Consider the following 57,117-nt stretch of genomic DNA (forward strand, 5'->3'; position numbering starts at 1 on the left):
ACCCAGCCCGGTTTCATGAACGGCGTATGGCAGTCCCGTTGCAGGGCCGCCGATCCTCTTGAGCCGGTGATCCACCGCTCCTACGGTCGGTACATCAGGACGGCACGGGCAAGCCGTACCGCACCTGATCCCGGCCGTGTGCCCGAGTGGTTCCGGGACTCGCCTGCGCTGCGTCCGTCAGCGGGCTCCGCCCGCGGGGAGTTACGCGGGTTCGATTCCCGCCACGGCCCGGGGTGAATGGCCGTGTGCCCGAGTGGTTCAGGGACTCGCCTGCAAAGCGAGTTACGCGGGTTCGATTCCCGCCACGGCCTCTACCTGCTCGCCCGGGCGAAACGATAGGGCGGCACCCTGTGCGGGGTGCCGCCCTATCGGTGGTCCGTCTCACTTCTCGTCTCAGTCGGCCCGCACGGCGCTCCCCGATCATGGGCCGGGCCTCCGGCCTCGGACATGCCCGTTCCCTTCGGTGGGGTGTACGGTCCCGATGCCGCGTCCGAGATGAGGGGCGCCCGGCCTGTACAGGGGGGATCGTGAGTCAGCAGCCCGTTGCGGCGCCGAAGAAGCCGCTGAGCAGGGGAAAGAAGATCGCTATCGGCGTCGGGGTGCTGATCGCAGCTCCGCCGTTCATCGCCGGCATGGTCTCTGGAGTCAAGGACGCCACCACACACCACAACACCCCGGCAGCAGCCGCGACGCCTGCAGCGAGCCACAGCAGTCCGGCGGCTAAGCCGCCGGCGAAGACGAAGGGGACCCCGGCCACGCACGCGTCGAGACCTGCGCCGGCACAGCAGCTGGCCGACCTCGACGGGAACGGTCGGCCCGCCGCCGAGTACCAGCAGGTTCTCGACGCATTGGCGCCGCGCTGCACGGAGGACCGCCCGCACCTGACGGCCGTCGTCAACGCCACGCTGAAAGACCTGAAGAACAACGGCGTCGACGACGAGGACGAGTTCAGCGTCCTGCAGCACCTGGAGCAGTCGGTGCCCGCCGGGAACCCGCGGGTCAACTGCGCGTCGGTGGCGACGGCTTACGCCACCCTGCGCGAGGGGAACTAGAGCAACCGGACTCCGTCATGTCCACGCCAGCAGGGCGGCACCCTTTCCGGGGGCCGCCCTGCTGTTCGTCTGTTCAGTTCTCGTCTCACCTGCTCCGTCTCGGTCTTCCGGATCAGACCGTCGACGCCGCTTCCGCCACTCTCCTGTCGCGGTGGGCCAGCCACACCGTGAAGGCCAGGGTGGAAACGTCCGCGTCGAGCGGGCGCAGGGTCGCGTCCGGCTCGCTCCAGCACAGGACCGCTCCGGTGGCGCCGTCGAGGAGCAGGCTCGTGTCCTCCAGCAGGCAGCCGAGGCGTATCAGGTGGTCCGCGCGGTCAGGGAGGTCGGCCTCAGGGACGCCCTCGTGGTCCGCGTAGTACTCGGGCAGCGTCGGCAGCGGCAGGTACGTGTCCAGCTCGAACCAGTAGCCGGTCTCCGGCAGGCCCACCTCGCGCAGGAAACGGCGGGTCGGTTCGTGCGTGAGTGTGCGGGGGAAGTCGACGTCCTCGAAGCGCACGACCGCGGCGGAGCCGAACTCCTCGTCCAGCAGTCGCGGCGGCAGGTCCAGGGCGAGACCCGTACCGGGGCGGGCGATCCGGGACAGAGGGCGGATCAGGGCGTGCGAGGCGAACCCGCCCGGGGAGGCGGCCGGTTCGTCCGTCACCGCGGCGAGCCGCAGCAGTGCCTCCAGACAGGGCGCGAGCGGCGAGAGGTCCATCGGGCCCGGGGTGCGCGGGGAGACGTACGTCGTGGGTACCCGCCCCGTGGCGCCGCCCAGCAGAAGCGACTCCAGATCGCGGTCGACGGTGCGCAGCGCCCCGAGGACCATCTGGTCGCGCAGTTCCTCGGCGAGTCTCTCCGCGTCGTCGACCAGCTCGGCCGCCCGCCGCAGCACCGACCGCCCGCACGGCGTCCCGGGCTCCCGTGCATACGGATCCGTCCCAGTCGGCGTGATCACGCCACAGGCGTCAGTCGTGCCCATTGTCTTCCCCCGTGTGTTCCGTGCCTGGCCCAGAGCGTCCGCAGGCCAGGACACGTCGTCCCGCCGGGCAGCTCTCCCCCAACGCCCAGAACCTTACGCGGCACCACTGACAACGCCGCGGCAATAACCCGTCCTTCCGGGCCTCACCCGATCCGCGCCCGCTCCCACCCGGCCGGGATCGCCTCCACCGTCTCGTCCACCGTCAGGTCCGCGACGAGCTCACTGCGTCGTCACGACCGCCGCCTGCGGCCGGATCGGCAGGCGGTTGACCGGGCGGCCCGTCGCCGCGCGGACCGCCGACGCGATCGCCGCCGGGGATGTCACCACCGGTACCGCGCTGACCGCCTTCGCGCCGAAGGGGGCGACCACGTCCCGTTCCTCGACCAGTTTGACGATCTTGATGTCGGGGGCGTCCAGGGCCGTCGGCAGGGAGTAGCCCGTCAGGTCGGGGTGGCGGACCACGCCGCGGGCCGTGCGCAGGTTCTCCGTGAGCGCGATGCCCACGCCCTGCGTGACCCCGGCCTCGAGGCGCGCCGCCAGCTGCGCCGGGTTCAGCACCCGGCCCACGTCCTGGGCCAGCGCCAGCTCCACGACGCGTACCGAGCCGATCTCGATGTCCACGTCCACCACGGCGCGGATCGCGCAGAACGCGATCCCCACGAAGGCGTCGCCCTGGCCCGTCTCGTTCAGCGGTTCGGTCGGGTGCGGGCGGCACTGCGCGGTGGCCCACAGTTCCTTGCCGTCCATCGCCTCCGTCACGGTCGTGGACAGGACCCCGTCGTACGACGTGATCTTGCCGTCCGTGATCTGGAGCAGCTCCGTGGACATGCCGAACTTGTGCGCCAACGGCTGCAACAGCTGGGTGCGGACCATCTTCGCGGCCCGTTCGACCGCACCGCCCGACACCCAGGTGTGGCGGCCCCGGCAGCCCGCGCCCGCCGGCGGCTGGTCGGTGTCGACCGGGGCCACGTGCACCTCGTCGATGCCGAGGGTCTCCTGGACGATCTGCCGGGCGAGGGTCGCGAAGCCCTGGCCGGTCTCCACCGCCGCGCACAGCACCGTCGCCACGCCGTCCTGGACCTTCACCGTCGCCGTGGAGACCTCGTCGGCGCCCTCCGCGCCGAGCATGTGGACCATGCCGAGGCCGTAGCCCACACCGCGCCGGACCGCGCCCGGTTCGCCCGCGCCCTCGGGGCCGCCCGGCAGCAGCCACTCCTCCTCGGGGGTGTCCTTGGGGAGCGGAGGCAGCGGGTGGTCCCGTACGGCCTCGAGCAGTTCGGCCACCGGCGCCGGGCACGTCACCGTCTGGCCGGTCGGCAGGACGTCGCCGGTCGCCATGACGTTGCGCATCCGCAGCTCCGCCGGATCGAGGCCGAGCTTCTTGGCGAGCTTGTCCATCTGCGCCTCGTACGCGGCGCACACCTGCATCGCGCCCTCGCCGCGCACATGGCCCGACGGCGGGTTGTTGGTGCGCACGGCCCAGCCCTCGATGAAGGCGTTCGGCACGACGTACGGGCCGCAGGCGAAGGAGACCGCGGCGGCGAGCGCGTCCGAGGAGGTGTCCGCGTAGGCGCCCGCGTCCAGCAGGATCTGCGCCTCGACCTTCACCAGCCTGCCCTCGGCGTCCGCGTGGTGGCGGTAGCGCAGCAGTGTGGGGTGGCGGTGGACGTGGCCGAGGAAGGACTCCTCGCGGTTGGCGGTCAGTTTCACCGGGCAGCCGGTCCTCAGCGCCAGCAGCCCGAGCGGCAGCTGGAAGCCCTGGTCCTCGCGGTCCGCGGTGGCGCCGGGCACTCCGGTGACGACGACCTTCACCCGGTCCGGTTCCAGGCCGTAGACGGCGGCGGCCCGGTCCCGGTCCGTGTGCGGGTCGGTGGAGGCGAGGTACAGCTCGACGCCGCCGTCGGGCCGGGGCACGGCGAGGCCGGCCTCCGCGCCGATGGGGGCGGGGTCCTGGCGGCCGATGCGGTACAGGCCCTCGACGACGACCTCGCCGACCGCGTCCGGGTCGCCGTGGCGCAGCGGGATGTGGCGGATCAGGTTGCCGTCGGGGTGCAGCGGCTCGGCCTCGAACGCCTGCTCGGGGTCGGTGACCGGGTCGAGCACCTCGTACTCGACGATGACGGCCGCGGCGGCCATGCGGGCGGTGTCGGGGTGGTCGGCGGCGACGGCCGCGATGGGCTCCCCGTGGTGGCGTACGACGTCGGAGGCGAAGACGGGGCGGTCGGCGGTACCGCGGCCGTGCAGCGCGCCCGCGGGCACGTCCTCATGGGTGAGGACGGCCCGTACGCCGGGCATCTCGCGCGCGTGACCGGTGTCGATGGACAGGATGCGCGCGTGCGGGTGCGGCGAGCGCAGGACGGCCGCCCACAGCAGGCCCTCGGCCCACAGGTCGGCCGCGTACGGGAAGGTGCCCTCCGTCTTGGCGCGGGCGTCGGCGGACGGCAGGGAGGCTCCGATGCCGTGCGGCAGCGGTTCGGGGGCGGGTGCGGCCGCCGCGGTGGTCGCGGTGGCGGCTTCGTTGCTCACGCCTGGCCTCCGTCCTGGCCGTACGGGTGGTCGTTCGGGGTCACGTTGCCGAACGCGTCGAGGTGGACGCCGCCCTCCCCGGGGCCCGCCTGGTGCGGGATGCGCGGTTCGTCGCCGTCCGCCGCCGGATCGGCCTCGGCGCGGTGCGCGTCCCGCTCGGCGACGACCTCCTGGACGGCCTGAAGGACGCCCCGGTAGCCGGAGCAGCGGCAGAGGTTGCCGCACAGCGCCTGGCGGGCCTCGAGGTCGGTCGGCGCCGGGTTGCCCTCCAGCAGGTCGTGCACGGTCATCGCCATGCCGGGCACGCAGAAACCGCACTGCACGGCGCCGCACCGGGCGAGCGCCCGCTGCACGTCCGAGGGCTGTCCCTCGACGGCGAGACCCTCGACCGTACGGACCTCACTGCCCGCGGCGGTGACGGCGGGCACCAGGCAGGAGGCGACCAGCCGTCCGTCGACCTGCACGTTGCAGGCGCCGCACTCGCCCTGCGAGCAGCCGTCCTTGGCGCCGGCGAGGCCGAGCCGTTCGCGCAGCACGTACAGCAGGGACTCGCCGATCCAGGCGTCGGTGACGGGCCGGTCGGCGCCGTTCACCCGCAGGACGTACGAGGCCAGGGGGTGCTCGTCGTGCGGGGGCGCGGCCTCGGGCGCCCGATCGGGGGGCGTGTCCTGGGCGCCGGCAGGCTCGGGGGCCGGGTCGGGCTCGGGGTGCCGGGCGGCTTCGCCGGCCGGTGCCTCCTCGGCGCCGGAGGTTCCGTCGGCGACGTCGGAGGCACCGGCAGCGCCGGAGTCATCGGCGGCGTCGAAGTCATCGGCGGCCTCGGACGGCTCCTGGGCGGCCTCCGGCGCCTCGGCGGCACCATCGGCCCTGGAGTCCTCGTACGCCTCGTACGATCCGTCGGACGGCTCCCCAGGGGCTTCCTCGGGCGTCTGCGCGGCGGTCTCCTGCCCGTGCCACGACGGTACGGACGCCTGCGTCGCCCAGGGCGCGGGCGCACCGCCCGGCAGGGTCGCGGGCGGAGTGCCGCCCCACTGCTCGACGAGCGACGACGTGGTGAACTCGCCCGACTCGTCAGGGAGATCACCGCCCGCGACGGGGATCGACCACTGCCCGGTGACGTCGTGCCCGGGCGCGGGCTCCCGCGCGGCCTGGGCCTCCTCGAAGCTCCACTGCCCGGTCGCGCTGGGGTTGTACGTGAACTGGTCCCCCGTACCGTCCTGCGTGGCGCCCGGCCAGTGGGACCCCTGGGCAGGGGCGCCCCAGTTCCCGCCGTGCTCCTCGGCGCCCGTGCCCTCCTGCGGGGTGAAGGTCGGCGGCACATAGCCGTGGCCCGGCGCGGCCAGCGGGCTGTCGGAGGCGAGGAGGGCGTCGATCCCGCCCTCCGGGAGCTGGACGAACGCGGTGGCGCCGTCGTCGTAGTCCCCTTGCGGCAGCCGCTCCCAGGAGCCGTTGGTGCCCTGCCGGCGGGCTTCCTCCGGGTGCTGGTCGTCCGTCACGACAGTGCCCTCCCCAGTGCTCGTCGGGCCAGCGCGGCGACGGTGCGCCGCAGGTGCAGTACGGCCGGCGGAAGCTGCTGCACGGTGCCGTCCTCCGCGGGCGCCGGATCGGGGATGCAGGCCGCGGCGACGTACTCCCCGAAGGCGTTGAGGGCCTCCGGGACGATCGCGCGGTTGTTGTCCCAGTCGATGAGCTGCGCGACCCACTGCTCGGCCTCCAGCGGGCGCAGCGGCATCGGCGCTATGGCACCGACGGCGCAGCGCACCCCGCGCCGGGCCGGGTCCAGCACCAGCGCCACCGACGCCATCGCCCGCCCGGGCCCGGTGCGGCCGGTCGCCTTCAGGAAGACCTGGGGGGCGTGCAGCAGCGGCACGCGCACGTAGCCGATGAGTTCACCGGCGCGCAGCATCTCCACGCCCGCCAGCAGGTGCGAGACCGGGATCTCCCGGCGTGCCCCGCCCGGGCCGGCGATGATCAGCGTGGCCTCCAGGGCGGCGAGCACCGGAAGCGCGTCCCCGGTGGGGGCCGCCGACGCGATGTTGCCGCCGAGGGTGCCGGCGTTGCGGATGTGCGGCGGGCCGGCCGCGCGTGCCGCCGCCGCGAGGGCGGGGATGAGCGCCGCGAAGTCCGGGCGCCCCATGCGCGCGTGGGTGAGGCCGGCGCCGAGCAGTGCGTGGCCGTCCTGGTACTGCCAGCCGCGGATCTCGCTGATGCGGCCGAGCCCGACCAATGCGGCGGGCCGCAGCTGCCCCGAGTTCACGGCGGCCATGAGGTCGGTGCCGCCCGCCACGGGGACGGCGGCCGGATGGGCGGCGAGGGCCGCCACGGCCTCGTCCAGCGAGGCGGGCAGCGTCACGGCCTGCGCCGCCTGCGGTGCGTGCGTGGTCAAAACCGGCTGCCCCTTCCCGCTGCCCCCTGGTCCCACCTGTGTTGCCGTACGGTACGTGCTGACAGGGCGGACGTGGCAACTCTGGCACATCTTTCACGGCCTCCGACGCGGGGGTCCGCTAGGAGGCATTCGCCCCTCTGACCAGGGAGATGGACCGTTTTGCCATGACATCCCCGATGGGGGTGCATTGCGGCTCTTCGACGTTCCTTGCACTGCTTTTCCCATGCGGGGGTACGTTTCCAGCCGACCCGGCGCCTCGCCTGCCCTCCGTCCGCCACCTCACACGTTCGGGGGCGCACCCTCGATCGGGCGTCCGAGCACCCCGGGTCGCCGCTGCCACGGCAGCGGGCCCGTGGGGGGCCGGTAGGCGACTCCCAGGGCGTCCAGACGGCGGTAGTGGGCGGCCATGCGCCGCTCGAAGTCGGCGAAGTCGCGCTCGGCCGGACCGGGAAGGGCACTCCAGGCGACCTCGGCGAACGCCGCGAGCCGGGGAAACGCCTGGTAGTCGACGCGTCCCTGATCCTCCGTCACCTCGGTCCAGACGTTGGCCTGGGTGCCCAGGACGTGCCGCGCCTCCTCTGGCGTCAGCTGCGGTGGGATCGGCTCGAACCGGTAGACGTCCTCCAGGGTGCGCACGTACCCGATGGGCACCGGCTCGTCGGCACCGCCGTCCTGACGGTGGTCCAGATACACCTGCTGCTCGGGGCACATGACGACGTCGTGGCCGGCGCGCGCCGCCGTGATCCCGCCGGCGTACCCGCGCCACGAGGAGACGGTCGCACCGTCCGCGAGGCCGCCCTCGAGGATCTCGTCCCAGCCGACGAGCCGGCGTCCGCGCGCGGTGAGCCAGGTGTCGAAGTGGCGCACGAACCACGCCTGGAGCTCGTCCTCGTCCGCGAGCCCCAGCTCCTTGATGCGCGCCTGCGCCGCCGGCGAGCGTCGCCACTGGTCCTTGGGGCACTCGTCGCCGCCGATGTGGACGAAGGGTGACGGGAAGAGTTCCAGGACCTCCTCGAACACCCCCTCGTAGAACCGCAGGGTGGTGTCGGTGGGGGCGAGTACGTTCGGGTTGATGCCCCAGTCGTCCCAGACCGTGAGGGAGGCCGTGTCGACGACGTCGGAATTGCCGAGTTCCGGGTACGCGGCGATGGCCGCCTGGCTGTGCCCGGGGACGTCGATCTCGGGGACGACGGTGACATGCCGCTCGGCCGCGTACGCGACGATCTCGCGGATGTCGTCCTGCGTGTAGAAACCGCCGTGCGGCTTCTCCTCCCACAGCGGCGAGGCCCGGTGGCCGAATCTGGTGCGCGCCCGCCAGGACCCGACCTCGGTGAGCCTCGGGTGCCGCTTGATCTCCAGGCGCCAGCCCTGGTCGTCGGTGAGGTGGAGGTGGAGGACGTTGAGCTTGTGGGCGGCCATCAGGTCCAGGTAGCGCAGGACGCCGTCCTTGGGCATGAAGTGCCGGGCCACGTCGAGCAGGAGGCCGCGCCAGCGGAAGCGGGGGGCGTCCTGGATCGCCACCGCGGGCACCTCCCACCGACGCTTCCCGGTCACCGGGGCACGGCGGAAGGCCTCCGGCCCGAGCAGCTGGCGGAAGGTCTGGGCGCCCCAGAACAGGCCGGCCTCGCTCGCGCCGTCGATGACGACGAGGTGGCCGTCGGCGGTGAAGCGGTACGCCTCAGGGCTGCCCAGCTCCTCTCCGAGCCCGGGAACGACACGCAGCACGACCCGGTTCCCGTTGCCGCCGGCCGGCGGCAGCGGAAGCCCGGTCGCGGCGCCGACGGCCGCCCGCAGCCACCGCGCGACGCGCTCGCTGCCGGGACCCGTCGTCTCGATCCCGGTGTCCTCGTCGATGACGTGTCCCGTGCCGCCGCCGATCGAGGGGGACATCCGGGTGGGGGCGGGGACCAGGTGCACGTCGAGCCCCGGGTGGAGGGAGTACGGATACTCAGGCATGCCGCCAGTCTTCACCGCCCGGCCCGGCCAGGAGGGTGGATTCACCGCACTTCAGAGGCGCACTCCCGATCCACCGGCAGCAGGCACGAACGCTCCCGGGACGCACCGGACACGCGCCCCGGGAGCCCGGCAGTGGTCACGCAGCCGGGCGGTCGGCTACTTGTCGCCGCCCTTGCCTTCGTCGCCGCCGCTGCCCATGGAGTCGTAGATCTCCTTGCACATCGGGCAGACGGGGTACTTCTTCGGGTCGCGTCCCGGGACCCACACCTTGCCGCACAGCGCCACGACGGGAGTGCCGTCCAGGGCGCTCGCCATGATCTTGTCCTTCTGGACGTAGTGGGCGAAGCGCTCGTGGTCGCCGTCGCCGTGCGACACCTGCGGCGTCGGCTCTACGAGGGTCCCCGTACCGGTACCGCGCTCGGGCTCAAGAGTGCTCATACGGCCAAGCGTACTGAAACCCGGGACGCATCAGTTGAGCGTAGGGTCGTCCGGGTACGTCGCCACCATCGCCAGCTCGCTGCGCTGGCGTCGCAGCACGTCGCGCCAGAGCTTCTCCGGGGCCGGGGACGACACGTCGCCGGGTTCCGACTCGACGACGTACCACGCCCCGTCCACCAGCTCGTCCTCCAGCTGGCCCGGCCCCCAGCCGGCGTATCCGGCGAAGATGCGCAGCGAGCCGAGCGCCTTGGCGAGCAGTTCCGGAGGGGCCTCGAGGTCGACCAGGCCGATGGCGCCGTGCACCCGACGCCAGCCGAGCGGGGCGTGGTCGGGGGACGCACCGCCGGGGATCACCGCGACACCGAGCGCCGAGTCCAGCGACACGGGTCCGCCCTGGAAGACGACACCGGGTTCGCCCGCGAGGTCGGCCCAGCCCTCCAGGATGTCGCCCACGTCAACGGGCGTGGGGCGGTTGAGGACCACGCCGAGCGAGCCCTCCTCGTCGTGGTCGAGGAGCAGCACCACAGCGCGGTCGAAGTTCGGGTCCGCCAGGGCGGGGGTGGCCACGAGCAGCCGCCCTGTGAGCGAGGACACCTCGGTCATGCCAGACATGATCCCGCATCTTGCCTTCGGATGGGGAGGCAACGGGGGTACGTGGGTGAACCCCGCCATGAATCGGACAGGCGGCCTGGTAAGGCCCCCTTTGCGGGTGGTCGCGGGAGACGGGAGGGCGTACGGGTGCGGTGCGGGCGCACATGCCGCCCGGTAACCCCTCGCGTCCGGTCACGTACGGCTCGTGTTGTGGCAAAGCTATGACCTTCGTTGGGGCCACTTGGGCTTACTGAAGGGGGGTACGCGGCCATTACGCTTACGTCTTCGGCCCCTGCCCCACTCCACGGAACGCGAGATTCATGACCGTCAACGACGATGTCCTCCTTGTCCACGGCGGCACCCCGCTCGAGGGCGAGATCCGTGTCCGCGGTGCGAAGAACCTCGTACCGAAGGCCATGGTCGCCGCCCTTCTGGGCAGTGCCCCGAGCAGACTGCGCAACGTGCCCGACATCCGCGACGTGCGCGTCGTGCGGGGGCTGCTGCAGCTGCACGGGGTGACGGTCCGTCCGGGTGAGGAGCCGGGTGAGCTGGTGCTCGACCCGACGCACGTCGAGAGCGCGAACGTCGCGGACATCGATGCCCACGCGGGCTCGTCGCGCATCCCGATCCTGTTCTGCGGCCCGCTGCTGCACCGGCTGGGCCACGCGTTCATCCCGGGTCTCGGCGGCTGCGACATCGGCGGCAGGCCGATCGACTTCCACTTCGACGTGCTGCGGCAGTTCGGCGCGGTCATCGAGAAGCGGGCGGACGGCCAGTACCTGGAGGCGCCCAAGGGGCTGCGCGGCACGAAGATCCGGCTGCCGTACCCGTCCGTCGGCGCGACGGAGCAGGTGCTGCTGACGGCCGTCATGGCCGATGGCGTCACCGAGCTGTCCAACGCGGCCGTGGAGCCCGAGATCGAGGACCTCATCTGCGTGCTGCAGAAGATGGGCGCGATCATCGCGATGGACACCGACCGCACGATCCGCATCACCGGCGTGGAGAAGCTCGGCGGCTACACCCACCGCGCCCTCCCGGACCGGCTGGAGGCCGCGTCCTGGGCGTCGGCGGCGCTGGCGACCAACGGCAACATCTACGTCCGTGGCGCGCAGCAGCGGTCGATGATGACGTTCCTGAACACCTACCGCAAGGTGGGCGGCGCGTTCGAGATCGACGACGAGGGCATCCGGTTCTGGCACCCCGGCGGGCAGTTGAAGTCGATCGCGCTGGAGACGGACGTGCACCCCGGCTTCCAGACCGACTGGCAGCAGCCGCTGGTCGTGGCCCTGACCCAGGCGACGGGCCTGTCGATCATCCACGAGACGGTGTACGAGTCCCGGCTCGGCTTCACCTCCGCGCTGAACCAGATGGGCGCGCACATCCAGCTCTACCGCGAGTGCCTCGGCGGCTCCGACTGCCGCTTCGGCCAGCGCAACTTCCTGCATTCCGCGGTGGTTTCGGGCCCGACGAAGCTGCAGGGCGCGGACCTGGTCATCCCCGACCTGCGCGGCGGCTTCTCCTACCTGATCGCGGCCCTGGCGGCCGAGGGCACGTCCCGCGTCCACGGCATCGACCTGATCAACCGCGGCTACGAGAACTTCATGGAGAAGCTGATGGAGCTCGGGGCGAAGGTCGAACTGCCCGGCAACGCACTCGGCTGAGCCCACCGGCGGCTGGGGGTCCGGGGGTCGTCCCCCGGATCGGCACAGCATGGAGAAGCTGATGGAGCTCGGCGCGAAGGTCGAACCGCCCGGCAACGCACTCGGCTGAGCTCCCGCGGAGCGTCGCCCATGCGAAGGGGCGGTCACCCTGTTCCGGGTGACCGCCCCTTTGGCCTTGCTGGGCCCGTACGCCGTCGCGAGGAGCTTGCCGGGCTCGTCACTCGCCGTCCCGTGGCGGTACGGCCTCGTCGCGCCGTCCCTGCGACGGGCGCGGCCTCGTCACGCCGTCCTACGGCAGGTAGGGCCTCGTCACGCCGCCCTGTGGCGGTCAGGCTTCGTCACGCCGCCCTGTGGCGGTGCGGCGGCCTTGCTGCGCCGTCCCGTGGCGTCACGGCGTCGTACGCCGTCCCGTGGCGCACGAACGGCGAGATCACTTGCCCTTGGCGGCTTCCTTGAGCTTGGAGCCCGCGGAGACCTTCACGCTGTAGCCGGCCGGGATCTGGATGGGGTCGCCGGTCTGCGGGTTGCGCGCGGTGCGAGCGGCACGGTGGGTGCGCTCGAAGGTGAGGAAGCCAGGGATGGTGACCTTCTCGTCGCCCTTGGCGACGACCTCGCCGACGGTCTCGGCGAACGCGGCCAGCACGGCGTCGGCGTCCTTGCGGGTCACCTCGGCGCGGTCGGCCAGCGCGGCCACCAGCTCACTGCGGTTCATGTTGTTACTCCCGTGTTCTTCTTGCCGTTGAGGCGTGCCACGCGGCGGAGCCGCATGTTGGGCACGGCGAAGCCGATGCTGCCAGGGTCCTCGGTGAGTCCCCGGACCCGGGTCCGTCGTCAGACCCTCGCGCCCGAAGACGCATCCTGCCCCCACCTGCGGCGGGAAAGCCAATCCGGCACCCGTAGGAGTCGTGAGAACACCCTTGGGAGTCACACGAAGGGCGCCACCGCCGTCCGGCGGTGACGTTCCGTCCGCTCTCCGCGACAGATCGCAGGTTCTGGAGGGTCCGAGCCCGGCCGCCACCATAGAGGTCGGCCGGGCACCCGGGGTTCCACGACGCGCCGCTCGGCCGCCATCGTGGCGATGGTCACAGCAGCGGCACAGAATCCCTACTCGTCCGCCGTCGCCGACGCGCCCGCCGCCTTCGCGGCCTCGCGCACCGCTCCGGCGACCGCGCCCGCGACCTTGTCGTTGAAAACGCTCGGAATGATGTAGTTCGGGTTCAGCTCGCCCTCGGTCACCACGTCCGCGAGGGCCTGCGCGGCCGCCAGCATCATCTCCGTGTTGACCGTGCGGGACTGCGCGTCCAGCAGACCGCGGAAGACGCCCGGGAACACCAGCACGTTGTTGATCTGGTTCGGGAAGTCGGAGCGCCCGGTGGCCACAACGGCCGCCGTCTGACGGGCGATTGCGGGGTCGACCTCGGGGTCCGGGTTCGCGAGCGCGAACACGATCGCGCCGTCCGCCATGGCCGCCACGTCGTTGCCGTCGAGCACGTTCGGCGCGGAGACACCGATGAAGACGTCGGCGCCGCGCACCGCTTCCTTCAGCGTGCCGGTCAGGCCCTCCTGGTTGGTGTTGTCGGCGATCCAGCGCAGCGCCGAGTCCGGCGCGGCGTCCACGAGGTCCCCGCGGCCGGCGTGCACGACACCGTGGATGTCGGCCACCACCGCGTTCTTCACGCCCGCGGCGAGCAGCAGTTTGAGGATCGCCGTACCGGCCGCGCCGGCGCCCGACATCACGACGCGGACGTTCTCGACCTCCTTGCCCACCACGCGAAGTGCGTTGGTGAGGGCGGCCAGCACCACGATCGCCGTGCCGTGCTGGTCGTCGTGGAAGACGGGGATGTCGAGCGCCTCGCGCAGCCGTGCCTCGATCTCGAAGCAGCGCGGCGCGGAGATGTCCTCGAGGTTGATCCCGGCGAACCCGGGGGCGATCGCCTTGACGATCTCGACGATCGCGTCGGTGTCCTGGGTGTCGAGGCAGATCGGCCAGGCGTCGATGCCGGCGAACCGCTTGAAGAGGGCCGCCTTGCCCTCCATGACGGGCAGCGCGGCCTTCGGGCCGATGTTGCCGAGGCCCAGCACGGCGGAGCCGTCCGTCACGACCGCAACGGAATTGCGCTTGATGGTGAGGCGGCGGGCGTCCTCGGGGTTCTCGGCGATCGCCATGCACACGCGCGCCACACCCGGCGTGTAGACCATGGACAGGTCGTCACGGTTGCGGATGGGGTGCTTCGACGCCATTTCGATCTTGCCGCCGAGGTGCATGAGGAACGTACGGTCCGAGACCTTGCCCAGCGTGACGCCCTCGATGCCGCGCAGCTTCTCGACGATCTCCTGCGCGTGCGCGGTGGAGGTGGCGGCGATGGTGACGTCGATACGGAGCTTCTCGTGGCCGGACGCGGTGACGTCGAGGCCGGTCACCGAGCCTCCGGAGGACTCCACGGCGGTGGTGAGCTGCGAGACGGCGGTTCCGCTCGCGGGCACCTCCAACCGGACCGTCATCGAGTAGGAGACGCTGGGCGCCGTTGCCATGGCCGACTTCCTCTGCTTTCACCGTGTCGCGGATATGCCGTCCGATCGTCGCACCTACCGGGGAGTACGTGGTAGCCGCCCCGGATTGCGAACGTTTTGTTCGCCGCCAAGGGTTCCTTTCGGAAAGCGACTTCCACGATACGAGAGACAGTCGGGCGGTGGCAGAGGCTCGCCGTACAGCGAAAGAGGTCCGCGCCACTCAAGGACGCGGACCTCTCCACAGGTCAGTGACACCGACCCGCCATGCTCGCCTCGCGGCAAGTGGTCGCTCGTAGCGACTAAGGTTGGGCCCGGGGGCTTGGATCGGGCCGGTGCCACATCCAGGCTAACAAACAGATCCCGTAAGGCCATTCCCGCACCCGGAGTTCGTCTCGCGTTGAGGGCGGCCCCGCCCCACCTCAGTCCCGCAGCAGGTCCGGCACCCCGGCCGCGTCCGGCTCGTCCCGCTCTCCCGAGACCACCGTCAGCTGCTGCGTCGCCCGGGTGAGAGCCACGTACAGCACGCGGAGCCCCGCGGGGCTCTCGTCGGCGATCTCCGCGGGCGAGACGACGACCGTCGCGTCGTACTCCAGACCCTTGGCCTCCAGGCTGCCGAGGGCCGCCACCCGGTCGCCGAGGCCGTCCAGCCAGCGGGCCGCCTCCTCGCGCCGGTGCATGGCGACGACGACGCCGACCGTGCCGTCGACGAGGTCGAGGAGCCGGGCGGCCTCGTCGCGGACGGTCCGCGCCATCGAGTCCCGTATCACCGTGAAGCGCGGCTGGACGCCGGTCGAGCGGACGGCCGTGGGGGCGGTGGAGCCCGGCATGGCGAGCGCGAGGACCTTCGACGCCAGGTCGGCGATCTCGGCGGGGTTGCGGTAGTTGACCGTGAGGGTGAAGCGGCGGCGCGGGCGGGTGCCCAGGGCCTCGTCGCGGGCCTCGCCCGCCTCGTCCGGATCCGACCAGGACGACTGGGCCGGGTCCCCGACGACGGTCCAGGTCGCGTGCCGGCCGCGGCGCCCGACCATCCGCCACTGCATCGGCGTGAGGTCCTGCGCCTCGTCGACGATCACGTGCGCGTACTCGGTGCGCTCCTGGGCCAGCCGCTCGGCGCGCTCGCGCTGCGACTCCTCGCGGACGGGCATCAGCTCCTCGAGCCCGGTCAGTTGGTCGAGCGGGTCCAGCTCGCGCCTCTTCTTCGGACGGGCCGGCAGGCCGAGGACGGCCTGGAGCTCGTCGAGCAGGGCGATGTCGTGCACGGAGTACCCCTCCCGCTTCAGCGAGCGCGCGACCCTGCGCACCTCGCCGGGGGTGAGGACGCGCCGTGCCCAGCGGCCGAGCCGCCTCTCGTCGGCCATCGCGGTGAGGACCGACCGGGGGGTCAGCTCGGGCCACCAGGCGTCCAGGAACGCGATGAAGGAGTCCTCGGAGGTGATGTCCTCGTCGAAGGAGGACCGCAGCTCGGCGGCCAGCTCCGGGTCGGCGTGCCGGTTCCCCGCGCCGGACTGCGCCCACAGGGCGTCCAGGAGCAGCTTGCGGGCGCGCGGACGCAGCAGGTTGACGGGCGCCGTACCGGTGAGGGCGGTGCGCCGGATCCGCTCCAGCTGCTCCGCCTCCAGCTCCAGGCGGCGGCCGAAGGCGACGACCCGCAGCCGGTCCGGTGCGCCGCCGCGCTCCAGGGCACCGCGGGCCGCCTTGCGCAGCACCTTGAGCATGCGGGAGGAACCCTTGGCGCGGGCCACGGACGGGGAGTCGTAGAGCGTGGCCTCCACGCCGTCGACGAGCGAGCCGATGGCGCGGATCGCGACCTGGCCCTCCTCGCCGAGCGACGGCAGGACGCCCTCGGTGTAGGCGACGAGCAGCGGGGTGGGCGAGACGATCAGGATGCCGCCCGCGTACCGGCGCCGGTCCTGGTAGAGGAGGTAGGCGGCCCGGTGCAGGGCGACGGCCGTCTTGCCGGTGCCGGGGCCGCCCTCCACGTAGGTCACGGAGGCGGCGGGGGCGCGGATGACCAGGTCCTGCTCGGCCTGGATGGAGGCCACGATGTCCCGCATGGTGTGGGTGCGGGCCTGGCCGAGCGCGGCCATCAGCGCGCCGTCGCCGATGACGGGCAGCTCGCGGCCGTCGAGGAAGGCCGTCAGCTCGGGGCGCATCAGGTCGTCCTCGACGCCGAGCACCCTGCGCCCCTTGGAGCGGATGACCCGGCGCCGCACGACCCGTCCGGGGTCGACCGGAGTGGAGCGGTAGAAGGGGGCGGCGGCGGGTGCACGCCAGTCGATGACCAGCGGCGCGTAGTCCTGGTCGAGGACGCCGATGCGGCCGATGTGCAGGGTCTCGGCGATGTCGGCGGTGTTGTCGGAGCGCACCGCGCCCTCGGCGGGCTCGACGGCCGTGTACGCGCCGTCGGGTCCTTTCTTGCCGTCCTTGCCGGGCAGCAGGTCGATCCGGCCGAAGAGGAAGTCCTCGAACTCGTTGTTGAGCCGGTTGAGGTGGACACCGGCCCGGAACACCTGGGCGTCGCGCTCGGCGAGCGCGCCCGGCGTGCCGACCTGGCCGCGCTGGGCGGCGTCGTTCATCAGGAACTCCGCCTCGTGGATCTTCTCCTCGAGGCGCCGGTACACCCGGTCCAGGTGTTCCTGTTCGACGCTGATCTCCCGGTCACGGAGCGAGTCGTGCGCGGACTTGCCGACCGGGCCGAGCGCGGTTTCCTGTTGAACCTGAGCGGCCACCGGGCCCCCTTCTGACGTGCTGAGCAGCCGTCCACCGTACGCGAAGGGGGACCGGGGAGGCTACGGGCCCGTCCCGACCCGCCGCAGCCCTGTCGCCGAACTCCCGACCGCCTGCGGGCGGAGGGCGGGACTCCAACGACAGGACCGCACACGTGAACCCGCGGCATGGCTCGGACGCACGCCGCGGGGGAAGCGCTCAGGACGGCGGGGGACGGCTACGCCTTCACCTCCACCAGCTTCTTCCCGTCGAACGTCATGAGCTCGAAGTGGTCGATCTGGTTCGGTGTGAAGGCGGCGGCGCCGCTCACGTAGAGCGGGTTCTTCGACTCCTCCGTCTTGCCGTCGGGGATGCCGTAGCCCCACTTGGGGACGGACCAGGAGGCCAGTGTCTCGCGCTCGCCGTTCTTGCCGACGGCGACCCACGAGCACTTGAGCGGGCCCTTGACGCCCTTCACCTCGATGGCGCCGCTGGTGCCCCAGTCCTTGGCCTGCATCGCGATCGTGGCGCTGACCCCGGTGGTCGGGTCGGTCGCCGAGACCTTGTCGGTCATGGACTGGAAGGCGGCCTTGGCGGGCGAGACCGCCGCCACCGTGTGTCCGGTATCGGTGTCGTCGCCGCCGTTCACCGCCATCACGGCGACCGGGCCGCCGATGATCAGCGCGGCGGCGGCCGCGACGAGGTAGAAGCTGCGCCGCCGCTTCTGCGCGCGCCGCTCGGAGACCTCGTCGACCAGCCGCTCGACGAGCCGTGGGCTGGGTTTGGCGGACAGGGATTCGCCGATGGCCGGGGTGCCCTGGCTGCCCGGCATGTCGGCGAGCGCGGCCAGCATCGGTTCCATGCCGGCCAGGTCGTCGAGCTGCTGGGCACACCAGTCGCAGGTGGCGAGGTGCGCCTCGAAGGCGGTCGCCTCCGCGTCGTCCAGGATTCCGAGGGCGTAGGCGCCGACGGTCTCGTGGATGTCGCCCTGCCCCTGGGGACCGCCTCTCACGGCCCCGGGGCCGCCAGTGCCGAATCCCCCGTACAGGTTGCTCATGCCGTCACCCCCCGCTCCTCCAGTGCCAGCTTCATCGACCGCAGGGCGTAGAACACCCTGGAGCGCACCGTTCCGCTGGGGATGCCGAGCGTTTCGGCCGCCTCATTGACCGTACGCCCTTTGAAGTACGTTTCGACCAGGACCTCCCTGTGAGCAGGGGTCAGGTCTTCCAGCGCGTCCGACAGTGTCATCAGCCACAACGCCTTGTCGATCTCGTCCTCCGCGGGGATGACCTCCAGCGGCGACGGGTCGACCTCCTGCGGCCGGGCCTGCCGGCTGCGGTGGCCGTCGATGACGATGCGCCGGGCGACCGTCACCAGCCAGGGGCGTACCGAACCGGTCGCTCGGTTGAGCTGGCCGGCGTTCTTCCAGGCACGGATGAGCGTCTCCTGCACGACGTCCTCGGCGCGCTGCCGGTCGCCCGCGACCAGGCGCAGCACGTAGGCGAGCAGGGGTCCCGCATGTTCTCGATACAGGGCACGCATCAGCTCCTCGTCCGGCTCGGTCGAGGACGCCGAGGACGAGGTCATGCGATGTCGGGCCCTGGGCCGCTTTCGTTCATCAGCCACGGCGGAATCCTTGCGCACGCCTACCTCCGGTGTCCGGGGGTTCCCCCAGTCGGTCGCTCACATCCGGGTACGCGCGAGTAGGTCCGCGTGTTCAACGCGACACAACAAATTTCTTGGAGAAGGTGTGGAAGCCCCTGTTCCCGGGCACCCATTTCTCCCCCAACGGGACATACGGCCGCCGGAGCGGAGAGACCCAGGTCACACCGGCAGGTGCTTCACTCCCGACCTCGCCAAGATCGCCGTGTGAAAATTCGGCGGGACTTCAGTGGAGGAATTGTCGAGATCGGGAAGCGCACTGCCCGATTTCAGCCAAATTTTTCGGTAATTCTCCTTTTTTTGTGAGCTATGCGGATGGTTTTCAGAACGTCCAGTAGTCACGGTCGGGGAGCTCGACCCACACGTCCGGCGGGCCCGCGACGGCGCGTGCGTCGGTCGGCCGCAGGCCCGCGGAGGCGCACGAGTACGCGGGTGCGTTGTGCCGGTAGAGATAGGAGGCCAGGACTTCCTCCGGTGTGGCCTCGGGGCCGGGTGCGCCGCCCGGGTGCAGGTCCCAGCCTTCGATGACCCCGTCGCGGGCGATGCTGCCCTGGTTGCCGCTCTTGGGGTTGGCGTACAGGCCGTAGCAGACGGTGCCGAGGGACAGCGGCTTCAGCACGCCCGGCATCTGCGGTGCGTATCCCCAGGGCTGGGTGACGACGCAGCCGCCCGGCACGGTGGTGACGCCGACGATGCGCAGGGTGCCGTCCAGGTCGTACTCGTACGGGTCCTCGAGCAGCTCCTGAAGTTCCTCGCTTCTCGCCGGCGTCGCCTCCAGACGGCGTATCGCCTCTTCGGCGTCGATCCCGGCCACGCACGCCAGGCCCGTGCCGTCGTAGTGGATGTCCCCCAGCGCCGCGACGAGCCGTCTGCCCTCCTCCGCCGCCGCGCGCTCCGCCCCGGTCAGACCGCGCTCGCCCTCAGGCACCTCGAACAGCGGCGTCGGCCCGGCCAGGCTCAGCCGCCCCGGGGACCAGCCGCCGAGCAGGGGGCGCCAGGGGTCCGCGCCGGCGGCGGCGAGGGCCCGTGCGTTGTCCGGACGGTCGGACAGGACGGCTTCCCACAGGGCGGTCGTCCCGTACTCCAACGCGTCCACGTCCGCGACCCGACGCGCCAGCTCGGCGACGACCTCCGGCGAGCCGCACCACGCCGCCCTGTGCAGCGGCCGTCCCCCGCCCCATGCCTCCGGATCGGCACCCTGATCGAGGCGCCACCGGACGACCTTGATGTCTCGCCAGTCCTGATGGGCCAGGCCCGCCCAGCCGTCGCCGCGTTCCGCCACCGCTCCCCCTTGAGCACCGGTCCGGGCGGCACTCGGGCCGCCTTTGTACGCCCACCATGGCAGAGGGGACTGACAACGCCCGGCCGCCGCCTCACCGCGCCCCCGCCCGCCAGGTGAGAGCAACGTTCCCTTCCGGTCACCCGCTGCCACAGGGGCGAAACGCGTCCTCCCTACCTTCGGGACTCATCACCGCGTACGACACCTGAGCACCGGAGAACCGTGGAGGCGTCATGACAGCCCCGAGCACAGCCCCTGCCCCCGGCAGGGGAGGCCGCTGGATCCAGCAGTGGGACCCCGAGGACGAGGCGTTCTGGAACGAGACCGGGGAGAAGATCGCCCGGCGCAACCTCTGGTTCTCCGTCTTCTCCGAGCACATCGGGTTCTCGGTCTGGACCCTGTGGTCGGTCCTCGTGCTCTTCATGGGCCCGAAGTACGGGCTGACCCCCGCCGACAAGTTCATGCTCACGTCCATGGTCACGCTCGTCGGCGCCGTCGTCCGCGTCCCCTACACCTTCGCGGTCGCCGTCTTCGGCGGGCGCAACTGGACGATCATCTCCGCGAGCCTGCTGCTCATTCCGACGATCGCCGCCTTCGCCGTGATGCACCCGGGCACCTCCTTCTCCACCTTCCTGGTCGTCGGGCTGCTGGCCGGCATCGGCGGCGGCAACTTCGCGTCCTCGATGACCAACATCAACGCCTTCTTCCCGCTGCGGAAGAAGGGGTGGGCCCTCGGCCTCAACGCGGGCGGCGGCAACATCGGCGTGCCGGTCATCCAGCTCGCCGCCCTCGCGATCATCGGTGCCAGCGGCGGACCGCGCGTGCTCCTCGGCATCTACATCCCGCTGATCGTCGTCGCCGCCGTCCTCGCCGCCCTCTTCATGGACAACCTCGCCTCCGTGAAGAACGACACCGGCGCCGCCAAGGACGCCGCGAAGGACGCCCACACCTGGATCATGTCCTTCCTCTACATCGGCACGTTCGGCTCGTTCATCGGCTACAGCTTCGCCTTCGGGCAGGTGCTGACCAACCAGTTCGGGCGCACCCCGCTGCAGGCGGCGTACGTCACCTTCATCGGCCCGCTGCTCGGTTCGCTGATCCGCCCCGTGGGCGGCTGGCTCGCCGACCGCTACGGCGGCTCGAAGATCACGCTGTGGAACTTCGTCGCCATGGGTGCGGCCACCGCCGTCCTGGTCTTCGCGAGCATGCAGAAGTCGCTGCCGCTGTTCACCGCCGCGTTCGTCGTGCTCTTCGTCCTCAGCGGGCTCGGCAACGGCTCGACCTACAAGATGATCCCCGGCATCTTCCAGGCCAAGGCCGTCGCCAAGGGACTCGAGGGCGAGGAGGCCGCGGCGTACGGCCGGCGGCTGTCCGGCGCCTCCATGGGGCTCATCGGTGCGGTCGGCGCGCTCGGCGGCGTCGGCATCAACCTCGCCTTCCGGCAGTCCTTCCTCTCCTACGGCTCCGGCACCGGCGCCTTCGTGGCCTTCCTCGCCTTCTACGCCGTGGCCTTCGCGGTCACCTGGGCCGTATACCTTCGCCGCCCGGTCGCGCAACCTCAGGCCAACGCTTCCACCTCCGAGGCGAAGCAGCAGCTCAGCTACGCCGAGGTGTGACGTAACACCAGCGACATGAAGCCGAACCGAGCCTGTCACGAGCCGTTGACAGGCTCGGTCGGCATGTAGGTACGACGCGTACGACCGGTGTTCACGGCCGTGTGAGCACCGGTACGCCGACTCGAGTGCGGGACGAGAGCCATGTACGACAACCAGCAGCGACCAGAACACGGGCCTCTCGAGGGGTTCACCGTGGGCGTGACGGCCGCGCGACGCGCCGACGAGCTGGGGGCGCTGCTCCAGCGGCGCGGCGCGTCCGTACTGCATGCGCCGGCCCTGCGTATCGTGCCGCTCGCCGATGACGGGGAACTGCTCGCCGCCACCAAGGAATTGATCGACCGGGTGCCCGACATCGCGGTCGCGACCACCGCGATCGGCTTCCGCGGCTGGGTCGAGGCCGCTGACGGCTGGGGGCTCGGGGAGGATCTGCTCGCACGGCTGCGCGGCGTGCGGCTGCTCGCGCGCGGGCCGAAGGTCAAGGGCGCCATACGGGCGGCCGGCCTGAACGAGGAGTGGTCGCCCAGCTCGGAGTCCATGGCCGAGGTGCTCGACCGGCTGCTCGAGGAAGGCGTCGACGGCCTCCGTATCGCCGTCCAGCTGCACGGCGAGCCGCTGCCGGGCTTCGTGGAGGCGCTGCGGGAGGGGGGCGCCGAGGTGGTGGGGGTGCCGGTGTACCGGTGGATGCCTCCGGAGGACATCGGGCCGATGGACCGGCTCCTCGACGCGACCGTCAGCCGGGGCCTTGACGCCCTCACCTTCACCAGCGCGCCCGCTGCCGCGTCCCTGCTCTCCCGGGCCGAGGAGCGCGGGCTGCTGCCGGAACTGCTCGCCGCCCTGAACCACGACGTGCTGCCCGCCTGCGTCGGCCCCGTCACCGCGCTGCCGCTCCAGGCCCGCGGCATCGACACGGTCCAGCCCGAACGTTTCCGGCTCGGCCCGCTCGTCCAGCTCCTGTGCCAGGAACTGCCCGCCCGGGCCCGTACGCTGCCCATCGCCGGCCACCGGGTGGAGATCCGCGGGCACGCGGTGATGGTGGACGGCGCCCTGCGGCCCGTACCGCCGGCGGGGATGTCCCTGCTGCGCGCCCTGTCCCGGCGGCCGGGCTGGGTGGTCCCCCGCTCCGACCTGCTGCGCGCGCTCCCGGGCGCCGGGCGCGACGAGCACGCCGTGGAGACGGCGATGGCCCGGCTGCGGACGGCCCTCGGGGCGCCCAAGCTGATCCAGACGGTGGTCAAGCGCGGCTACCGGCTCGCCCTCGACCCGGCGGCGGACTCCAAGTACGCGGACGTGTGAGCCCGGCCGGTTCTGCGGACCCGCCGCCGTCCGTCGCCGGGCGCGCCAGGGGCATCGCCGGGACACGCGGGCGCATGAGCAGGTGTCCACCGTGGAGTTCAGGGGCGTACGGGGACTTCCCGGGGGCGTGTGCGGGCGGGCACTGTAGAGGGGGCTCCGCGGCGACTCCAAGGCGGTGACAGGCACATGGCATCCGGCACGGCCACGGCCTCGTGCGCGTTGCGGTTCGGCTCCGGGCGGATCTGCCTGGACCTGCTGACGACGACGCATCCCGAGGAACATCTCGACTCGGTGGACCGGTTGCGGGCGTGGATCGCCGGGTCCGGGCTGGTGCCGCCGGGCACCCCGCTGACCGGGGTGGACGCGGGCTGGCTGCGGGCGTTCCGTGAACTGCGCGAGCAGATCGGCCAGTTGGTGGGCGGCGAACTGGACGGGCGTCCGGCGGACGGGGCGCTGACCGGGGTCAACGCGGCGGCCCGGGGCGCACCGCCCGCGCCGTGCGCGGTCCGTACGGAGGACGGTGCGCTGGTACGACGTCTGTGCGCAGTGCCCAGTTGCGCGGACCTGCTGGCGGCGGTGGCCCGCGAGACCATCGAGCTGCTGACCGATCCGAAGGCCAGGGCGAGCCTGCGCCGGTGCGAGGGGGACAACTGCCCGATCCTCTACCTGGACACGTCCCGGGGCCGACGCCGCCGCTGGTGCTCGAGCGAGGTGTGCGGCAACCGGGAGCGGGTGGCCCGCCACCGCCGGCGGGCGGCGCTGGCGCGGGCGTAGGTCCACCGAGAACTTCCCGGTGGTGATCCCCTTCCCGCTCTGGGGCTCGCGGCCGGTTGCGCCGCGCCGGGGCGCTGCTCCACCCGGTCACCGGACGCGGCCCAGGGCCTGGCACGGCCTCCGGTCGTGGGCTGCCCGGTGCGGATCAGCCCGCGCGGATCAGATGGAGTCCTCCCGCTCGCCCTGAGGCACCAGGGGCGCGGTGGTCGCACGAGGGATCAGATGGGTGGGCAGGACGACGTGGCGCGTGCGGTCGGCCTCGGGGTCGTCGATCAGCTTCAGTGCGAGTTCCCCGGCCACCCGGCCCATGTCCGAGGGTGACTGGGCGACCGTGGACAGATCGAACCACTCCGCAACCTGGTGGTCGTCGAAGCCGATGACGGACATCCGCTCGGGCACGTCTATCCGCGCCCTGCGCAAGGTGGAGACGACGGCCGAGGCGAGCTCGTCCTGCTCGACGAAGACCGCGGTGGGCGGCTCCCGCAGGCTCAGCAGATGCCCGACCCCCGCCACGATGCCGCGCTTGTCGTGGACCGCCATGGCGACCACCAGCTCGTCGTCCAGGGGTATGCCGACCTCGGAGAGCGCCTGCCGGTAGCCGTACATCCGTTCCCGCGAGCTGAAGCTGAAGCCGCTGATGGTCGCGGTCTGCGCGAAGGCGATGCGGCGGTGTCCGAGGTTGAGCAGGTGGCGCGTGGCCTTGCGGGCTCCGGCCACGTCGTCGACGTACACGCTCGGGCGGCCCTCCACGTGCTGGCTGACGTAGATGACCGGCATCCCCAGGTCGTCCAGTCGCGCCATCTCCGCATCGGTGAGGTCGAAGGCGAACACCAGCAGCGCGTCGGCGTTCCGCCGGGCGGGGAGATGCTCGAAGAACGAAGTGCGCTCGGCCAGGTTGGGGATCACATAGACCATCAGCTCCATTCCGGACGCACGCAGCAGCGGGCCGAGGGTGGACAGAGCCGAACCCATGAACCACGAGTTGAGCGTGGGCACAAGGACCGCCACGACTCCGGTCCTGCCCGTGACCAGGCTGGCGGCCTGCCGCGAGACCGCGAAGTTCAGCTCGCGCGCGGCCTGTTCGACCCGGGCGCGGACCTCGGGCGAGACGGACGTCATGCCGCGCAGGGTGCGGGAGACCGTCGACAGGGAGACCCCTGCCCGTTCGGCCACGTCGGCCATCGTGGAGTGCCGCTGAGCTGGAGACATGAGCGGAAGTTAGCACAGAAACAGGCATGCGAGAGCTGGCTTGTGAAAGCGCTGCCACAACCCTCTCAAGGGGTAGATATGCCCGTTTTCAACCGTAAGTTACTGCGATGCCCATCTAAATCTATCCGAAATATCGATGACTTATGGATTGACTTCCCCTAGGGGCGCTCCTAGCGTGCAAGCGTTGTCACGACGCCATGCAAGGCGCTTCCACGCAGTCGATATTGAAGGCTGCGACCTGCGCTTTTGAAGGAGCGCACCCCGTGACAGCACTGTCAGGCGCGCCTTCGGTTCCGCACGACCAGGAGAGAGACAGTGATGACCAGGACCACCAGAGCCCTTCAGTGTTCGGCGACGCTCGTCGCCGCCGGACTGCTCCTCACCGCTTGCGGCTCGTCCGGGGGCAGCGGCGGCAGCTCGGGACAGGACGCCCAGAGCATGTCGTTCAAGGGCCGTGGTCCCATCACGTACGTGGCCGGCAAGGACACCACCGGCACCATCCAGACGATCATCGACCGCTGGAACAAGCTGCACCCGAAGGAGAAGGTCACCTTCATCCAGCTGCCGACGGACGCGGACTCGCAGCGGCAGCAGATGATCCAGAACGCGGAGACGAAGTCCGACGCCTACACGGTGCTCTCCCTCGACGTCGTGTGGACGTCGGAGTTCGCCGCCCACCAGTGGATCGACCGTCTGCCCGACACACAGTTCCCGCTGCAGAACATGCTGAAGCCGGTGGTGGAGACCGCGAAGTACCGAGGCGGGCTGTACGCGGTCCCGGGCAGCTCCGACGGCGGCCTGCTGTACTACCGCAGCGACCTGCTGAAGAAGGCCGGCATCACCAGCCCTCCGTCGACCTGGTCCCAGATGACGGCCGACTGCGCCAAGGTGAAGAAGCTGCCCGAGGCCAAGGACATGTCCTGCTACGCCGGGCAGTTCCAGAAGTACGAGGGCCTCACGGTGAACTTCTCCGAGGCCGTGAACTCCGCGGGCGGCCAGGTCACCGACGCGAACGGCAAGCCGGACGTCGACACCCCGCAGGCGAAGAAGGGCCTGGACTTCCTCGTCGACTCCTTCAAGGACGGGACCATCCCCAAGGAGGCCATCACCTACCAGGAGGAGGACGGCCGCCAGGCGTTCCAGTCCGGCAAGCTCGTGTTCCTGCGCAACTGGCCGTACGTGTACGCGCTGGCCCAGAAGAGCCCGATCGGGGGGAAGTTCGCGGTCGCGCCGCTGCCCGGCCTGAACGGGCCCGGCTCCTCCAGCCTCGGCGGTCACAACCTGGCCCTGTCGTCGTTCGCGAAGAACAAGGCGACGGCCCTGGACTTCATGAAGTTCTTCAGCAGTGAGGAGAGCGCGAGCTACTTCCTGAAGAACGCCTCCCTCGCCCCGCCGTACACGAACCTGTACGACGACGCGTCGCTGGACAAGCAGTATCCGTACCTGCCCGTCCTCAAGCAGTCCATCCTGCATGCCGTGCCGCGCCCGCGGGTCGTGCAGTACGGGGACGTGACGTCGGCGATCGAGAAGGAGGCCTACGCCGCCCTGTCCGGCAGCAAGAGCAGTGCGCAGGCCCTGAAGGATCTGCAGGCGGACCTGCAGAAGCTGACGGCGCAGTGAGGACACGGGTCATGGCCGACACCAAGATCCCGTCCGGAACGGCCGGGCGGGAGCCCGGGGCGGTCGACCGCCCCGGGCGGCCCTCCGCGCTGGTGAACCTCGGACGCACACGGGCCCGCGCGACCACGGGCACGGGGCGGCTGGCGGCACTGCTGGTCTCCCCCACGCTCCTGGTGCTGACGATCGTCGTGATCTATCCGACGCTCATGGCACTGCACGAGTCGCTGTACGGACCGAAGGGGCTGGACCCCAAGACCGGCTTCATCGCCAACACCGAGCCGTTCGTGGGCCTGAAGAACTACACCGACATCTTCACCCAGGCCGGTGACCGGTTCTGGAACGCCTTCTGGAACACCACCCTCTTCACCGTCGTCACCGTCTCGCTGGAGACGGTGATCGGTGTGGCCATGGCGCTGATCATGCACAAGGCGTTCCGGGGCCGGGGCCTGGTGCGGGCGAGCATCCTCGTGCCCTGGGCGATTCCCACGGCCATCTCCGGCCTGCTGTGGCGGTGGATCTTCAACGCCGACGGCATCGCCAACGTCCTCGTCGGCCACCAGGTCCTGTGGACCGCCGACGGCTTCTCGGCCAAGATCGCGGTCATCATCGCCGACGTGTGGAAGACCGCCCCGTTCATCGGGCTGCTGGTCCTGGCAGGACTGCAGGTGATCCCGAAGGAGGTCTTCGAGGCGGCCCGGATCGACGGGGCCCGCGCCTGGGGCCGGTTCTGGCACATCACCCTGCCCCTGGTGAAGCCCGCGCTGCTGGTGGCGGTGCTGTTCCGGTGCCTGGACGCGCTGCGGATGTTCGACCTGCCCTACATCCTCATCGGTGCGCAGAAGAACTCGGTGGAAACCCTGTCGATGCTGGCGCAGAACGAGGCGTCCAACGTCCGCTTCGGACCGGCCTCCGCCTACGCGGTGCTCCTCTTCCTCTACGTCTTCCTCATCGCGCTCGCCTTCGTCCGGCTGCTGGGCGCCGACCTCGTCGGCGACGGCGGCGTCCGCGGCGGGCGCGAGCGCCGGACCGGGCGCCGTGGCGCCGTGGCGCTGCGCCGTGCGGAGGTGACGGCATGACCCTCACAACGACCTGGCGACAGCGGCTGCCCTATGTGGGTGTCGCCGTGGTGGTCGCCTACTGCCTGGCCCCGTTCTACTGGATGGTGGTCTCCAGCCTTCGGCGCAACGACGACATCTTCAGCACCTCGCTGTTTCCCTCGCCGCTGTCGTTCGAGAACTACCGGGCGGTGTTCAACCCCTCCCAGGGGTTCTCGCGCGCGCTGCTCAACAGCCTCGTCGTCGCCGGCGTCACCACGGCACTGGCGCTGCTGCTGGCCACGTTCACCGCGTACGCGATGGCCCGGCTGGACTTCCGGTTCAAGCGGCTGATCCTCACCCTGATCATCGCCACCTCGATGTTCCCGGTGGTGTCGATCGTGGTTCCGCTGCTGAAGCTGTTCACGGACATCGGCTGGATCAACACCTACCAGGCCATGATCGTGCCGAGCATGTCCTTCGCGCTGCCGCTCGCGGTGTGGAACCTGACCACGTTCTTCCGCCAGATGCCGGACGAGCTGGAGCACGCCGCGATGGTCGACGGCTGCACCCGCGGCCAGGCGTTCCGCAAGGTCATCATCCCGCTCGCCGCGCCCGGCATCTTCACCACCGCGATCATCACGTTCATCGCCGCCTGGAACGAGTTCCTCATCGCCCTGTCGATGACCAACAAGCCCGGCATGCAGACCGCGACGGTCGCCATCTCGAAGTTCTCCGGAGCCACGACGTACCAGACGCCGTTCGGCAGCCAGATGGCGGCCGGCGTCATCGTCACCATCCCGCTGGTGATCATGGTGCTGCTCTTCCAGCGCCGTATCGTCGCCGGACTCACCGCAGGCGCGGCCAAGTAGCACCGGCGCCGCGCCGCCCCTTCCCGACGTCCAAGGAGCAACGCACTCGTATGTCCGGTACCGCACCGTGGTGGCGCAGCGCCGTCATCTATCAGATCTACATCCGCAGCTTCGCCGACGGAAACGGTGACGGCGTCGGCGACATCGCCGGCATCCGCTCCCGTCTGCCGTATCTGAAGTCGCTCGGGGTCGACGCCATCTGGATCAACCCGTGGTACAAGTCGCCGATGGCGGACCACGGTTACGACGTGGCGGACTTCCGTGAGATCGACCCGCTGTTCGGCACGGTGGCCGAGGCGGAGGAGCTCATCGAGGAGGCGCACCGGCACGGGATCCGCGTCATCCCCGACATCGTGCCCAACCACACCTCCGACCAGCACGCCTGGTTCCGGGCGGCCCTGGCGGCGGGGCCGGGCAGCCCCGAGCGGGAGCGCTACGTCTTCCGGCCCGGCCGCGGCCCCGACGGCGCCGAGCCGCCCAACGACTGGGTCTCCTGCTTCGGCGGCCCCGCCTGGACACGGCTGCCGGACGGCGAGTGGTACCTGCACCTGTTCGCCCCCGAGCAGCCCGACCTCAACTGGGAACACCCCGAGGTGAGGGCCGAGTTCGAGTCGATCCTGCGGTTCTGGTTCAGCCGGGGCGTGGACGGGTTCCGTATCGACGTGGCGCACGGACTCGTCAAGCACCCCGAACTGCCCGACCTGCCGCCGCGCCCCGAGCCGGCGGGGGTGCTCGGCCCGCTCTCCCGCCGGGACGACACGGAGGAGCGCATCCGGCAGCACGTCGACCACCCCCACTGGGACCGTGACGAGGTCCACGAGATCTACCGCGCCTGGCGCAAGGTGGCCGACGAGTTCCCCGGCGACCGGTCGTTCGTGGCAGAGGCGTGGGCGGACACCCCCGAGCGGCTCGCCGCCTACGTCCGCCGGGACGGCCTGCACACCGCGTTCAACTTCGACTTCCTGATGGCGAGCTGGGACGCGAAGGACCTGCGCGCGGTCATCGACGACTCGCTCGCCATGCTCGGGGCGGTCGGCGCACCGGCCACCTGGGTGCTGTCCAACCACGACGTCATGCGCCACGTCAGCCGCTACGGCCGCAGGACCGTCAAGCGGTGGCTGGCCAACGAACGCTACGAGCCCGAAGGCCCCCTGGACCTGGAGCTGGGTATCCGGCGCGCCCGTGCGGCCGCCCTGCTGATGCTCGCCCTGCCCGGCGGCGCCTACATCTACCAGGGCGAGGAGCTCGGCCTGCCGGAGGTCGAGGACCTGCCCGAGTCCGTCCTGCAGGACCCGATCTGGGAGCGCTCAGGACACACGGAGCGCGGCCGTGACGGCTGCCGGGTGCCGATCCCCTGGTCCGGGCACAGCGCGCCGTTCGGCTTCAGCCCCGAGGGGGCCTCCGCCGCGCCCTGGCTGCCGCAGCCCGCCGACTGGGGCGAGCGCAGCGTGGAGGCGCAGAGCGGCGACGAGAGGTCGATGCTGGAGCTCTACCGTCGCGCCCTGCGCGTGCGCCGTGAGCACCCGGCGCTCGGCGACGGCACTCTGGTCTGGCTGGACGCTCCCGCCGGAGTCCTCGCCCTGCGCCGCGAACCCGGCTTCGTCTGCGTGGTCAACCTCTCGTCCGAGGCGTACCGGCTGCCCGACCACACCTCGGTCCTGCTGGCGAGCGGTCCCGTCGAGGACGGCCTGCTGGCACCGGAGCAGGCGGCCTGGCTGGCGGTGTAGCCGTCCGTGAGACACCAGGGCCGTCCGGTGCGTCCCCGCTCACCGGACGGCCCTGGTTCTGCCCGGGTCTCACACGGACCCGGCCCGCCTGCGTCCCGCCGTCCCGCTCCGTCCCGTACCGTTCCGTCCCGTTCCGTGCCGTGCCGCCCCGTTCGGCCACAGCCTCGGGCTCCGCCTGGCCGCCTTGTCCTCGATCCAGCCGAACGCCAGGATCGCCAGGCCGATCAGCGGCCAGATCAGGACGAACATCCAGAGCGTGTACGTCGCGTCCAGCGCCGCCACCGCGCTGTCGGCCTGCAGGAACGGGAGCTTGTAGAGCTGGTCCAGGATCGGGACCGTGGCCATGATCAGCATGTTGTGCCACAGGTAGATCGTGACCGCGCGGTTGTTGGACAGGGTCACCAGCCTGTCCCAGCGGCGCAGCCGGCCCGGGAGTTCCTGCCAGGACGGGGAGTACTGGAGGAGGATGACGACGAACCCGAAGGACCAGGTCGCCTGGGCCAGCGGGATGTCGTTCAGGTCCCAGCCGTCGGGGCCCTGGTGGCCCGACGCCCACCACAGGCCGAACGCCATCAGCAGGGCCGAGCAGGAGACGGCGACATAGCGGGGGACGCGGGCCAGAAGGCCCTCGTGGTAGGCGAAGCCGAGGACCCAGCAGCCGCCGTAGACCGCGAAGTCCGTCACCGCGTTGCCCGTCTCACCGGGGATCGTCACCAGGCCCGTGCCGACGATCGCCGTCAGGCCGAGCGGTGCCAGCAGTGTCGGCCAGGGAGCTTTCCGGAACGCCCACAGGAGCAACGGCGAGGCCACCACGAACCACAGGTATGCGCGCAGGTACCACAGCGGCCCCACCGCCTGCACCGCCCAGGTGTCCTCCAGCAGCCCCGACTTGGCGCCCAGGTGCCAGGGGAAGGGCGGGGCGCCGACCGGGATCACATAGTCGACCAGGCCGAGCAGGCCCCAGGTGCCGCCGTGGTCCCGGTCCTTCAGCGGGTTCCAGCCGCCCGCGAACATCAGCGTCAGGACGACCGCGCTGAACGCCCACAGCGGCGGCAGCAGCCTGCGCACCCGGCTCCTGATCACACTCGCTGCCGGGCGGCTGAGGGAGCGGGCCATCAGGGAGCCCGCCAGGGCGAACATCACGCCCATCGAGGGGAAGAGCACGGTCAGCCAGGCCCAGCCGAAGAGGTGGTAGACCACGACCCGGACCAGGGCCAGGGAGCGCAGGAGGTCCAGGTAGCGGTCGCGGTCCGGTGTGCGGGCTTCGGGGCTCTTCTTCTCCGCCTCCCGCTGCTGCGGGATGCCGTACGCCGTCGTCGGCTCCGGGTCCGCGCCCGTGCCGGTGGTGTAGCCGCGGGTCATGCCACGGGCCTCCGATCACCGTGCGGCCGCGGGTGCGCCACGGAGCCGCTCGGCGCCTCCACGACACCGGTGCGCCGCAGCTTCTGCCAGCGCAGCCGGCCGCCGGTGAGCGCCGTGATCCAGGACTGGAGCAGCACGACGTACATGAGCTGGCGGTAGAGGATCTGCTGCAGGGGGAGCGAGAGCAGGTGTGTCATGCGTTCGCGGTCGAGGCGGAAGGCGTACGCCGCGCAGGCGGCCTGGATCGCCAGGACGCCCAGCCACGCCACGACCGTCTTCTGCGTCGGGCCGAACACCACGCCGTACAGCAGGAAGACGTCGATGAGCGGGGCCAGCAGCGGGGCCACCACCATGAACAGGGAGACCAGGGGAAGACCCACCCGGCCGAAGCGCCCGGACGGGCCGCGCTCCAGCAGCGCCCCCCGGTGCTTCCAGATGGCCTGCATGGTGCCGTACGACCAGCGGTAGCGCTGGGACCACAGCTGCTGGACCGTCTCCGGCGCCTCCGTCCAGGCGCGGGCGTTCTCGGCGTACACCACCCGCCAGCCGTCCCGGTGCAGCGCCATGGTGATGTCGGTGTCCTCGGCGAGCGTGTCGTCGCTCATGCCGCCCACCCGTTCCAGCGCGGACCTGCGGAACGCCCCGACCGCGCCGGGGATCGTCGGCATGCAGCGCAGGATGTCGTACATGCGGCGGTCGAGGTTGAAGCCCATCACGTACTCGATGTGCTGCCACGCGCCGATGAGGGAGTTCTTGTTGCCGACCTTCGCGTTGCCCGCGACCGCGCCGACGCGCGGGTCGGCGAAGGGCTGGACCAGTTCCCGGACGGTGGCCGGTTCGAAGACCGTGTCGCCGTCCATCATCACGACCAGGTCGTAACGGGCGTTCGCCACACCGCGGTTGAGGGCGGCCGGCTTGCCCGCGTTGAGCTGCCGTACGACACGCACGTCGGGCAGGCCCATCGCCTCCACGATCCGGGCCGTGCCGTCGGTGGAGCCGTCGTCGACGACGACCACCTCGATGGGGTGCTCGCTCGTCATCAGGGAACGGACGGTGTTCTCGATGCACTTGGCCTCGTTGTACGCGGGCACCAGCACCGACACCGGTTCGGTGACCGGCGGCCCCCAGCGGAAGCCGCGGCGGCGCACCCGGCGCGCGTGGACGCCGGAGAGCAGGAGCATCAGCACGAAGCGGCCGATGACGAGGCTGCCGACCACCGCGAGGCAGACCACCATGACGTCGGTGACCTTCTCGGAGGCCTGGACCAGGAAGATCCACGCCTTGCCCTTCCACGCGTCGAGGCCGGTGACCGGGGTGAGCGCGCTGGGCGCGCCGAGCGCCTCGGTGAGGTTCTGGAACCGGTAGCCCTCGGCCTGGAGTCCGGGCAGGAACCGGTCCAGCGCCTGCACCGTCTGGTGGCGGTCGCCCCCGGAGTCGTGCATCAGGACGATCGCGCCCTTGCCGCCGTGCGGGGTGGCACGGCGGATGATCTCGGCGACGCCGGGCTTCTGCCAGTCCTCGCTGTCGGTGTCGTTGACGACGGTGATGTAGCCGCGGCTGCCGATGTAGTCGGTCACCGGCCAGGACTTGTCGTCCATGGCGTCGGCGAAGGAGGAGTACGGCGGCCGGAAGAGGGACGTGCGCACACCGGCCGCCCCGCTGATCGCGAGCTGGTTCGTGGACAGCTCCCAGTCGATGCGGCGCTTCGACTGGTAGGACAGGTCGGGGTGGTTGAAGGTGTGCAGGCCGACCTCGTGGCCCTCCGCCACCATGCGGGCGACGAGGTCGGGGTAGCGCGAGGCCATGGTGCCGGTGACGAAGAAGACCGCGTGCGCGTGGTGCTTCTTCAGCACGTCGAGGACCTTGGGCGTCCACGTGGGGTCGGGACCGTCGTCGAAGGTGAGGACCAGGCGGTGGTCCGGCACACGAATGGTGCCGGTGCGGCCGCTGCGGGTGTCGATGACCGGGCCGCCGTCCAGGATCTGCTCCGGGACGTGGCCGGTGGCCGCCTCGGGCCGGATGCGGTGGTCGGCGAGGATCTCGCTGTGCACGAAACCGCGCAGCATCAGCATCGTCACGAGGGCGACGAGGAGGAGCGTGGGCAGCAGAAGGCGCATGGGCACGCGGCGGCGCCGGGCACCGTCGGGGGCGCCGGGCGCGGCACCGCGACGGCGGGTGCGGGATGCCATCAGAGGACGTACTCCGGGGAACGGGAGAGCGAGGAGGACCCGGCGGCGTCTTCGGCGACGGGGGTGTTCGTGTCCGGGCCCTCGGCCACCGGCGTCGGCGTGCTCGGACCGTCGGCGACGCTGCCCATGCCCGGGCCCGTGCTGCCGCCGTCCGGGCTCGGCGACGGATCGGGCGAGGGGTCGCCGCCCGCCGAGGGGCTCGCGGCCGACGGGATCGAGACGGGCACCGACTGGCGCGGACTCGGCGTCACGCCGGACCCCGGGTTCCTGGTGGTGCTCGTGGCGGACGGCCCGGGATCGGCGGAGGTGCCCGGACGTCCTGGGCTCGCGGAGGCACCGGGCGCGTCGGCGCTGCGGCCCGGCGACGCGGTTGTGGCACCGCTCGCCGACGCGCTCACGCCCGGGGCGGGGCTGCCCGACACGGACGGCTGCGCGGACCGGGAGGGCAGCGGCGGGCTGTCGACCTTGCTCGCCGGCACGTCCTCCTGCTCCCTCGGCACCGGCAGCCAGGGCGCGGCGGAGTTGCCCGACAGCAGGGTGGCGACGATGACGGCGGCGTAGGCGGCGCAGGCGAGACCGATGGCGATGCCGATACGGCGCAGTCGGCGCCCGCGCCGTCCGGACTCGTCCACGAAGACCGGGCCCTCGGAGCCCTCCCGGCCGCCGGGCTCCCCGTGCTCGGCCTGCCCGGGTCCGGCTCCGAACCGCCAACCGGTGCCGTCGAGCTGGACGGTCACCTCGTGCGGGTCGTGGGTGTGCTCGGTGTCGGCCGAGCCGTGCCGGGCGTCCCGGCGGGCGGTGCCGCCGCGCTGTGCGGGGATGACCTGGGTCCCGGCCGGGTCCGGCAGGCCGGGGCGACCGGCGGCCCTGGGAGGAGGAAGCTCGGTCCCGGTGACCTCCGCACGTCGCGCGCCGGCACCGGCCTTGACGACGGACTCGGCCTCGGTGACACCGGGGCGGCCCGCGCGACCGGCCCGGTGAAGGACCTCCGTCTCGGTGGCCTCCGGCAGGCCCGCGCGCCGCGCGGCCCTCGGAAGGAGTTCCGTCTCGGTGAGGTCCGGCAGGCCGGCGCCCGCGCCCGCACCGGCTCGTGGCAGGACCTCGGTCGCGTCCATGCCCGTCAGGCCCGCACCCGCGCGCAGCGTCTCCGTTCCGCCGAACTCCGCAAAGGAACGGATGTCATGCCCGCCGACTGGGACTTCTCGGGTCGCCGATGCGGCATCGGGCCATTCCGGTTGGGCGTCTTCCCGCCACTTTTCCACGCGCGCACATCCCCCCACGGGACAGTTCCGGGCGCGCCTACGACCCCGGACACCCGTCGACCGGACCAGGCCCCCACCTGGCCCGAGCGCCCCCCTCTTACCAAGTCCTTGCCCGGGCCATGAATGTAGCGCATGTGGGGGATGTGTGGTTCCGATGCGCTAATTCCGGGTACTCATGGTCTCCGCGTCATTGGCTGGAATCCATCCATCCACGGGCCGCCGCAGCCACCCCTCCGCTGCGGCGACCTCGGCCGAGGCCCGTCGAAGCGCGTCGAGTCCCGGATGCGTCAGCCCTTGTCGCCACACCAGCGAGACAGGTGAGAGGGGTACGGGATCGACGAGCGGACGCCGCACCGTGCCGGGCAGCGCCGGGAAGTCCACCACGGCGAGAATCGGATGGCCCGTCCTCGCCATGATCCGCTGGAACTCCTCGTCCCCGACGGCCAGCGGAACCGGCGGCGCGACCCGGATGTCCCGCCCGTCGAACAGACGGTGCGCGAGGTCGGTCCACTCCGGGGTGCGCGGGTTCCCGGCGCCCGCGTACACCGTCTCCCCGGCAAGGGCGGCCAGCGGCACCGCCTCCAGCGACGCCAGGCGGTGGCCCTCGGGCAGGACGACCGCCATCGGCTCGTACCGCACGGGCTGCTGGTCGAGTCCGGCCCGCAGCGCCGGGGGGAGGCCCGCGAACCGGCCGAACGACGCGTCGAGCCGGCCCGCGAGCACTTCGGCCGCGGCATACGTCAGACCGCTCTCGTAGCGGGCCATCAACTCCAGATCGGGGACGAGCGCACGAGCCCTGTGCAGCACCCGGCGTCCGGTGACCAGCCCCGGGGAGTTCAGGTCCACCAGCAGCGGCCGTGCCTGCCCGAAGGCGGCGAGGAGTTCGTCCTGCGCGTCCAGCACGCGGCGCGCGTACGGCAGCAGGCGCTCGCCCTCGGGGGTCAGCGTGACCTGCCGTGTGGTACGGACGAACAGTTCGGTGCCCAACTCCCGCTCCAGTCTGCGGATGTCCCGGCTCAACGCCTGCTGGGCGAGGTAGAGGCGGGTCGCGGCGCGCGTGAAGTGCAGTTCCTCCGCGACGGCGAGGAACGCGCGGAGCAGGCGTGGGTCGACGGTGGCGGCGGGCATCCGGCGAACTTACAACCCAGGTGCGTCAATCGCCACGGAGTAAGTGTTGGACCCCAGGTCACGGGCCGGGCGACGCTTCCCGCATGCCGCAGCCCTCCTCCCGCAGACCACTGCTGTTCACCGTCACCCAGGACACCCTCGTCGCCGCCGACCTCACCCCGCGCACCGCCGGCCCGGCGTCCGCCCCGCGCAACCCCTACCGCCGGTTGTTCACCCACCCCGGCACCCGCGCCTTCACGGTCGGGAACCTCATAGCCAGGCTGCCCATCGGCATGTTCAGCGTGAGCTCGGTCATCATGATCGCCGGTTCCCGGGGCTCGTACGCCCTCGCCGGAGCGGTCACCGCCACCGGCCTCGTGGCCACCGCCGCGGTCGCGCCCTGGGTGGCACGGCTCGTGGACCGGCACGGCCAGGCCCGGATCGCCCTGCCCGCCACGCTGTTCGCGCTGCTCGGGAGCCTCGCACTGGTCCTGTGCGTGCACTACGACGCCCCCGCCTGGACCCTGTTCGCCGCACAGGCGGCCACCGCCACCACCCCCAACATCGGCGGTCTGTCCCGCGCCCGCTGGGCCCACCTGTTCCGGGACGCCCCGGACGCCCTGCACACGGCGAACTCCTTCGAGCAGGCCGCCGACGAGATGTGCTACCTGCTCGGCCCGGTGCTCGCCGCCTTCCTCTGCACCCGGCTCTTCCCGGAGGCCGGCTCTCTGACCGGCGCCTTCCTGCTGCTCAGCGGCATGCTGATCTTCACCAGCCGGCGCGCCACGGAACCGCCGCCGAGCCGCCGTCCGGGCACCCGGCCCCCGCTGCGCGCCCCCGGTATGCCCCCGCTCCTGCTCGGCCTGCTGGCCACCGGCGCGGTGTTCGGCGCGATGGAGGTCGCCACCGTGGCGTTCGCGGACGCCCAGGGGCACAAGGCGGCCGCCGGCCCGGTCCTCGCCCTCCAGGCCGCCGGTTCGTGCGCCGCCGGACTGCTCTACGGCGCGCTGCGGCCCACCGGCCCCGCCGAGCGCCGCTACGCGTGGTGCCTCGCGGCGATGACGGCCCTCATGACCCTGCCCCTGCTCGCGGCACGCACCACCGGTTCCCTCGTCGCCCTCGCGCCCGCCCTGCTGCTCGCGGGCATGGCCACCGCCCCGACGATGGTCACGGCGATGGTGCTGGTCCAGCGGCGCACCCCCGAGGGCCGTTCGAACGAAGGCATGACCCTCGCCGTGACGGCCCTGCTCGGGGGCGTGGCCTGCGGTTCCGCCGTCGGCGGCTGGGCGGTGGAGCACCTGTCCCCCACCGCCGGTTTCGCCCTCCCCGCGACCGCCGCGGGCGTCGCCCTGGCGATCACCCTCGGGCACAGGGCGGTCGAAGGAATCCGCACCGATTCGTGCGCCACCCATTGACGCGGTCAGAACGCCCACATACCTTCCCCCGTCGAAGCGATTCGATGAGCCATGCGTGATGGCTCCGACACCCATCCGACTCCCGCGGAGGCACTGGATGTTGACAACACGACGGCGTGTGGCGGCGACGGCTGCGGTGGTCCTGTCCGGATCCCTGCTCCTGGCCTCCTGCGGTGGCTCGGACAGCGGCTCTTCCGACAGCAAGACGCTCAAGCTGTGGCACTTCGAGGGTCCGGACAGCGCGATGGGCGCCGCCTGGAACGAGGCCATCAAGGAGTTCGAGGCCAAGCACCCGGGCGTGAAGGTGAAGTTCGAGGAGAAGGGCTTCGAACAGATACAGAAGACCGCGCCCATGGTCCTCAACTCCTCCGACGCGCCCGACATCATGGAGTACAGCAAGGGCAACGCGACGGCGGGCCTGCTGTCCAAGCAGGGACTTCTCACCGATCTGACTCCCGAGGTCACCAAGCGCGGCTGGGACAAGAAGCTCAGCGAGGGCGTGAAGACCATCAGCCGGTACGACGCCAACGGCATCATGGGCTCCGGCAAATGGTACGGAATACCCAATTACGCCGAGTACACCATGGTCTTCTACAACAAGGACCTGTTCAAGAAGTACGGGATCGCCGAGCCGAAGACGTTCGACGACCTGACGTCCGCGATGGACAAGTTCGTCGCCAAGGGCATCACCCCGCTCGCCAACGCCGGCGCCGAGTACGTGGCCCAGCAGTACCTGTACCAGCTCGCCCTGTCGAAGGCCGACCGCTCGTGGGTCGACAGGTACCAGCTGTACAAGGGCAAGACCGACTTCCACGACGCGGCCTGGACGTACGGCGCGACGACCTTCGCCGACTGGGTGAAGAAGGGCTACATCAGCAAGACGTCCAGCGGCACGAAGTCCGAGGACGCGGGCGTCGCCTTCATCCAGGGCAAGAACCCGATCCTGTTCTCCGGCAGTTGGTGGTACGGCCGCTTCAAGGCGGAGAACAAGTTCGACTGGGGCACCTTCCTGTGGCCCGGTTCCAACCTCACGCTCGGGTCCGGCGGCAACATGTGGGTCGTCCCCAAGGGCTCCAAGAACAAGGACCTCGCCTACGACTTCATCGACATCACCATGTCGCCGAAGATCCAGAACCTGCTGGGCAACAAGGGCGGCGTCCCGGTCGCGGCCGACCCCAACGCCATCACCGACCCGCAGGCCAAGACCCTCATCGCCAACTTCAACACCCTCTCCCAGCGCGACGGCCTGGCCTTCTACCCCGACTGGCCCGTCCCCGGCTTCTACGACACCCTCATCTCCGAGACCCAGAAACTGATCACGGGCAGTGAGCAGCCCGACGCCTGTCTCAGCGCGCTGCAGAAGGCGTACGACCAGGGCGTGCCGAAGCAATGACGATCACCACCGAACGGGGTGCGCGGGCCGTCGGCAAGCGCCCGCACACCGGCCCGCGCCGCCCCCGCTCCCAGACCTCGTACGCGCTCTTCCTGCTCCCCGGCATGCTCGCGTTCCTCGCCGTGATCATCGTCCCGTTCCTGATGAACACGGGCATCGGCTTCACCGAGTGGAGCGGCATCGGCTCGCCGAAGTGGACCGGGCTCGACAACTACCGCCGACTGCTCGACGACAGCGAGTTCTGGGCGTCGTTCCGGCACAGCCTGTTCATGGTCGTCGCCATGGCGGTCGTCCCGACGATGATCGGACTCGTCCTCGCCGCCGCGCTGTTCGACTACATCGGCAAGCACTTCGGCAGCAGGACGGCCGCCGTGCTGCGCGCCTGCTTCTACCTCCCGCAGGTGCTGCCGATCGCCGTCGCCGGCATCGTCTGGAGCTGGATCCTCGCCTCCGACAACGGCTCCCTGAACGCGCTGCTGAAGGCGGTCGGCCTCGGCTCCTGGCAGCAGGACTGGCTCGGCGACCCGGACGTCGCCCTCTACAGCGTCATGGGGGTGATGGTGTGGGTGCAGATCGGCTTCCCGCTGGTCGTCTTCATGGCGGGGCTCCAGCGCGTCGACCCGCAGTTGTACGAGGCGGCCGAACTGGACGGCGCCGGCTGGTGGCGCCGCTTCTGGCACATCACGCTGCCGCAGATCAGGCCGGAGATCTATGTGGTGCTGACCTGGTGCACGGTCGCGGCGCTGAAGGTGTTCGGAGCGGTGTACGTGCTGACGAAGGGCGGCCCCGGCGGGGCGACCGACGTCCCGTCGTACTTCTCCTTCACCACCTTCTTCGAGAAGACCCAGGCCGGGTACGGCGCCGCGATCTCCACCGTCCTCACCGTGATCATCCTGCTCCTCGCGATGGTGGGCCTGAAGCTGCAGACCCGCGCCGAGGACGCCGAGGAAGGGGCCCGCGCATGACCGCCGTACGCACCGAGATCCGCACGCGGCCCCGCACGGCCCTCGGCCGCTACCCCGTTCTCGTCGCCCTGTGCATCGCGGCCCTGTTCATGGTGCTGCCCTTCCTGATCGTCGCCGTCAACGCCGTGAAGTCCCCCGCCGAGTACTCCCAGCACGGGCCGCTGAGCCTGCCGAAGGGCCTGTACCTGGACGGTCTGAAGGACTTCTGGCAGCGCGTCGACTACGGCCAGAAGCTCCTCAACTCCTTCCTCATCAGCGGCTCGGTGGCCGTCCTCGCGGCGGTGCTGTCCGTGCTGAACGCGTACGCGATCGGCATCGGCCGCATCAAGGGACGCACCTGGGTGCTGGCCTTCTTCGTGCTCGCCAACGTGCTGCCGCAGGAGGCGCTGGTCTACCCGTTGTACTACCTCAGCAAGCAGGCCGGCCTCTACGACACCCGGCTGAGCGTGATCATCGTCTTCACGGTGATCCAGGCCGCCTTCGGCACCTATCTGCTCTCCTCCGTCCTCGGGCAGTTCCCGCGCGAGATCATCGAGGCCGCCCGGATCGACGGGGCGAACAAGTGGCAGGTGCTCTGGCGGATCGTGGTCCCGGTCAGCCGGCCCACGATCGGAGTGCTGCTCGTCTTCTTCTTCATCTGGACGTGGAACGAGTTCCTGCTGCCCCTGGTCATGCTGATCTCCAACGACAACCAGACGGTGTCGGTGGCGCTCGGCGTCCTGCAGGGCCAGCGTCTGATGGACGCCACGATGACCAACGCGGCGGCCCTGCTGGGCGTCCTGCCCGCCATCGTCTTCTTCCTCGTCTTCCAGCGGACTCTCACCCGCGGCATCGCCGTGGGTGCCGTCAAGTAGGGGGCACGCTTGAAGTTCACCGACGGCTACTGGCTGCTGCGCGAAGGCGTCACCTCGGCCCACCCGGTGCAGGTCCTGGACGTGACCGCGCCCCCGGGCGCCCTGGAGATCCACGCTCCGACCCAGCCCATCCGCCACCGCGGCGACCTGCTGAAGGGACCGGTCGTGACGATCAGCGCCCACGCGCCGATGCCGGACGTCATCGGCCTGACCTTCACGCACTTCGAGGGAGAGCAGTCCCGGGGGCCGAGGTTCGAGATCCAGCGGGACGACGACTTCACGCCGCACGCCGAGTACGACGAGGAGACGGCCACCCTCACCGCGGGCGCCCTCTCCGTCCGCGTCGCCCGCACCGGCGCCTGGCACGTCGACTTCCTCGCCCACGGCCGCACCCTCACCACCAGCGGCCCCAAGAACATGGGCATCATGCGCGACGCCACCGGCGCCCACTACCTGCGCGAACAACTCAACCTCGGCGTCGGCACCTCGGTCTACGGCCTCGGCGAACGCTTCGGGCCGCTGGTGAAGAACGGCCAGGTCGTCGACATCTGGAACGCGGACGGCGGCACCGCCACCGAACAGGCCTACAAGAACGTCCCGTTCTTCCTGACGGACGCGGGCTACGGCGTGTTCGTCGACCACCCGGGCAAGGTGTCCTTCGAGGTCGGCTCGGAGGCGGTGTCGCGGGTCCAGTTCAGCGTGGAGAGCCAGCAGTTGACGTACTACGTCATCTACGGGCCCACCCCGAAGGACATCCTGCGCAAGTACACGGCCCTCACCGGCCGCCCGGCCCTGCCGCCCGCCTGGTCGTTCGGCCTGTGGCTGTCGACCTCCTTCACCACCTCCTACGACGAGGCCACGGTCACCTCCTTCATCGACGGCATGAAGGAACGCGAACTTCCGCTGTCGGTCTTCCACTTCGACTGCTTCTGGATGCGCGAGTTCAACTGGTGCGACTTCCAGTGGGACCCGCGGGTCTTCCCCGACCCGGAGGGCATGCTCTCCCGCCTGAAGGAGCGCGGGCTGCGGGTGTGCGTGTGGATCAACCCCTACATCGCGCAGCGCTCGCCGCTGTTCGCCGAGGGCAAGGCCCTGGGCCATCTGCTGAAGAAGCCGGACGGCAGCGTGTGGCAGTGGGACCTGTGGCAGCCGGGCATGGCCCTGGTCGACTTCACCAGCCCCGACGCCCGTGACTGGTACGCCGCCAAGCTGGAGGCGCTGCTCGCCCAGGGCGTCGACTGCTTCAAGACCGACTTCGGGGAGCGCATCCCGGTCGACGTGGCCTACGCGGACGGCTCCGACCCGGAGCGGATGCACAACTACTACACGTACCTGTACAACCGCACCGTCTTCGAGGTGCTGCGCAAGCACCGCGGTGAGCAGGAGGCCGTGGTCTTCGCCCGCTCGGCGACCGCGGGCAGCCAGAAGTTCCCCGTGCACTGGGGCGGCGACTGCGAGGCCACGTACGAGTCGATGGCCGAGTCGCTGCGCGGCGGGCTCAGCCTCGGTCTGTCGGGCTTCGGTTTCTGGAGCCACGACATCGGCGGCTTCGAGGGCACGCCGACCCCGGCGCTGTTCAAGCGGTGGCTGGCCTTCGGGCTGCTGTCCTCGCACAGCCGGCTGCACGGCAGCTCCTCCTACCGGGTGCCGTGGCTGTTCGACGAGGAGTCCGTGGACGTGCTGCGGCACTTCACCCGGCTCAAGCTGCGCCTGATGCCGTACCTGTACGAGGCCGCGCGCACCGCCCAGGCCGAGGGCGTGCCGATGATGCGGGCGATGGTGCTGGAGTTCCCGGACGACCCCGGCTGCGCGCACCTGGAGCGGCAGTACATGCTCGGCCCGGACCTGCTGGTCGCGCCGGTCTTCAGCGACGAGGGGGATGTCTCCTACTACGTGCCCGAGGGCACCTGGACCGACTACCTGACCGGGCGGACGGTGACCGGCCCGCGCTGGGTGCGGGAACGGCACGGGTTCTCCAGCGTTCCGCTCCTGGTCAGGCCGGGTGCGGTGATCCCGGTCGGCGCGGTGGACGACCGCCCCGACTATCCGTACGCCGACGGGGTCACCCTGCGCGCGTTCGGGCTCCCGCAGGGCGCGCAGGTGACGGTGCCCGTCGGGGACGTGACCTTCACCGTCGTACGGGAGGGGAGGACACTGCGCGCCTCCTGCAGCGATCCCCGGGCGCCCTGGGCCCTGGCGAGCGGTGAGCGGACCGCCCGTGCGGCGGCGGGCACCGGGTTCCTCTCGCTGGAGCTGGAGTCGGAGTGATGGTTCCTCCCCCCACAGGAGCTGGACTGACATGGTGAAGATCACGGACGTGGCCCGGCACGCGGGGGTCTCCCCCAGCACCGTCTCGTACGCCCTCAGCGGCAAGCGCCCCATCTCCGAGGAGACCCGGCTGCGCATCGAGGAGGCCATCCGCGAGCTGGGCTACCGCCCGCACGCCGGCGCCCGCGCGCTGGCCAGCAGCCGGTCCAACGTGCTGGCGCTGGTGATGCCGCTGCGCTCCGGGATCAACGTCCCGGTGGTGATGCAGTTCGCGGTGTCGGTGGTGACGGCCGCACGCCGGCACGACCACGACGTGCTGCTGCTCACCCAGGAGGAGGGCGAGGAGGGTCTGCGGCGGGTGGCGGACACGGCGCTGGTGGACGCGCTGATCGTGATGGACGTCCAGTTGCACGATCCGCGGCTGCCGCTGCTGCGGGCCCTGGACCGGCCGTCCGTGCTGATCGGCTTCCCTGCCTCCCCGCAGGGGCTGACCTGCATCGACCTCGACTTCATGGCGGCTGGTGAACTGTGCGTGGAGCACCTGGCGGGACTCGGACACCGGGTCGTCGCGCTGGTGGGGTCGCCGCCGGAGGTGTACGTGCGGGGCACCGGGTTCGCACAGCGGGTGGTGCAGGGGTTCACCGCGGCGGCCGACCGGCACCGGCTGGTGTCGTCGGTGCACCCGTGCGAGGCCGCGCCGGCCGCCGCGCGCGGGGTCGCCGAGCGACTGCTGCGCGAGCAGCCCGCGCTGACCGGGGTGGTCGTGCACAACGAGGCGGTCCTCGAGCCGCTGATCGACGCCTTCGGTTCGCTCGGCCTGCGCGTACCCGACGATCTGTCCCTCACCGCGATCTGCCCGGAGGAACAGGCCGCCGGCGCCCGGGTACCGGTCACGTCCGTCGCCATCCCGTCCGCCGAGGTGGGTGAGCGGGCGGTGGAACTGCTGATGAAGAAGCTGGGCGGGTCGCCAGTTCCGGAGGCCACCCTGCTCGTCCCGCACCTCACGCTCCGCGCGAGCACCGCACCGCGCTCCGCGTCCTGAAGCCCGGAAGGCGGGAAGCCGCGGAGCCCTGGAATCAGAACGGATTCGTCCCGTTGCAAGGCCCTGACCGAAGGAGCCGTGGCATGACAGGCACGCGAGGAAGACGCAGAACCACCCTGGCCGTGGCGCTCGCCCTGATCGCGGGGCTCGGCGCCACCGTCCCCGCCCAGGCCGACGACCCCGCCTACCCCTTCCGCAACCCGAACCTCCCCGTCGAGAAGCGCGTGGACGACCTCCTCTCCCGCCTCACCCTCGACGAGAGGATCTCCCTCCTCCACCAGTACGAACCCGCCATCCCCCGCCTCGGCATCCAGTCCTTCCGCACCGGCACCGAGGCCCTGCACGGCGTGGCCTGGCTCGGGAAGACGACGGTCTTCCCCCAGGCCATCGGGCTCGCCTCCACCTGGGACCCTTCGCTGATCCGACAGGTCGGTTCGGCGGTCGGCGACGAGGCGCGCGGCTTCCAGCAGCAGCGCCCGGCGGGCTGGGGCCTCAACCTGTGGGCGCCCGTGGTCAACCTGCTGCGGGACCCGCGCTGGGGCCGCAACGAGGAGGGCTACTCCGAGGACCCGTACCTCACCGGCTCGATCTCCACCGCCTACGGCACGGGACTGACGGGCGGCGACCCGAACCACCTGAAGACAGCACCCACCATCAAGCACTTCCTCGCCAACAACAACGAGGAACACCGCGACACCACGTCCTCCGAACTGCGCCCGCGCGTGCTGAAGGAGTACGACGAGGAGGCGTTCAAGCCGGCGATCGAGGCGGACGCGGCGACGGGCGTCATGTCCTCGTACAACCTCGTCAACGGCCGTCCCAACACGGTCAATCCCGCCATGGACGACACCGTGCGCGGCTGGACCTCGCAGGACCTGCTGAACGTCACGGACGCCGCCGGGCCCGGCAACCTGGTCGGCAGCCAGAAGTACTACGGCACCCAGAGCGAGGCGGACGCGGCGGCACTGAAGGCCGGCATCGACAGCTTCACCGAAAACGACGCGGACTCAGGGCCGACGACGACCGCGATCAAGTCGGCGCTGTCGTCGGGCTTGTTGAAGGAGTCGGACGTCGACACCGCGGCACGCCATGTCCTGAGCATCCGGGTCCGGCTCGGCGAGTTCGACCCGGGCGGCGGCACGTACGGCTCCATCGACGCGTCCGTCATCGACAGCCCGCAGCACCGGGCACTGGCGCGCAAGGCGGCTACGGAGGGGGCGGTGCTGCTGAAGAACGACGGCGCGCTGCCGCTGAAGAAGTCGGGGAGCGCGGCAGTGGTCGGCCCGCTCGCCGACACGCTCTACACGGACTGGTACTCGGGCAGTCTGCCGTACGCGGTGACGCCGAAGGACGGCATCGAGGCCAAGCTCGGCACGTCCGTGGCGAGCAGCGAGGGCGTGGACCGGATCGCGCTGAAGGACACGGCGACCGGTAAATACGTGACCGCCGGTACCGGAGATGCGGGAGCGCCGCTGAAGGAGACGACGGAGAACGGCGCCGGCGCGCAGTTCGACGTGTACGACTGGGGCTCGGGAGTCGTCACCCTCCGCTCGGCGGCGAACGGAAAGTACGTCGGCTACAACTGGTCGAACTTCGTCAACGACCAGACGCAGCCGAACGGCTGGTTTGTGCAGCAGCAGTTCAAGCTGGAGCGGCAGGACGACGGGACGTACCTGCTGCGGTACGCGGGCTACGAGACCGGCGAGTCGTGGTGGTCGAACCCGGTGTACCTGGGTCCGGTGGATGCCGACGGCACGCTCGGCCTGGTGGCCAGGGACAAGGCCGCGCACTACGCCAAGGACGTGGTCCGCAGCGGCATCGACGACGCGGTGGCCGCGGTGAAGGGCAGGGACACCGCTGTGGTGGTGGTCGGCTCGATGCCGGCGATCAACGGGCGCGAGGCCCACGACCGTACGGACATGGGCCTGGCCCCGTCGCAGGAGGCTCTGGTCGAGGCGGTCCACAAGGCCAACCCGAAGACGGTGGTCGTGGTCGAGAACAGCTACCCCACCACGCTGGGCGCACTGCAGAAGGAGGTCCCGGCCCTGCTGTGGACGACCCACGCGGGCCAGGAGACGGGCAACGCGCTGGCCGACCTGCTGTACGGCGACGCCAACCCGGCGGGCCGCCTGACGCAGACGTGGTACCGCTCGGAGTCCGACCTCCCCTCGATCCTGGACTACGACATCATCAAGTCGAACCGGACGTACCTGTACTACAAGGGACAGCCGCTCTACCCCTTCGGCTACGGGCTGTCGTACACGACGTTCCGCTACGGCGGGCTGCAGCGGGTCCCGGACGGCTACGCGGTGAAGGTCGCCAACACGGGCCGCCGGGCCGGCGACGAGGTGGTCCAGCTGTACGTCCACCAGCGGGAATCCCGCGACAAGCAGCCGCTGAAGCAGCTGAAGGCGTACGCACGGGTGTCGCTGAAGCCGGGCGAGACGAAGACGGTCCGCCTGAAGCTGCGGGAGGCGGACCTGGCGCACTGGGACGTCACGCGCTCGAAGTGGGTCGTGGAGACGGGGACGTACGACGTGATGGTCGGCGCGTCGTCGACGGACATCCGCGCGCGGACGTCGCTGGGGGTGCGCGGCGAGACGATCCCGCCCCGGGACCTCTCAGGGGTGACGCGGGCGGAGAACTTCGACGACTACAGCGCGACCAGCCTGGTGGACGAGTCCAAGGCGAGCGGGACGGCGGTGTCGGCTTCCGCGGACGGGGCGTGGCTGAAGTTCGCGGACACGCGGCTGGGTTCGGGCGCGTCGGCGGTGACGGCGCGGCTGGCGGGCGCCGCCGGAACGCTGGAGGTCCGGCTGGGCTCGCCCACGGGCAGGCTGGTGGGCACGGCACACTTCGACGGGACGTCGTCGCCCTACACCTACGACACGGTGACGGCTGCGCTGACAGGAGCGAGGGGTCGTGCGGACGTGTACCTGGTGCTGAGCAAGGGGCTTCGGCTCTCGACGTTCACGCTTCGCTGACGCCCCGGACCGCGTACCGGCTCCCGAGCCGGTACGCGGCGCACCGGTTCACCCGGTGCCCGGATCCTCGAGGAACCGGAGCAGCACAGCGGCCTCCGCCCTCAGCCGCGCGGCCCGGTCGGCATGCCCGGGGACGGTCAACCGGTCCGCGGCCTGAAGTCGCTCGGTCGCCTCGGCCCGCACGATGTCCGCCACGGTTCGCTCGCTCAGCTCCCGACGCTGTGCCTCCGTGACGCCGACACCGACCGGCGACTCCTCGAGGGCTGTGCCGCGCAGCTCGGCTTCGCCCGCCGGCACCGCCTCGGCATTGTCCAACGCGGCGAGCGTGGCGCGCAGGGCGCTCACCGCGACTTTGTCGCGGGCGCGCATCGCTTCCGGGAGGGCTTGTCGCATGCGAAGACGTAAGGTCATGCCGCTGACCGTATGACCTGCCTCCTGGGCCGACAACGGGATATCGACGAGCGGGGTCACATGTGCGGTGTACGGCGGTTCCGCGATGACTTCACATCCGCTGTGGCGTGCGGACCGCGTCGCGTACCTGAGCGACCCGGGCACGCACCGTCGCGTGCTGCACTCGGCTGGAGCCTGCCCCCGCGCTGCCGTCCCCGCCACGGCAGGCGCGGCAGAGACCGCCGAGCAGTGCCTCCGGGCGGCCGGGGACGCCGCAGCCGGTGCACTCCATAAGGGTGCGGGGCGTGCGGGAGGGTGTGGCGGGGCGCTCGGGCGGCATCTTGTCGATCAGTCTGCGCTGGACGAAGCCCCGGGGCGAGTACACCTGCTCGGGCAGGCCGGCGAGGAGGGCCTGCGTGAAGTACTCCGGAGTCGCGCCGCGGGCCAGCCAGTCCTCGGCCAGCTGTTCCAGGTCGGAGCAGTCGCCGGAGGAAAGGGCGAGGCGGGGGTCGCGGAGACCGAGTCCGGCGAGAGCGGCGTAGGCGGCGGAGGGACGACCTACCGCCTGCGGGTGCGACAGTTTCGGCTGGAGTGTTGCAGTGGGGGTGACCTCGGGTTCGGAGGCCATCCGGGGCACCGGGTCACCGTCGAGGAACCGGGCCCACCATTCGTCGTCACGTGCGGTGCGTGACCAGTAGGTGTGGAAGACCCAGCGGGTGCCGGTGGCGGTTCCGCCTTCCCCACCGGGCTCGATGCGACGACGTACGCGGCGCAGGTGTCCGGCCCTGCTGAGCTCGTTGAGCGCGGATCGGACGGCCTGTTGCCCGTAGAGGGGCTGGAACCTGGCGATGGTCTTGGCGTCCATGGCCGCGTTCTCGGGGAGTCGGTCGAGGAGGCCCGCGAGGTACGCCTCACGGACCGAGAGGTGATCGAAGTCCCCGGCTCGGGACGGCGATTGGTCGGGCGCGGACCGCTTGCCGTAACCGGGCTTGGCCATGGGATGCGCTGCGGGCGCGGGCAGGGCAGCGCTAGAGTTTTCGTAAGCCACGAGATCGTCCATTCCGATCTTGAGGTGAGACCCCGGCGGGTGTTGGTAGCACCCGGCCGGGGTTGTTCGTTGTTGCGCACGCTAGAGGGTCGCGACAGTGGGTCGCAACCCGCTCACGAAAAGTGACACGGCCTGGTATGGGCGGGTGGGTGGGTGAGCCTTACCGCCCCTTCCTTGGAAAAGGGGCTCGGACCTCGACGCCCGAAGCCCGGGGCTCAGGCTTCGCCGGAGGCGTAGGCGAGAAAAGCGTTCCAGGCGTCGGCGGGCACGGCGAAGCGGGGGCTTCGAGCTCCGAGCTTCGAGTCGCGGACGTGGACGGTTCGGCGGGATTCGCTGGAGGGGTGGGCGACTTCGAGGCAGGCGCCGCCCTGAGAGTCGCTGTAGCTGGACTTGAACCATGCCAGCGTTTCGCTCATAGCTCTTCGGCCACCTTCCTGATGAACGCTGCCGACTCCTCAACCCCCAAGGCCTGCATGCGGATCATGCCATGCACTTGTGCGAGATCGCTGACCTTGTCGGCCTCGGAGTGCAGCACGCTCGTCTCCGGACCCTCCACGTAAGCCAAGCGCTCGTGGTCGGCGGTCTCAAGCAGGATGAACGAGCCGTTGAGCGCGAGACCGCCACACTTCCCGAACGGCAACACCTGAACGGACACGTTGCGCAGCCCGCCAACCTCCGTGAGGTGGAGCAGTTGTTGCCGCATGACAGTCCGCCCACCCACCCCCGTGCGCAGCGCTGCCTCATGGATGACGAAGCCGTACACCGTTTTGGCACGCCGTGTCAGCGCTTCCTGCCGCGCCAGCCGTGCCCGAACCCGCTCCTCCACAGTTTCGTCGTCCAGCGGGGGACAACTCTCACTGATCAGAGCCCGCGCGTACTGCCCCGTTTGCAACAGACCGGGAACCAGACCGAGCGAGTAGTCATGCACGGCGATCGCCTCAGCCTCGATCGCCATGTACTCCTGCGACCGTGCCGGAAAGGGCTCGGGCTTCAGGAACTCGTGGGCAGCGACCAGCTTCCCCCTTGCCCCGCACATCTGGTCCGCGACCTGCAACAACCGCAGCGTCGGCCGCCGCCTCCCGCACTCCATGGACTTGACGTACTCGTAGTCGTAACCGGCCTCGTCGGCGAGCGCCTGGCGGCTGACCCCGGCCTCCTCCCGCCACAACTTGACCTGCCCACCGCAGTACCGCCAGTTCTGCTGCGCCTGCTGGGACTCCCCCGAAGCCACGACACCTCCACCGGTCTCCCGCCGACGCACCGTGTACAGCCACGCCGTGTACCCACTCCGCCACTCCCGGAGGCTATGCGCGAACCACCAGTCTGGCCTGGCGAAATGACGGTAAATCACACGCAAGGAATCCCCTGCCGCATGCCTGACTCCCCCTCCGCAGTACCGAAGGACATCGAGTGGCGCCTCCCCCGCCACGCCCGCAGTGTCAGCCGGGCCCGTACCCTCCTCCGCGAACAGGCCACCTCCTGGAAGCTCCCCGACGAGGTGACGGAAACGGCCGTGCTCCTGCTCAGCGAGCTGATGACGAACGCGTACCGCCACGCGAGAGTCCCCGCCGGCCGCGAGATCCGTGCCCGCTGCGTCCTGAAGGCGGACATCCTCCACATCTCGGTGACGGACGCGGGCGACACGCTGCCCACACCCCGCGACGCGTCACCGGACGACGAGTCCGGCCGGGGCCTGACCCTGGTGGCGTCCCTGGCGGACGCCTGGGGTGCAGAACCCCGCCCCGGCGGCATCGGCAAGACGGTCTGGTTCGAGCTCCCGGCTCCCCCGAGATTCCGGTCGGACGACTGGTCCTGAGGGCCTGGTCGCCTGCTGCCGCGTGGGGATAATGGCTCCCGTGACTTCAGACATAGCCCGCCCGAGATGGCGGTACGCGCTTCGAGGCTTCGCTGTCTTCTTCGTGGCCGGCGGGCTCGGCTGCTTCCTCTACGTGGCGACGGCCCATCGTCCGGATGGGATGCCTTGGGGCGGGTTGCTGTTCGGGGCGATCGTGTGCGCGACGCTCAGCGCTCTGTTCCCAGGGCGGCGGCGACGCTGAGTCTCCTCGCCCGCTCGAACGAAGCCGTCAAGCTCCGGCGGGAAGCAGGCGTCCTCCCCAGCGGATGCCCTTCTCGCTTCGGACGCGGGCGCGTTCGGGCGGAGCACAGCTCGACCGTCACCACACATCCAACCGCTGCGACCGCCAGCCGGCGAACCTATGCGGTCAGAGCACTAGCCGAGCCCCCAGGCCCGTCCGAGCCGGTAGGCGGCGCACAGGTTCACGTCCGGGAAGTAGGAGCCGACCGCCCCGCACTGCTCGCTGCCGGTCCCGGGGTCGACGGGCTGGCCGTGCCCCATGCCGGTGATGCTGTACGTCTCCACGACGGCGTTCCCGGCCGGGTCCCGGAAGACCTGGTGGGGATACCCGGCGACGGTGTCGCTGACGTCGGCGACCTGATCCGCCCCGTGGACATCGGTCCACTGCTTCATCAGGTCGGTCATGTTGACGGGCTTGACGGTGTAGTCGGCCGTCCCCTGGAAGACGGTGAGCGTCGGCCAGGGCCCGCCGTACCCCGGGCGGGCGGCCCGCACCCGGTCGCCCCACTGCTTGGGGGTCTGGGTGGCGCCGACGTACATGCACACGTACGGCGACCCGGCGGCCTGCGCGCACCCGTACGGAAGCCCGGCGACGACCCCGCCCGCGGCGAACTTCTCCGGGTAGGTCGCCATCATCACGGCGGTCATGCCGCCCCCCGCCGAGAGCCCGGTGACGTACACCCGCCCGGGGTCACCGGAGACGTCGGCGAGTTGCCGGTCGACCATCTGCGCGATCGAGGCGGCCTCGCCCTGGCCGCGCTCGATGTCCCCGCTCTGGAACCAGTCGAAGCAGTTCGAGGCGTTGTTGCCGCTCTGCTGCTGCGGCAGGACCACGGAGAACCCCCACCGGTCGGCGAGCTGTATCCACCCGCTGCCGGTGCCGTACCCGGCGGCGTCCTGCGTGCACCCGTGCAACGCGACGACGACGGGCCGCCCGGCGGGCAACCCACCGGGTACGTACCGGAACATGCGCAGCGCACCGGGATTGCTCCCGAATCCGGTGACTTCCTGGAGGGAGGCCGCCGTGGCGGTGCCCGGTGTGAGGAAGGCGGCGAGCAGGGCGACCAGGAGGCTCGCCAGGACGAAGTAGCGACGTGCGGCTCTGGTGTGCGTCATGCCGGGGACCGTAGGGAGAGACGCCGCCCCTAGATATGGGACCGGACACCACAACAAGCGCACCGCCTGTGTGCGGGCTACGGCTGCGAGCCGACGCTCAGGCTTCGCGGGAGGCGTACGCGAGGAACGCGTTCCAGACCTCCGCAGGCACAGCGAAGCGGGGGCTACGAGCGGGAGTTCGGTGCTCGCCCGGTGCTGTGCAGCCCGGCGGCTGGCGCGCTCGAAGAACTCGTGCGGCCGTCTCCGCGTCACGCCCCATGGTTGCCCGCGGGCAGGTGCTGGTTGCTATCGCCGGCCGTGGTCCCCGAGGGCCGCCGCGGTGGCTTGTACGAAGGCCTGCGGATTGTCCAGCATGATGTTGTGCCCGCAGTCCGGGATGGGGACCACGGACACGCCGGCATCGGTGAGTGCATCGGTGCCCGGGAGCGGGCCGTCGGCCTCGGGCAGCAGATAGGTCCGGGGGATTTTCAGGTCCAGCAGGAGTTCGCGCATGGTGGGGACGGTGCCGCGAATGAGATGGGTGGCGCTGCGGTGCAGGGCTTCCCTGCCGGCCAGGCGCATGGTGGACCACCAGTGAGGGCCGATCCGGTCGCGTACTTCTTCCCAGCCTCCTGCCAGGAACTCCTTCTCGGAGTACGCGGCGATGCCGCTGCTGCCGCTGGAACCGGGTGTGCGCGGGATCGGGTCGAGGTTGGCGTCGACCAGGACCAGACGGGAGACGAGGTGCGGATGGCGGGCGGCCAGGACGATGGCCACGGAGCCGCCCATGCTGTGCGCGATCAGCTCGGCGCCGGTGACGCCCGCGGAACCGAAGGCCGCGGCGAGGGCATCGGCGTGTGATTCCAAGGTGTAGTCGAAGGTCGTCGGCCGGTCGCTGATGCCGTGCCCGAGCAAGTCGATGAGCAAGGAACGGTGGCCCGCAAGCAGAGGGTGGACCGCAACCTCGGCGAAGTAGGCGGGCGAAGTCGCACCCAGACCATGCACGTAGACACGGGACGGTTCCCGGCCCGGCAGCTCCACCCAGCGGATCTGGTCACCGTCGGCCGTCACGGTGGCGGTACGCATAGTCTGCTCCCCTGCAGTCGAGATCGGTGGTGAGCCGAGCGTAGCCACGGCGCTCAACACCTCACCCGCCCGGGCGGCATCGGCAATACCGTCTGGATCGAGTTGGCAGCCCCCGCACGTCAGCTGCCAGCAGGAACCCATGCGACGCCGAGAATGATTCCCGTGCTGTTGTCCGCCCCCCGCCAGTACCGTAGGCAGCAGAGAGCACCCGACGAAGGAGCCTCACGTGACCACCCAGCCTGATCACGGGCAAGAGCTGATCCCTCGACCGGAACGGACTCCCGAGGCGGTCCGTGTCGCGCTGGCCCGCGTCGCTCCGCACCGGATCAGTGACATGGAGCGACACAAGGAACAGGCCCTCACCGCCGCCATTGCGGACGGAAAGATCGGCCATCTCCGGCACTGGCTCACTTATTGGCAGGCACAGGTCGAGATCGAACGACGTCCTGACCTGTCCGCCCGCTACCGCGCCGCCCTCACCGCAGTGCACGGCACGAGCAGCAACGACGACCCCGCATTCCGATCCGCCATGAACGAGCTGGCCGCCGTCGAAGCCGAGGCCCAGCGGGCGGTGTCCGCGTGACCTGGCAGTGGGAGTACGACCCGGACGAACAGCACGTCGCGGGCGGCGCCCCTCCCGCGTTCCTCGCCGAGGTCGAGAAGAAGGCGGACGAACTGGTCCGCGCCGCAGCAGCGTTCTACCTCGACGGCACCACCTACCAGGGAGAGGGGCCGAAGGGAGGCTTCGCCCACGTACCCGGCGGTTTCTTCAACTACCTGATCGTCCCCCGACACGAGCGGCTCTACATCATGCAGGTGACCTTTCTTTGACCACCGTGGCCGACCAACATCGTCCTACTCAGCCGCGGTGAGCCGCTGAGCCCGGCATCCGGCTCGTCACGCAGAACGGCTCCTCCTACTCCGCCATCCTCTTTCCTGCCGCCTCCGCGTCACTCGCCGATCCATGGTCACACCGCCGGCTCCGCGGCCCGCACAGCTCGGCGCAGGCGCAGCAGGACCGCGAGCGAGCGAATCCGCCAGGCGGTGAGGGCGAGGAACACCACGCCGGTGAGAGTGGGGATCTTCCAACTGCCAGAGCCGTCGCGGGTCGCGGTGTGGTCGCCGGAGCCGTCGACGAGGGCGGGCAGGGTGCCGTCGGCGGGGCGGTTCTGGATGATTCCGTCGACGGCGACTCGGATACGGGCCCACACCTGCCGCACCGGGATGGCCCAGCGTCTGATCGACCCTGACCAACCTTGCGCACCTGGCCTCAACTTGGAAGGACATCTGGTGATCATCGCGCCGGTCGCGTCACAGCGGCTTCCAGGGCTTCGCGAGTGATCCTGGGCGTGAAAACGCAACTCTCTTCCAGACCTTCGGGCAGGTGATTACGACTGTCCTCCCGGCACAGGAGCGTTCCGTTGCCGAGTTCAACGACCCCGCCGAGCCGGTCCGCCAGCTCGGCGACAATGCCGAAGATCTCACCGCTGTGCGGGCGATCCACGCCGTGCAGCTTGGTGGCGTCCGGGTCGGATCCGTACAGAGGGGTGCCGAGGTCGGTGACGGCCTTGGCTGTGGCGTCGTCGGCCTTCGGCGTCGGGTCCTCGTAGAGGTCGCCTTCGTTCTTCCAGAACTGCTCCCAGATCCACTTGGACAGTCCGGTCTGCTGGAAGAAGTCTTCACCGTTGGGCGCGCCCGGAGGCTGTTCGAAGGCGGCGACGCTCTTGAATCCGCCAGGGGTGGAGAGACCGGAGATCTCCCAGTCGCGGATGTGGTCGTGGAGCGCTGCCCCTTCCTTCCGGAACGCGCCTGTCCTGTCCACACACGGCAAAGGCCCCGCCGCTCCAAAGCGACGGGGCCTCGCCCACATGGGGTTCAGGAGGCGTCAGCCTCCCGATCGTGGAGATGGCGGGAATCGAACCCGCGTCCAACGGTGAAGAATCAGGGCTTCTCCGTGTGCAGTCCGCTGTGCTTTTCTCAGCCCCGGAGATCACGCGGACAAGTCTCCGACGGGCTCAGTCACTGTTTGGTTTCCCTCTTCACCCCGTGACCGGGATCGAGGTTTAGTTCCCTAGCTGATGCCAGGATCCGGGTCGGGAACACCCCCGGGCTGACACTCCCTTTAGTAGGGCAGCTGAGGCTCGCTACCTGATCAGGCAGCGAGGGCCAGCTGGCCCTGGGAGAGATCGCGCTTGGAATTGGCGATTATTTTTTTCGGCCTGTGGTTTACGAGATCATGGCCGCTTCCTCGACACGCTTCCCCTGCTTCGACAGCCGCTGTCGAAACCGATCATCCCCATGTTGATTTTTCAATCGGCGCCCCTCCGGGGAGGGACTCGCACCGGCCGAGCGGTGCGATGCCATCGTACGGGATCAACGCATCCCGTCGCCAGCGTATTCCCGGCGGTCACCCCGCCGTGGTACCCGGTTCAACGCCGACGGGTGCCCGGTTCTTCCCGGCTCACGCCCGCTGCCGGCGGCGCACCGCCGACATCGCCCGCTCCGCCTCTCGGCGGTCCTGCTTCTCGCGGAGCGTCTGCCGCTTGTCGTACTCCTTCTTGCCCTTCGCCAGCGCGATCTCGATCTTGGCGCGGCCGTCCTTGAAGTACAGGGACAGGGGCACGATCGTGTGACCCGTCTCCTGCGCCTTGGACTCCAGCTTGTCGATCTCGTCGCGGTGCAGCAGCAGCTTCCGCTTGCGACGGGCGCTGTGGTTGGTCCAGGTGCCCTGGCTGTACTCCGGCACGTGCACGTTGTGCAGCCACGCCTCGTGCCCGTCGAGCTGCACGAAGCCGTCGACCAGCGACGCCCGCCCCTGGCGCAGCGACTTCACCTCGGTGCCCATGAGGACGAGACCGGCCTCGTAGGTGTCGAGGATGTGGTAGTCGTGCCGCGCCTTCTTGTTCTGCGCGATCAGCTTGCGCCCTTTTTCCTTAGCCATAGTGCCGACCATTTTCGCACTACAGGGGGGTCTGCGGGGAAGTCGATTACGGGCGTCGCGGTGCGTCGCTACGAGGCGTCGCGGCGCGTAGCTACGAGGCGTCGCCCAGGCCGCCGAGCACCGTCTCGGCCCGCTGGAGCGCCCCGTCGTCGGCCTCCAGGTCGGGGGTGATGCCGCGGCCGTCGACGCCGCGGCCGGCGGGGGTGCGGTAGTGGCCGACGGTCAGCTCGGCGACGGAGCCGTCCGGAAGGCGGCTCGGCATCTGGATGGAGCCCTTGCCGAAGGTGCGGGTGCCCACCACGACCGCCCGGCCGCGGTCCTGGAGGGCACCGGTGAGCAGTTCGGCGGCGCTCATGGTGCCGCCGTCGACGAGGACGACCAGGGGTCTGGTGGTGTCGCCGCCGGGCTCGGCGTGCAGGACGCGCTGGTCGCCGTCGACGTCGTAGGTGCCCACCAGCCCGCCGTCGAGGAAGGCGGACGCGGCGGTGACGGCCTCGGCGACGAATCCCCCGGAGTTGCCGCGCAGGTCGAGCACGATCCCGCCGCCCTTGGGTGCCCGGTCGACGGCGTCCCGTACGCGGTCCCCGGAGCCCTTGGTGAACGCGGTGACCTTGATCAGAGTGATGCCCCGGGCGAGTCGGCGCACGGTCACCGAGTCCGTGGACAGCCGGGCCCGGCGCAGTACCTCGCTCCAGGTGTGTGTGCCGCGCTGCAGTCCGAGCCGCACCCGGGAGCCGGCCCCCGCGTCGTCGGCGTCGCCGCGCAGCAGGGAGACGACCTCGGTGACGGGCCGGCCGGTGACGTCCTCACCGTCGACGCCGCGCAGCAGGTCGCCCGTGCGGATCCCGGCGCGGGCCGCGGGCGAGCCGGGCTGCACCCGGGTCACCTCGATACGCCCGTCGCTCTCCCGCCGGGCGGACAGCCCCACACCGGTGTACCGGCCGTCGAGCGCCTCCTCCAACTCCTCGTACTCGCCCTGGGAGTAGACGGCGCTCCACCGGTCGCCGCTGCGGCTGACCGCGCGCTCGGCGGCCTCCATCGGAGACTTGCCGTCGGCCATCGCCCGCTCGGCGGCCTCGGTGACGTCGTCGTGGCCGACGGGGACCGCCGACTCCGTGGAGGGCTGTTTCGCGTCGCTTCCGCCGAACGAGCCGGTCGCGGCGCCGGCGACGAGGACGCTTGCGAACACCAACGTCAGGGCCGCCCCGTGGCGGATGCGACGGGGCTGACAGAACAGGTCACGGCCTGACATGCCGGTGAGTCTAGGACAACGCAAGGGGGCGTACGGGCCGTTGCTCGTACGCCCCCATTGGCATGCGTCACACCTTCAGGTACTTGCGCAACGCGAAGAACGCGGCAAGCGCAGGCATCAGCAGGCTCGTGGCGAGTATCAGCGGCAGCTTGGTCAGGACGGCGTCCCAGCCGATGAAGTTGATCAGGTTGAGCTTGTGGGACAGGTCGAGGCCGTGGTCGATGATGAAGTACCGCGCGATCAGCAGGAATCCGCAGGCGACCGTGCCGCCGATGAGTCCGGCGACCGCGGCCTCCGCGATGAACGGCGCCTGGATGTAGAACCCGGAGGCGCCGACCAGACGCATGATCCCGGTCTCACGACGACGGCTGAACGCCGAGACGCGCACGGTGTTGACGATCAGCATCAACGCGACGACCAGCATCATCGCCATGACCGCGCGGGCGGCCCAGTTCATGCCGTTGAGCAGGCCGAAGAGGTTGTCCAGGATGCCCT

At 70.8% G+C, this 57,117-nt stretch carries 48 protein-coding genes, 2 tRNA genes and 1 other RNA gene (1 of these 51 only partly in view); 21 read left to right on the forward strand and 30 right to left on the reverse strand.

What is annotated here, in order from left to right; genetic code table 11:
* Positions 1–132: 132 nt before the first annotated feature.
* The 3 genes from C3488_RS40605 (at position 133) to C3488_RS40145 (ending at position 1,052) form a co-directional block, all read left to right on the forward strand.
* Positions 133–229, forward strand: a tRNA-OTHER gene (locus C3488_RS40605).
* A 10-nt stretch (positions 230–239) separates the two neighbouring features.
* Positions 240–311 (forward strand) — tRNA-Cys (locus C3488_RS19155).
* Positions 312–527: 216 nt separating this feature from the next.
* The gene (locus C3488_RS40145) at positions 528–1,052 is read left to right on the forward strand and encodes a hypothetical protein (protein ID WP_146067891.1); all 525 of its coding nucleotides are present in this window, start codon (positions 528–530) and stop codon (positions 1,050–1,052) included.
* Positions 1,053–1,164: 112 nt separating this feature from the next.
* On the opposite strand, the gene C3488_RS19170 is transcribed toward C3488_RS40145, so the two are convergent.
* The 7 genes from C3488_RS19170 to C3488_RS19200 all read right to left on the reverse strand — a co-directional run bounded on the left by C3488_RS19170 (position 1,165) and on the right by C3488_RS19200 (position 9,922).
* Entirely contained in the window at positions 1,165–1,989 is an 825-nt protein-coding gene (locus tag C3488_RS19170; protein ID WP_258053506.1) for an SUKH-4 family immunity protein, read from the reverse strand.
* 243 nt (positions 1,990–2,232) lie between these two features.
* The gene (locus C3488_RS19175; protein ID WP_103840995.1) at positions 2,233–4,539 is read right to left on the reverse strand and encodes a xanthine dehydrogenase family protein molybdopterin-binding subunit; all 2,307 of its coding nucleotides are present in this window, start codon (positions 4,537–4,539) and stop codon (positions 2,233–2,235) included.
* A complete protein-coding gene (locus C3488_RS19180) occupies positions 4,536–6,035 on the reverse strand; it encodes a (2Fe-2S)-binding protein (protein WP_103840997.1) in 1,500 nt (499 codons plus the stop codon). The genes C3488_RS19175 and C3488_RS19180 overlap by 4 nt, the downstream gene beginning before the upstream one ends.
* Positions 6,032–6,925 carry a xanthine dehydrogenase family protein subunit M gene (locus C3488_RS19185; protein WP_103840999.1) on the reverse strand — a complete coding sequence of 298 codons (894 nt, stop codon included), beginning with the start codon at positions 6,923–6,925 and terminating at the stop codon, positions 6,032–6,034. The genes C3488_RS19180 and C3488_RS19185 overlap by 4 nt, the downstream gene beginning before the upstream one ends.
* Before the next feature lie 279 nt (positions 6,926–7,204).
* Complete coding sequence (locus tag C3488_RS19190; protein WP_103841001.1) at positions 7,205–8,881, reverse strand: beta-N-acetylhexosaminidase; 1,677 nt, start codon at positions 8,879–8,881, stop codon at positions 7,205–7,207.
* Between the two features lie 156 nt (positions 8,882–9,037).
* A complete protein-coding gene (locus tag C3488_RS19195; RefSeq protein WP_103841003.1) occupies positions 9,038–9,319 on the reverse strand; it encodes a DUF3039 domain-containing protein in 282 nt (93 codons plus the stop codon).
* 30 nt (positions 9,320–9,349) lie between these two features.
* Positions 9,350–9,922, reverse strand: a complete 573-nt coding sequence (locus tag C3488_RS19200) for a YqgE/AlgH family protein (protein ID WP_181139086.1) — start codon at positions 9,920–9,922, stop codon at positions 9,350–9,352.
* A gap of 308 nt (positions 9,923–10,230) precedes the next feature.
* Between C3488_RS19200 and murA the strand changes: the two genes are divergently transcribed.
* Positions 10,231–11,571 (forward strand): UDP-N-acetylglucosamine 1-carboxyvinyltransferase, encoded by a 1,341-nt coding sequence (gene murA, locus C3488_RS19205; RefSeq protein ID WP_103841007.1) that lies wholly within the window; start codon positions 10,231–10,233, stop codon positions 11,569–11,571.
* 430 nt (positions 11,572–12,001) lie between these two features.
* Here the strand turns inward: murA and C3488_RS19210 are convergent, their stop codons facing one another.
* The 6 genes from C3488_RS19210 to C3488_RS19235 form a co-directional block, all read right to left on the reverse strand.
* Positions 12,002–12,283 (reverse strand): HU family DNA-binding protein, encoded by a 282-nt coding sequence (locus C3488_RS19210; RefSeq protein ID WP_007498188.1) that lies wholly within the window; start codon positions 12,281–12,283, stop codon positions 12,002–12,004.
* 392 nt (positions 12,284–12,675) lie between these two features.
* Entirely contained in the window at positions 12,676–14,103 is a 1,428-nt protein-coding gene (locus tag C3488_RS19215; protein ID WP_103841009.1) for an NAD-dependent malic enzyme, read from the reverse strand.
* A gap of 398 nt (positions 14,104–14,501) precedes the next feature.
* Positions 14,502–16,811, reverse strand: a complete 2,310-nt coding sequence (locus C3488_RS19220) for a UvrD-helicase domain-containing protein (RefSeq protein ID WP_103841011.1) — start codon at positions 16,809–16,811, stop codon at positions 14,502–14,504.
* 215 nt (positions 16,812–17,026) lie between these two features.
* The gene (locus C3488_RS19225) at positions 17,027–17,845 is read right to left on the reverse strand and encodes an anti-sigma factor (protein WP_103841013.1); all 819 of its coding nucleotides are present in this window, start codon (positions 17,843–17,845) and stop codon (positions 17,027–17,029) included.
* Positions 17,842–18,432 carry a sigma-70 family RNA polymerase sigma factor gene (locus C3488_RS19230; protein ID WP_103841015.1) on the reverse strand — a complete coding sequence of 197 codons (591 nt, stop codon included), beginning with the start codon at positions 18,430–18,432 and terminating at the stop codon, positions 17,842–17,844. Before C3488_RS19230 ends, C3488_RS19225 begins: the two co-directional genes overlap by 4 nt.
* A 340-nt stretch (positions 18,433–18,772) precedes the next feature.
* A complete protein-coding gene (locus C3488_RS19235) occupies positions 18,773–19,732 on the reverse strand; it encodes an ankyrin repeat domain-containing protein (protein WP_103841017.1) in 960 nt (319 codons plus the stop codon).
* 230 nt (positions 19,733–19,962) lie between these two features.
* Here C3488_RS19235 and C3488_RS19240 point away from each other — a divergent pair, with 230 nt between their 5' ends.
* The 3 genes from C3488_RS19240 to C3488_RS19250 all read left to right on the forward strand — a co-directional run bounded on the left by C3488_RS19240 (position 19,963) and on the right by C3488_RS19250 (position 23,412).
* Positions 19,963–21,345, forward strand: coding sequence for a NarK/NasA family nitrate transporter (locus C3488_RS19240; protein WP_103841019.1), 1,383 nt, complete (start codon positions 19,963–19,965; stop codon positions 21,343–21,345).
* A gap of 141 nt (positions 21,346–21,486) precedes the next feature.
* Positions 21,487–22,638 carry a uroporphyrinogen-III synthase gene (locus tag C3488_RS19245; RefSeq protein ID WP_103841021.1) on the forward strand — a complete coding sequence of 384 codons (1,152 nt, stop codon included), beginning with the start codon at positions 21,487–21,489 and terminating at the stop codon, positions 22,636–22,638.
* Between the two features lie 186 nt (positions 22,639–22,824).
* A complete protein-coding gene (locus C3488_RS19250; RefSeq protein ID WP_103841023.1) occupies positions 22,825–23,412 on the forward strand; it encodes an ABATE domain-containing protein in 588 nt (195 codons plus the stop codon).
* A gap of 159 nt (positions 23,413–23,571) precedes the next feature.
* Here the strand turns inward: C3488_RS19250 and C3488_RS19255 are convergent, their stop codons facing one another.
* Positions 23,572–24,621, reverse strand: a complete 1,050-nt coding sequence (locus tag C3488_RS19255) for a LacI family DNA-binding transcriptional regulator (RefSeq protein ID WP_308460675.1) — start codon at positions 24,619–24,621, stop codon at positions 23,572–23,574.
* A gap of 318 nt (positions 24,622–24,939) precedes the next feature.
* Here C3488_RS19255 and C3488_RS19260 point away from each other — a divergent pair, with 318 nt between their 5' ends.
* The 4 genes from C3488_RS19260 to C3488_RS19275 are packed head-to-tail and all read left to right on the forward strand — an operon-like array spanning position 24,940 to position 29,874.
* The gene (locus tag C3488_RS19260; protein ID WP_103841027.1) at positions 24,940–26,241 is read left to right on the forward strand and encodes an ABC transporter substrate-binding protein; all 1,302 of its coding nucleotides are present in this window, start codon (positions 24,940–24,942) and stop codon (positions 26,239–26,241) included.
* An 11-nt stretch (positions 26,242–26,252) separates the two neighbouring features.
* The gene (locus C3488_RS19265; protein WP_103841029.1) at positions 26,253–27,317 is read left to right on the forward strand and encodes a carbohydrate ABC transporter permease; all 1,065 of its coding nucleotides are present in this window, start codon (positions 26,253–26,255) and stop codon (positions 27,315–27,317) included.
* Positions 27,314–28,147 carry a carbohydrate ABC transporter permease gene (locus C3488_RS19270; RefSeq protein ID WP_103841031.1) on the forward strand — a complete coding sequence of 278 codons (834 nt, stop codon included), beginning with the start codon at positions 27,314–27,316 and terminating at the stop codon, positions 28,145–28,147. The genes C3488_RS19265 and C3488_RS19270 overlap by 4 nt, the downstream gene beginning before the upstream one ends.
* Positions 28,148–28,197: 50 nt before the next feature.
* Complete coding sequence (locus C3488_RS19275) at positions 28,198–29,874, forward strand: glycoside hydrolase family 13 protein (RefSeq protein WP_103841033.1); 1,677 nt, start codon at positions 28,198–28,200, stop codon at positions 29,872–29,874.
* A gap of 69 nt (positions 29,875–29,943) precedes the next feature.
* Here C3488_RS19275 and C3488_RS19280 read toward each other — a convergent pair whose 3' ends face one another.
* From C3488_RS19280 to C3488_RS19295, 4 genes are all read right to left on the reverse strand, one after another.
* Positions 29,944–31,236 (reverse strand): acyltransferase, encoded by a 1,293-nt coding sequence (locus C3488_RS19280; protein WP_103841035.1) that lies wholly within the window; start codon positions 31,234–31,236, stop codon positions 29,944–29,946.
* The gene (locus tag C3488_RS19285; RefSeq protein WP_103841038.1) at positions 31,233–33,425 is read right to left on the reverse strand and encodes a glycosyltransferase; all 2,193 of its coding nucleotides are present in this window, start codon (positions 33,423–33,425) and stop codon (positions 31,233–31,235) included. Before C3488_RS19285 ends, C3488_RS19280 begins: the two co-directional genes overlap by 4 nt.
* Positions 33,425–34,540: a hypothetical protein gene (locus tag C3488_RS19290; protein ID WP_103841040.1), complete on the reverse strand. Its 1,116-nt coding sequence runs from the start codon at positions 34,538–34,540 to the stop codon at positions 33,425–33,427. Before C3488_RS19290 ends, C3488_RS19285 begins: the two co-directional genes overlap by 1 nt.
* A gap of 306 nt (positions 34,541–34,846) precedes the next feature.
* On the reverse strand, positions 34,847–35,815 hold the full coding sequence (locus C3488_RS19295) for a LysR family transcriptional regulator (RefSeq protein WP_103841041.1): 969 nt from the start codon (positions 35,813–35,815) through the stop codon (positions 34,847–34,849).
* An 83-nt stretch (positions 35,816–35,898) separates the two neighbouring features.
* On the opposite strand from C3488_RS19295, the gene C3488_RS19300 reads away from it, so the two are divergent.
* The 7 genes from C3488_RS19300 (at position 35,899) to C3488_RS19330 (ending at position 46,715) form a co-directional block, all read left to right on the forward strand.
* Positions 35,899–37,209 (forward strand): MFS transporter, encoded by a 1,311-nt coding sequence (locus C3488_RS19300; protein ID WP_103841043.1) that lies wholly within the window; start codon positions 35,899–35,901, stop codon positions 37,207–37,209.
* A 97-nt stretch (positions 37,210–37,306) separates the two neighbouring features.
* Entirely contained in the window at positions 37,307–38,602 is a 1,296-nt protein-coding gene (locus tag C3488_RS19305) for an extracellular solute-binding protein (protein ID WP_103841045.1), read from the forward strand.
* Complete coding sequence (locus tag C3488_RS19310) at positions 38,599–39,567, forward strand: carbohydrate ABC transporter permease (RefSeq protein ID WP_103841047.1); 969 nt, start codon at positions 38,599–38,601, stop codon at positions 39,565–39,567. Before C3488_RS19305 ends, C3488_RS19310 begins: the two co-directional genes overlap by 4 nt.
* On the forward strand, positions 39,564–40,421 hold the full coding sequence (locus C3488_RS19315) for a carbohydrate ABC transporter permease (protein ID WP_103841049.1): 858 nt from the start codon (positions 39,564–39,566) through the stop codon (positions 40,419–40,421). The genes C3488_RS19310 and C3488_RS19315 overlap by 4 nt, the downstream gene beginning before the upstream one ends.
* A 9-nt stretch (positions 40,422–40,430) precedes the next feature.
* Positions 40,431–42,689 (forward strand): alpha-xylosidase, encoded by a 2,259-nt coding sequence (yicI, locus tag C3488_RS19320; RefSeq protein WP_103841051.1) that lies wholly within the window; start codon positions 40,431–40,433, stop codon positions 42,687–42,689.
* A gap of 31 nt (positions 42,690–42,720) precedes the next feature.
* Positions 42,721–43,731, forward strand: a complete 1,011-nt coding sequence (locus tag C3488_RS19325) for a LacI family DNA-binding transcriptional regulator (protein ID WP_103841053.1) — start codon at positions 42,721–42,723, stop codon at positions 43,729–43,731.
* Positions 43,732–43,814: 83 nt separating this feature from the next.
* The gene (locus C3488_RS19330) at positions 43,815–46,715 is read left to right on the forward strand and encodes a glycoside hydrolase family 3 protein (RefSeq protein ID WP_103841054.1); all 2,901 of its coding nucleotides are present in this window, start codon (positions 43,815–43,817) and stop codon (positions 46,713–46,715) included.
* Positions 46,716–46,763: 48 nt separating this feature from the next.
* On the opposite strand, the gene C3488_RS19335 is transcribed toward C3488_RS19330, so the two are convergent.
* The 4 genes from C3488_RS19335 to C3488_RS19350 all read right to left on the reverse strand — a co-directional run bounded on the left by C3488_RS19335 (position 46,764) and on the right by C3488_RS19350 (position 49,384).
* On the reverse strand, positions 46,764–47,084 hold the full coding sequence (locus tag C3488_RS19335; RefSeq protein ID WP_103841056.1) for a hypothetical protein: 321 nt from the start codon (positions 47,082–47,084) through the stop codon (positions 46,764–46,766).
* Positions 47,085–47,217: 133 nt separating this feature from the next.
* Entirely contained in the window at positions 47,218–48,102 is an 885-nt protein-coding gene (locus C3488_RS19340) for a hypothetical protein (protein WP_258053508.1), read from the reverse strand.
* Positions 48,103–48,368: 266 nt separating this feature from the next.
* The gene (locus tag C3488_RS19345; RefSeq protein WP_103841058.1) at positions 48,369–48,569 is read right to left on the reverse strand and encodes a DUF397 domain-containing protein; all 201 of its coding nucleotides are present in this window, start codon (positions 48,567–48,569) and stop codon (positions 48,369–48,371) included.
* On the reverse strand, positions 48,566–49,384 hold the full coding sequence (locus C3488_RS19350) for a helix-turn-helix transcriptional regulator (protein WP_103841060.1): 819 nt from the start codon (positions 49,382–49,384) through the stop codon (positions 48,566–48,568). The genes C3488_RS19345 and C3488_RS19350 overlap by 4 nt, the downstream gene beginning before the upstream one ends.
* Positions 49,385–49,525: 141 nt before the next feature.
* On the opposite strand from C3488_RS19350, the gene C3488_RS19355 reads away from it, so the two are divergent.
* Positions 49,526–49,969 (forward strand): ATP-binding protein, encoded by a 444-nt coding sequence (locus tag C3488_RS19355; RefSeq protein ID WP_103841062.1) that lies wholly within the window; start codon positions 49,526–49,528, stop codon positions 49,967–49,969.
* Between the two features lie 414 nt (positions 49,970–50,383).
* Here the strand turns inward: C3488_RS19355 and C3488_RS19360 are convergent, their stop codons facing one another.
* Positions 50,384–51,364: a PHB depolymerase family esterase gene (locus C3488_RS19360; RefSeq protein ID WP_103841064.1), complete on the reverse strand. Its 981-nt coding sequence runs from the start codon at positions 51,362–51,364 to the stop codon at positions 50,384–50,386.
* A 285-nt stretch (positions 51,365–51,649) separates the two neighbouring features.
* A complete protein-coding gene (locus C3488_RS19365) occupies positions 51,650–52,429 on the reverse strand; it encodes an alpha/beta fold hydrolase (protein ID WP_103841066.1) in 780 nt (259 codons plus the stop codon).
* Between the two features lie 226 nt (positions 52,430–52,655).
* On the opposite strand from C3488_RS19365, the gene C3488_RS19370 reads away from it, so the two are divergent.
* The gene (locus C3488_RS19370) at positions 52,656–53,012 is read left to right on the forward strand and encodes a hypothetical protein (RefSeq protein ID WP_103841068.1); all 357 of its coding nucleotides are present in this window, start codon (positions 52,656–52,658) and stop codon (positions 53,010–53,012) included.
* Positions 53,009–53,260 (forward strand): hypothetical protein, encoded by a 252-nt coding sequence (locus C3488_RS19375; protein ID WP_103841070.1) that lies wholly within the window; start codon positions 53,009–53,011, stop codon positions 53,258–53,260. The genes C3488_RS19370 and C3488_RS19375 overlap by 4 nt, the downstream gene beginning before the upstream one ends.
* A gap of 137 nt (positions 53,261–53,397) precedes the next feature.
* Here C3488_RS19375 and C3488_RS19380 read toward each other — a convergent pair whose 3' ends face one another.
* The 6 genes from C3488_RS19380 to ftsX all read right to left on the reverse strand — a co-directional run.
* The gene (locus C3488_RS19380) at positions 53,398–53,640 is read right to left on the reverse strand and encodes a hypothetical protein (RefSeq protein ID WP_181139087.1); all 243 of its coding nucleotides are present in this window, start codon (positions 53,638–53,640) and stop codon (positions 53,398–53,400) included.
* Positions 53,641–53,723: 83 nt separating this feature from the next.
* The gene (locus C3488_RS40610) at positions 53,724–54,299 is read right to left on the reverse strand and encodes a hypothetical protein (protein WP_181139088.1); all 576 of its coding nucleotides are present in this window, start codon (positions 54,297–54,299) and stop codon (positions 53,724–53,726) included.
* A gap of 27 nt (positions 54,300–54,326) precedes the next feature.
* Positions 54,327–54,727: a transfer-messenger RNA gene (gene ssrA / locus C3488_RS19390) on the reverse strand.
* Between the two features lie 163 nt (positions 54,728–54,890).
* Positions 54,891–55,370 carry an SsrA-binding protein SmpB gene (gene smpB, locus C3488_RS19395; RefSeq protein WP_103841074.1) on the reverse strand — a complete coding sequence of 160 codons (480 nt, stop codon included), beginning with the start codon at positions 55,368–55,370 and terminating at the stop codon, positions 54,891–54,893.
* A 91-nt stretch (positions 55,371–55,461) separates the two neighbouring features.
* Positions 55,462–56,622, reverse strand: coding sequence for a S41 family peptidase (locus C3488_RS19400; protein WP_181139089.1), 1,161 nt, complete (start codon positions 56,620–56,622; stop codon positions 55,462–55,464).
* A gap of 67 nt (positions 56,623–56,689) precedes the next feature.
* Positions 56,690–57,117, reverse strand: partial view of a permease-like cell division protein FtsX gene (gene ftsX / locus C3488_RS19405; protein WP_103841078.1) — the end only. It continues 490 nt past the right edge of the window; the window shows 428 of its 918 coding nt (coding positions 491–918); the start codon falls outside the window, past its right edge; it ends in the stop codon at positions 56,690–56,692.

The organism is Streptomyces sp. Ru72, from assembly GCF_002920635.1.
Lineage (GTDB): Bacteria > Actinomycetota > Actinomycetes > Streptomycetales > Streptomycetaceae > Streptomyces.

Coding starts and splice junctions, on each gene's coding strand:
- C3488_RS19190 (WP_103841001.1), bottom strand. CDS start 8,881: ATGCCTGAGTATCCGTACTCCCTCCACCCGGGGCTCGACGTGCACCTG.
- C3488_RS19195 (WP_103841003.1), bottom strand. CDS start 9,319: ATGAGCACTCTTGAGCCCGAGCGCGGTACCGGTACGGGGACCCTCGTA.
- C3488_RS19200 (WP_181139086.1), bottom strand. CDS start 9,922: ATGACCGAGGTGTCCTCGCTCACAGGGCGGCTGCTCGTGGCCACCCCC.
- murA (WP_103841007.1), top strand. CDS start 10,231: ATGACCGTCAACGACGATGTCCTCCTTGTCCACGGCGGCACCCCGCTC.
- C3488_RS19210 (WP_007498188.1), bottom strand. CDS start 12,283: ATGAACCGCAGTGAGCTGGTGGCCGCGCTGGCCGACCGCGCCGAGGTG.
- C3488_RS19215 (WP_103841009.1), bottom strand. CDS start 14,103: ATGGCAACGGCGCCCAGCGTCTCCTACTCGATGACGGTCCGGTTGGAG.
- C3488_RS19225 (WP_103841013.1), bottom strand. CDS start 17,845: ATGAGCAACCTGTACGGGGGATTCGGCACTGGCGGCCCCGGGGCCGTG.
- C3488_RS19240 (WP_103841019.1), top strand. CDS start 19,963: ATGACAGCCCCGAGCACAGCCCCTGCCCCCGGCAGGGGAGGCCGCTGG.
- C3488_RS19245 (WP_103841021.1), top strand. CDS start 21,487: ATGTACGACAACCAGCAGCGACCAGAACACGGGCCTCTCGAGGGGTTC.
- C3488_RS19250 (WP_103841023.1), top strand. CDS start 22,825: ATGGCATCCGGCACGGCCACGGCCTCGTGCGCGTTGCGGTTCGGCTCC.
- C3488_RS19255 (WP_308460675.1), bottom strand. CDS start 24,621: ATGTCTCCAGCTCAGCGGCACTCCACGATGGCCGACGTGGCCGAACGG.
- C3488_RS19260 (WP_103841027.1), top strand. CDS start 24,940: ATGACCAGGACCACCAGAGCCCTTCAGTGTTCGGCGACGCTCGTCGCC.
- C3488_RS19265 (WP_103841029.1), top strand. CDS start 26,253: ATGGCCGACACCAAGATCCCGTCCGGAACGGCCGGGCGGGAGCCCGGG.
- C3488_RS19270 (WP_103841031.1), top strand. CDS start 27,314: ATGACCCTCACAACGACCTGGCGACAGCGGCTGCCCTATGTGGGTGTC.
- C3488_RS19275 (WP_103841033.1), top strand. CDS start 28,198: ATGTCCGGTACCGCACCGTGGTGGCGCAGCGCCGTCATCTATCAGATC.
- C3488_RS19280 (WP_103841035.1), bottom strand. CDS start 31,236: ATGACCCGCGGCTACACCACCGGCACGGGCGCGGACCCGGAGCCGACG.
- C3488_RS19285 (WP_103841038.1), bottom strand. CDS start 33,425: ATGGCATCCCGCACCCGCCGTCGCGGTGCCGCGCCCGGCGCCCCCGAC.
- C3488_RS19290 (WP_103841040.1), bottom strand. CDS start 34,540: ATGGACGCGACCGAGGTCCTGCCACGAGCCGGTGCGGGCGCGGGCGCC.
- C3488_RS19295 (WP_103841041.1), bottom strand. CDS start 35,815: ATGCCCGCCGCCACCGTCGACCCACGCCTGCTCCGCGCGTTCCTCGCC.
- C3488_RS19300 (WP_103841043.1), top strand. CDS start 35,899: ATGCCGCAGCCCTCCTCCCGCAGACCACTGCTGTTCACCGTCACCCAG.
- C3488_RS19305 (WP_103841045.1), top strand. CDS start 37,307: ATGTTGACAACACGACGGCGTGTGGCGGCGACGGCTGCGGTGGTCCTG.
- C3488_RS19310 (WP_103841047.1), top strand. CDS start 38,599: ATGACGATCACCACCGAACGGGGTGCGCGGGCCGTCGGCAAGCGCCCG.
- C3488_RS19315 (WP_103841049.1), top strand. CDS start 39,564: ATGACCGCCGTACGCACCGAGATCCGCACGCGGCCCCGCACGGCCCTC.
- C3488_RS19325 (WP_103841053.1), top strand. CDS start 42,721: ATGGTGAAGATCACGGACGTGGCCCGGCACGCGGGGGTCTCCCCCAGC.
- C3488_RS19330 (WP_103841054.1), top strand. CDS start 43,815: ATGACAGGCACGCGAGGAAGACGCAGAACCACCCTGGCCGTGGCGCTC.
- C3488_RS19335 (WP_103841056.1), bottom strand. CDS start 47,084: ATGCGCGCCCGCGACAAAGTCGCGGTGAGCGCCCTGCGCGCCACGCTC.
- C3488_RS19340 (WP_258053508.1), bottom strand. CDS start 48,102: ATGGCCAAGCCCGGTTACGGCAAGCGGTCCGCGCCCGACCAATCGCCG.
- C3488_RS19345 (WP_103841058.1), bottom strand. CDS start 48,569: ATGAGCGAAACGCTGGCATGGTTCAAGTCCAGCTACAGCGACTCTCAG.
- C3488_RS19355 (WP_103841062.1), top strand. CDS start 49,526: ATGCCTGACTCCCCCTCCGCAGTACCGAAGGACATCGAGTGGCGCCTC.
- C3488_RS19360 (WP_103841064.1), bottom strand. CDS start 51,364: ATGACGCACACCAGAGCCGCACGTCGCTACTTCGTCCTGGCGAGCCTC.
- C3488_RS19365 (WP_103841066.1), bottom strand. CDS start 52,429: ATGCGTACCGCCACCGTGACGGCCGACGGTGACCAGATCCGCTGGGTG.
- C3488_RS40610 (WP_181139088.1), bottom strand. CDS start 54,299: ATGTGGGCGAGGCCCCGTCGCTTTGGAGCGGCGGGGCCTTTGCCGTGT.
- smpB (WP_103841074.1), bottom strand. CDS start 55,370: ATGGCTAAGGAAAAAGGGCGCAAGCTGATCGCGCAGAACAAGAAGGCG.
- C3488_RS19400 (WP_181139089.1), bottom strand. CDS start 56,622: ATGTCAGGCCGTGACCTGTTCTGTCAGCCCCGTCGCATCCGCCACGGG.